The organism is bacterium, from assembly GCA_035308905.1.
GTDB lineage: Bacteria > Sysuimicrobiota > Sysuimicrobiia > Sysuimicrobiales > Segetimicrobiaceae > DASSJF01.
Genome location: DATGFS010000007.1, coordinates 1 through 43053, shown reverse-complemented (window position 1 = coordinate 43053; position 43053 = coordinate 1). Strand labels below are relative to the sequence as shown.

The window sequence follows — 43053 nt, the reverse complement described above, 5'->3', positions numbered from 1 at the left end:
ACGCGGATCCGTCGGGTGCCGCGCACCAGGCTCTGGTGAATCTGCATGGGGCCAGTATAGCCATGGCCCAGCGGTTGATAGCGCCGAGTCCGTCGCGACACCCTTCAACGAGGGTCTTTCGGATCTATCTGAACCTGTACAAGGCGGCGGACCGGCGCGGTTCCCTACGCGGCGCGCTCCGCCGCGGCCCGCACGATCGCGGCGAACGCGCCGGCGTCGAGGCTCGCCCCGCCGACCAGCGCCCCGTCGATCTCCGGTTGGCCGAAAAACTCGCGGACATTGTCCGGCTTGACGCTGCCGCCGTACAGGATCCTCACCGCGTCGCCGGCGGCGGCCCCGCACCTCGACGCGACGACCCACCGGATCAGCGACGCGACGCGATTGGCCTCCTCGCCGGTGGCGGTGTGCCCCGTTCCGATCGCCCAGACCGGCTCATACGCCACCACCAGGGGCACGTCGGACTGTTCTCCCGCGCCGCCGACGGCGGCCTCCACCTGCTCGGTCACAATCGCGTCGGTCTGGCCGGCCTCGCGCTCCACCAATCGCTCGCCGACGCAGATAATCGGCATGAGATGATGGGAGATTGCCGAGCGCACTTTTCGGGCGAGCGCCTCGTCGGTCTCCCCGTACCACTGCCTCCGCTCCGAATGCCCCAGAATGACGCACCGGCAGCCGAGATCGAGCAACATCGTGGGGCTGATCTCGCCGGTGAACGCCCCGTGCGTCCCCTCATGCATCGTCTGGGCGCCGAGCAGCAGGGGCGAGCCTTTGAGTGCGCGGCCGACCACATCGAGCGCGGTCGCCGGCGGACAGATCGCCACCTCGACTCCACGCACCTCGGCCAGCGCGCGGACGATATCGCGGGCCAGGCGCTCCGCCGGCTCGCGGGTCAGGTGCATCTTCCAGTTGCCGACGGCGAGCGGCACGCGGTTGGAACGGGGCCCGGCGGCACCCGGCGGCGGCGTCATGATGGCGCGTCCTGCAGCGCCGCGACGCCCGGCAGGGTCTTGCCCTCCATGAACTCCAAGGACGCGCCTCCGCCCGTGCTGACGTGGGTGATCTTGTCCGCGAAGCCGAACTGCTCGACCGCCGCGGCGGTATCGCCGCCGCCGACGATCGACTCGCCGCGCGATTCGGCGACGGCCTTCGCGATCGCGCGCGTGCCCCCGGCGAACTCCGGGATCTCGAAGACCCCCATCGGTCCATTCCACAGAATCGTGGCGGCGCCGGCGATGGGAGCGCTCATCGCCGCCACCGTGCGCGGTCCGATATCCACGCCGATCCAGCCGTCCGGAATCGCCCGCGCGTCCACGACGCGGGTCGGCGCCCCGGCCTCCACCTTCTGGGCCGCGACGACGTCGACCGGGAGCACCATCGCGACCCCGCGCCGCTCGGCCTCCCGCAGCAGGTCGCCCGCGAGATCGAGCTTCTCGGCCTCCAGCAGCGACGCGCCGATCGCGGCGCCCTGCGCCTTGAGGAACGTGTAGCACATGCCGCCGCCGATCAGCATCGTCGTCGCCAGGCGCAGCAGATTACGGATCACGCCGATCTTGTCTTCGACCTTCTTGCCGCCGAGGATCACGACGAGCGGCTTCGCCGGGTGCTCGAGCACCTTGCCGAGGTACGTCAGCTCGCGCTCCATCAGCAGGCCCGCGACCGACGGCAGATACTGGGTGATCCCCACCGTGCTCGCGTGCGCGCGGTGCGCGGTGCCGAACGCATCGTTCACGTAGACGTCGGCGAGGCGCGCGAGCGCGTGGGCGAACACCGGCTCGTTCGCCTCTTCGTCACGATGAAATCGCAGGTTCTCGAGCACGACCACGTCGCCGGGGTGCATCGAGAAGATCTGGTCCTCGACAACCGGCCCAACGCAGTCGTCGAGCTTCTTGACCGGACGCTGCAGCAGTTCGCCGAGGCGCTCCGCGACCGGATCCATGCGCAGAGAGTCGTCGGGGCCTTTCGGGCGCCCCAGGTGCGACGCCAGAATCACCATCGCGCCGTGGTCCAGCAGATACCGGATTGTCGGCAGCGCCGCCTTGATCCGCTGGTCGTCCGTGATGCGGCCGTGGTCGAGCGGCACGTTGAAATCCACGCGGACGAAGACGCGCTTGCCGCGGACGTCGATATCCCGGACGGTCTTCTTCTTGGTACTCACACGCCCCGCGTAACCATGAACGCCACGAGATCCGCCACCCGGCACGAGTAGCCCCACTCGTTGTCGTACCAGGAGAGGATCTTGACGAGGCTGCCCACGGCCATGGTCGACAGCCCGTCGATGATCCCGCTGCGCGGATCGCCCTTGTAATCGGTCGAGACCAGCGGCTCGTCGCTGTAGCCGAGAAAGCCGTTGAGCTCCTCCGCGGCCGCCCGCTTGTACGCGCCGTTGATCTGCTCGACGGTCGCCGGCTTCTCCAGCGACACGGTCAGATCGACGACGGAGACCGTGGGCGTCGGGACCCGCAGCGCCAGGCCGTTGAGCTTGCCCTTGAGTTCGGGCAGCACGAGGTTGATCGCCTTGGCCGCGCCGGTGGTCGTGGGGATGATATTGAGCCCGGCGGCCCGCGCGCGCCGCAGGTCCTTATGCACGGTGTCGAGGATCACCTGATCGTTGGTGTAGGAATGGATCGTGTTCATGAACCCGCCGGCGATCCCGAAGGTTTGGCTCAGCACCTTGGCGGTCACAGACAGGCAGTTGGTGGTGCAGGATCCGTTGCTGATGATCTTGTGTTTGGACAGATCATAGGCCGTGTGGTTCACGCCCATGTTGACCGTTAGGTCCTCGCCGGTCGCGGGGGCGCTGATGACCACGCGCTTGGCGCCGCCCTGCAGGTGCCCCGCGGCCTTCTCCGCGGCGGTGAAGCGGCCGGTGGACTCGATGACGATGTCGACGCCGTGCTGCTTCCACGGCAGCTTCGCCGGGTCGCGCTCCGCGACGACGGCGATGGACCGCCCGTCGACCACGAGAGTCCCGTTCCGGCCCTCGACGGTCCCGCGGTAGGGGCCGTAGGTGCTGTCGTACTTGAAGAGATGCACGTTCGTCTTTACGTCGGTCAGATCGTTGACCGCCGTGACCTCGAGATCCGGATGGTGCTCCAGAATCGCCCGCAGCACCTGCCGCCCGATCCGGCCGAACCCGTTGATCCCAACGCGCGCCATCGATTCGCCTCCCCGTCGTTCTGAATCTCTAACCTGGCTCTTCCGCTTCCGGCGGCCGGTCCCGCCACACCAGGCCCAGCAGATCGCGCCGGATGAAGCCGATGTTATTGAAAATACGGATGCTGAACGCGATCACGGCGCCGAGGTAGATGTCCAGCCCCAGCAGGTCGCCGAGCGCGGTCAGGGCCGCCGCGAACACCGTGTTGACCACGAAGCCCGAGAGAAAGACCCACAGGTCGAACCGCCGCTCGCACTGCGCGCGGACACCCCCCAGGATCGTGTCCACGGACGCGAGGATCGCGATCGCGCTGTACTTCACGTAGCTGAGCGGGACCTGGACGCTGACCAGCAGGCCGAGCGCGAGGCCGGCCAGCAGACCCAGAATCGGCAGCCACACCGCGCCTACCCCCCCGTCCCGGCCGGCTTCGCATAACGGTACACGAATCCGCCGCCGTAGGCCGGCACCGGCAGGTCCGTGCCGGTCGTGACCGTGACCGGAAATTCGAACGCGCGCAACTGGTCGAGAATCCCGCCGCGCGCCTGCGCGGCCGCCATCATCGTGTCCTGATTGCCGATGGCGACGATCCGATAGGGCGGCGCCATGCGCCGCGTATTGCAGAGGATCGTCGTGCCGACGCACGAGAGCCCGGTCGTGGCGATGATGCGCTCGTCGTTGACGGCGACGGCCTCCGCCCCGGCCGCCCACAGCATGTTGACCACGGCGCGGACGTCGGAGTAGTGGATCAGCACGAGGTTGGGATCTTCGCCGGGCCGCAACGCCCGCCGGCTGTCGGTGATCGTCACCGCGAGCCCGGGACCCCGCAGCGCGGTGAGCCCGGCCGCGGCCCGCAGCATGCCGAGCTCCGTGGCCAGCGACGCGGTGACGCGCTGATCCGCCGCCGCGCGCTGTTCGTCGTCGGCGATCTCCCGCCGGAGGTCCGCGATCTCGGCACGCATCGCCGTCTGCCGCTCATCCTCCGCGCGGTACCGGTAGGCGACCTCGCCGAGGCGGCCGGAGCTGACCTGAAGCCCGGTCTCGATCGACTGTTCCGTCCGCGACTGCACCGTGAAGACGAACCCGACCACGAGGGCGACCGCGGTGAGCGCGACCTGCCAGCGCCGTACTCCTGTCGCGGCCGCGCCGCGGAAGAACTTCACGCGGACGCCCCTCGGACGTCCGAGAGCCGGCCGGCCTCGCGCCCCGCGGGTGTTACGCGAAGGACGCCCCACTGCACGAACCGCACCGCGCGCGGCGGTACGGGAGGCGCCACAACGGCGATCCGGCGCTGCGCGGGGTCCACGTCGGCGACAGTACCCATCGCCATGATGGTACCACGGCGGTCGGCCAAACCGACGAGCAGATACCGGAGGGCGTCCGGCGGCACCTCGGCGAGGACGCGGGACGGCGGGATCCATCTTCCCCGATAGATCGTGTCCCGCTGCAGGGCGATGTCGTCGGCGTCCAGGGCGAACAGGGCCGATCCGTCAAAGTATCGGCCAAACTTCGCTTCGCGAAGCGCGCGGCGCTCCTCCGCGGAGCGCCGCCGGACCGCCGGCGCGGGCCGCAGCCGATGCACCACCGTGTCGCGCGGCACGTGCGCGAGGATCGGTTCCACCTCGCGATCCCGCTGAATGGCGACGAGATGACGGGGCGCGAGCCGGCGGATCTTGCGGAGTTTGGCGGCGGCGCCCGCGCCTTCGATCCAGCCGGTCGTGTCGACGATCACGATCTGCGCCCCCTGGCGCCGGGCGCACGCGGTCAGCGCGAGCGCGCCTTCCACGAGATGGCGATAGACCCGCTGTGGCGACGTATCGCCGACAAACCACAGGCCGGCGAGCGGTATCCCGGCCATCCGCCGCACCGCGCCGTGAACCGGCCCCCACCCGACCGCGGCGGGAGGGCCGAGATCCGATTGACCGGTATCCCCATCCACGACCGCCGCCGGCACCCCGGCCCGGACGGCCGCCCCCGCCAGGCGTGTGGCGGTGGTCGTCTTGCCCACGTCTGTGGCGCCGAGCATCATCACGATCCCGGGCGAGCCCACGATGGCCCCGGCCACCGCGGGCCACGTGTCGTCCCGCTCACGCGGGACTGGCCGCCGGGAGGCGACGGCCTGGCCCGGGTCGCTCAGTTCTTCGCGCTTTCGAGCTTCTGCTTGATCCGCTTCAGGCGAAAGACGTCCTCCCGGGCACGCTGCTCGAGCACGTCCCGAATGTACCGGATCTCGCCGCGGACGCGCGGGATGACCACCTGCTCGAGCGCGTTCACCCGGCGGGTGGTCTTCTTGATCTCTTCGCCGATCTTCCGCAAAGTTATCTCGGTCCCCGCCACCTCGAGCAGCGCGGCGACGACGTCCTCGAACCGGTCGGCGCTCTCGATCGTGCGCGCCGAGACCGCGGCCGGATCGGCGTTGCGGGCCAGCGGCGACCGCTTGACGTCGTTTGTCGCGATGCTGGGGATGCGTGTGCCCCAGACGTTTTTGGTCTCGATGCCGACTTCGAGCCGGCGCGGATCCGCGAGCGCGACGGCCTCGAGCGTCTCGCGGCCCTCGACGGCCTTCGTCAGACCGAGCAGCGTGTACGACTGCTCGGCGGATTTCGTCAGTTTCTCGCGCGCGGCCAGCGCCCGGCGGACGATGTTGAAAAAGTCCGCCACGAGCGCGTCCCGCTTTTTTTTCAGAAGATCGACGCCCTGCTGCGCCAGCTTGACCTGGTTCTGGCGCTGCAGCAGGTTCATTCTGGTAGGACTGATTGTTTCCGCCATTGCGCTCTCTCCCGAGAAGTACTTCTGCTAAAGCGGAGCGGCGTAGCCTGAGCCGAGCGATTTGGCGATCATCTCACGCCATCTGAGCGAGGCGAGGGCTGCGGCGCTCAGCGTACCTCGCCCGGCCGAAACATCCTGTCCGCTTCCGCGCCGTAGTAGTACTTGTCCACGTGGTCCCGGCTGATCCGGGTCAACGCCGTCTTCGGGAACACCGAGAGGAGCTTCCAGCCGAGGGTCAGCGAGTCCTGAATCGACCGGTCGCTGTTGCCCTGATTGATGAACTCCTTCTCGAACGCGTCGGCGAACTTGAGATACAGCCGGTCGTTCTCCGTGAGCGCCTCCTCGCCGATGATGGCGACGAGGCGGCGGAGGTCGAGGCCCTGCGCGTAGGCCGAGTACAGCTGGTCGGCCACCTGCCGGTGGTCCTCGCGCGTGCGGCCCTTGCCGATGCCGTTGTTCATGAGGCGCGAGAGGCTCGGCAGCGGGTTGATCGGCGGGTAGATGCCCTGCCGGTGCAGCGGCCGCGCGAGCACGAGCTGCCCCTCGGTGATGTAGCCGGTGAGGTCGGCGATCGGGTGCGTGATGTCGTCGTCCGGCATCGTGAGGATCGGGAACTGTGTGATCGTCCCCTTCTTGCCCTTGATCCGGCCCGCGCGCTCGTAGATGCTCGCGAGGTCGGTGTACATGTAGCCCGGGTAGCCGCGGCGTCCCGGGATCTCCTCGCGCGCCGCGCCGATTTCGCGCAGCGCTTCGCAGTAATTTGTCATATCGGTCAGAATGACGAGCACCTGCATGTCCAGCTCGTAGGCGAGGTATTCCGCCACGGTGAGCGCCGTCCGCGGCGTCATCAGGCGCTCGATCGTCGGGTCGTCGGCGAGGTTCATGAACACGACGCTGCGCGCGAGCGCGCCGGTCGATTCGAACTCGTGGATGAAGAACGCCGCCTCGCGCTGCGTGATCCCCATGGCGCCGAACACGACCGAGAACTGCTCAGCCTCGCCGAGCACCTTGGACTGGCGGGCGATCTGCGCGGCGATATCGTTCGCCGGCAGGCCCGCCCCGGAGAAGATCGGCAGCTTCTGGCCGCGGACGAGCGTGTTCATGACGTCGATCGTCGAGATGCCGGTCTGGATGAACTCGGCCGGCTTCTCCCGCGCCACCGGGTTGATCGGCGCGCCGAGGATCGGCAGGCGCTTCTCGGGGATGATCGGCGGCAGGCCGTCGATCGGATCGCCGAGGCCGTTGAACCGCCGGCCGATCATCTCCCGGCTGACGCCGATGCGCGCGACGTCCTCGCGCAGGCTGATCGACGTCTTGGCGAGATCCATCCCGCGGGTCTCTTCGAAGACCTGGATGACCGCGTTGCGCTCGGAGACTTCGATGACCTGACCGCCGCGCACGCTGCCGTCCTGGACGTGGATCTCGACGATCGCGCCGTAGGCGAGGTCGCGCGCACCCTCAACGAAGACCAGCGGCCCCGAGATGTAGCTGATGCTGGTGTAGCGCTTGGTGGCGAGATCCATCTCAGCTCCTCCGCCCGTCGCCGGCCGCCGCCGGCGTCTGCCTGCCCTCGACAGGGGGCTCGCCGGCCTTCGCGAACGTCTGCTTCAACCCGTCCATAAACTCCTTGAGCGCGTTCGGGAACTTGTCGTTCGGCACTTCCTTGAAGCGCGCGATCTGTTCGTTCTGAGGCAGGTTGAGGACCTCGTCGATCGTCATCCCGCGCTGGAGGCCTTCCAGTGACGCCTCGTAGAACGCGCGGATGCCCCGGAGCATGCCGTAGGCCTTCTCCAGCGAGCAGGACGCGTCCACGTCGCTGAACGCGCTCTGCTGCAGGTAGAACTCGCGGATCATCCGGCCCGCCTCGATCACCATGCGCTCGGCGTCCTGCAGGGCGTCGGGCCCGACCAGCTGCACGACTTCCTGCAGCCCGGCCTCGCGGGCCAGAATCGCGCTCAGCCAGGTGCGCTGGTCGGCGAAGTCCTCCGCGACGTTCTTCGCGTACCACGGCGCGAGCAGCCCCTCGTACAGGCTGTACGAACGGTTCCAGTTGATCGCGGGGAAGTGCCGGCGGTAGGCGAGCTGCGCGTCGAGCGACCAGAAGGTGCCGACGATGCGCAGCGTGCTCTGCGTCACCGGCTCGGAGAGGTCGCCGCCGGGGGGCGAGACCGCGCCGACGACGGTGACGGCGCCCACGCGCTCGTCTTTGCCGAGCACGACGGCGCGGCCGGCCCGCTCGTAGAACGCGGACAGACGGCTCGCCAGGTACGGCGGGTAGCCTTCCTCGGCCGGCATCTCCTCGAGGCGCGACGAGATCTCGCGCAGGGCCTCGGCCCAGCGGCTCGTGCTGTCCGCCATGAGCGCCACGCGGTAGCCCATGTCGCGGAAGTACTCGGCCATGGTGACGCCTGTGTAGATGCTGGCCTCGCGCGCGGCGACCGGCATGTTGGAGGTGTTGGCCACGAGGATCGTCCGCTCCATCAGCGGCCGGCCGTTGCGCGGGTCCTCGAGCTCCGGGAACTCCGTCAGCACGTCCGTCATCTCGTTGCCGCGCTCGCCGCAGCCCACGTAGACGATGATGTCCGCGTTCGACCACTTGGAGAGCGTCTGCTGCACGACCGTCTTGCCGCTGCCGAACGGGCCCGGAACCGCCGCCGTGCCGCCCATCGCCACGGGGAACAGCACGTCGAGGATGCGCTGGCCGGTGATGAACAGCTCCGTCGGGTCCAGCTTGCGCGCGGCGGGCCGCGGCACGCGCACCGGCCACGTCTGCATCATCCGCAGCTCCGTGCCGTTGGAGAGCCGCGCGACGACGTCGGTGACCGTGAACTCGCCGCTCTTGATGTCGGCGATCTCACCGGCCGGCGCGTCGGGCGGTACCATGATGCGGTGGGCGTAGGAATACTCCTGAACCTCGCCGATGATGTCGCCCGGCCCCACCCGCTCACCGGCCTTGACGCTCGGCTTGAACGCCCACTTTTTGGCGCGGTCGAGGGAGTCGACGACGACGCCGCGCGAGATGAAGTCGCCCTGGGCTTCCCGGATCTTGTCGAGCGGGCGCTGGATGCCGTCGTAGATGCTGCTCAGCATCCCCGGCCCCAGCTCGAGCGCGAGCGGCGCCTCGGTCGATTCGATCGGCTCGCCGAGGTAGAGGCCCGACGTGTCCTCGTAGACCTGGACGAACGCCGTGACGCCGTCCAGCCGAATGATCTCGCCGATCAGTTTTTCTTTGCCGACGCGGACGATATCGTACATCCGCGCGCCGGCGAGGCCCTCCGCGATGACCGCGGGTCCCGAAATGCGCGTGATCTTGCCGGTTGGTGCCGCCATGCGTTCTCCTCCGTTCGCGTGCCGAACTCGTTAGATCCCGTTTGCGCCGGCCGGCCGCCGCTTACCGCAGCTTGACCGCGAATCCGATGTGCTCCTTCACCAGTCGCGAAATGTAGGCCTCTCCCGACTCGAGGTTCGCGCGCGCCGGCGGGAGCGGCACGACGAGCGGCAGGTCGCGGCCCCGCAGGAGGCGGTTGCGCGCGTCCTCGGTGCCCTGGAGCAGGTCCTCGTTCACCGCGAGCAGCCCGTAGCCGGCCGCGGTGTACTCGCGGATCAACTCGAGCGCCGCATCGGGCGTGCCGGCCTCGCGCACCTCCACGCCGGCCAGCCGGAACCCCGTCGCCGTCTCCGGATCTGTGATTACCGCCACCTTATACATTCACGATCTCCTGGCGCGCGACGTCGTTCGCGAGCCCCAGCTGGCGGGCGTGCGCGATCACCCGGATGTTGGCGACCTCGGCGGCCTTGCGCGTCAGGTACCCGATGACGACGTCGATCCCGAGCGGATCGCCGAGCAGCATTTGCGCGGCCATCCGCTGAAACGCGCGATCGATCAGGCGCTCCATCTCGAGCAGGTCTTCGGTCCCCGACAGGTCGACGCCGAGCACCCGCGTGCCGGCCACCTCGGCGATGCCGGTCTGCGGATCGGCCAGCGCGAGAAACCGCTCCCGCGAGATCGCGCCGCCGAGCACGAAGAACCGGTCCCGCTCCTCGCGCGACAGCTCGCGGATGCGCCGGAGGCGCAGGGCGGTCTTGAGGTTCGCCACCGTGACCTCGGCGCTGAGGAAGCGCCGAAAGCTCGTCTCGCCGTCGCCTTCGCCGTCGGCGACGCGGTAGCCGTACTGCGCGTACGCGCGGTCCAGCGCGAGCTCGACGTCGAGCAGGCTGCCGCTCCGCTGCGTGGCGTCTGCGCCTTCGCGCAGCGCCCGCCCCAGCGGATGCATCCAGGTCTGCAGCGTGTCGGCGATCGCGCGAAGGTCAGGCTGCTCGAGCAGCTCGCGCAGCCGCACCTCGCTGAGCGAGCCGCCCGGATAGAGGGTGCTGAGGATCTCGTCGTCCGACTTGCCGGTGTGCCGGCCGCGCACGATCGCCCGGATGTTCTGCAGGTCGTAGCGCAGCAGCACGACCTCGATCTGGCGGCGCTCCGACCCGTCGGCGAAGCTCAGGATGCGCCGGCTGGCGTGGTAGAAGTTCTGCGACAGCGCCTCATCGATCGCCCGTACCCCGCTGAACCGGGTCAGGGCCTCCTGCAGCTCGGGGTTGTACGGCGTGTCGACAAGCGCCTGAATGATCGCGGGAACGTCCGGCGCGGCAAACAGCTCCTCCAGACGCGACGGCGGGAGGAGCTGCGACTTCATCACTTTGACGCGCGCGTTGATGTACGAAAAGTCGCCCATGGAGGTTGGCTCAGCGCCGCCCCCGGCTTACCGGCCCCACAGCGTCTCCGCCACCCTCGACACCATCTCCCGCCGGGCGCGGGCGAGCCGGCTTCCCAGCGTGTTCTCGACGACGACCCGCCCGTCCGCCGCGGCGACGCGGACCCCGTCCGCGACATCCGCGGCCTCCCGCACCTCGGCGTCCAATCCGAGCTCACGGGCCGCGTCCCGCACGGCCTGGACGTCGCCGCGAGACGTCTCGACCGTGACGCGGCCGCCGGTCGACAGATCCCTCGCGGCCTCGCGCAGCAGCGATTTCAAGACCGCAACGCGGCGCTGCGGGTTCGCCGCGGCCGCGCGGAGATCGGCCTCCGCCTGCTCGAATCCTTTGCGGATCGCTTCGTCCTTCGCCGCGAGCACCAGCGCGGCCGCGCGCAGGCTCGCGGTGCTGGTCGCCCGCGCCCGCGCCTGGACTTGTTCCGCCTCGACGCGCTGCCGGGCCGCGGCCTCGAGCTCGTCGGCCTCGCGCGCCGCGGCCGCGAGGATCTCCTCGGCCTTGACCTGCGCCTCCTGCAGCGCCTGGTCCTTCTCGGCCCGGGCTTCCTGCTCGAGCAGCTGGATCAGTTGCGTCCCCACGCGACCGCTCCGCGGTCCCTAGATCTTGCCGTACAGGAAGAACGCGATGACGAATCCGAAAATGACGAGCGTTTCCGGAATCACGAGCAGGATCAGCATCGTGCCGAACATCTCCGGCCGCTCCGCGATGACGCCTGCCGCGGCGCCGCCGATGCGGGACTGCGCGAGGCCGGTGCCGACCGCGCCGAGCCCGATCGCCAATCCGGCGCCGACGCCCAAGAGGCCCGCGCCGGTGCCGGCGCCAACCGCCTGGGCGGCCTGCTGGGCGCCCGCGCCCATCGCAAAGAGCATCAACCCGGCGGCCGTCAGGCCCACCACTTTCCACATCTTTCGAGACTTCACGCTCCACCCCCGCTGCGTTGAAATGGCCGGTATCGACGACCGGTATCCTGGTAGTACTTGAACTTGGAGAAGAACTCGACCCAGTTGAGTCGGGCTGGCTGCAGGATGTGGCCGATGATCGTCAGCCCGAAGAACATGATGTGGGCGACCGCGCCGACGAAGATCCCGAGGATCAGCACCGGCACGCGGCCGCCGATCGTGTTCGCGACGATCGCGAGCGCGAGCGACGCCACGCCGACCGCGAAGATTCGGGCGTACGAGATGATCGCGCCGAACGTCGAGATCGATTCCATGATCCACATCGCGCTGCCGAGGCTCGCCGAGAGCAGCAGCGACAGCAGGAACAGCACCGCGCACCCCAGCATGACGGGGCTGAAGAACGACGGCGGCAGCACATGCACCTGCGTTGCCAGCCACAGAAATACCGTCGTCCCGCCGAAGAGCAGCGCCGCCGCTTCGAGAAACTCGGTCCGCTCGTGGTGCCGGACGGCCTTCACCATCTCCATGAAGAGGCCGAGGTACACTTGCGCGAGGCCGAAGCCGACGGACAGATAGAGGTAGGTGTTGATGCCCTCCAGCCGGTCGAATATCGGGTGGAACCCCGGGAACAGCCGCTGCGGCAGATCGCCGAAGAACTCCCCGAACACGATCCCGAATAGAAACGTGAACGAGGTCATCCACGTGAGCAGCGCGACGACGCGCCGCATCACGACCGGCGTCAGCGTGAACCCGAAGTCCAGCCCGGCCAGGACCACCCGCCACGGCTTCCCCGTCCGCGCCTTGCCGGCGAGCCACAGCGTGATCGCGAGCAGGAACAGGCCGTAGCCTACGTCGCCGATGATGAGGCCCACCCACAGCGGCATCGAAATCGCGAAGAAGATCGTGGGGTCGAGCGTGCCGTACTTCGGCGGATCGAAGATCGCCAGGAACATCTCGAACGGCTTCAGCCACCCCGGGTTGTCGAGCAGCACCGGCACCCGCTCGGCGTGGTGCACCGGCGCCGGCTCGTCGAACACCATGACGTTGTCACCGAACCGCTTCTTGAGCCCCTCGCGCACGACCCCGACGCGGGCGGTCGGCACCCAGCCGTACAGCACGAACGCATACCGCGACTGCGGCGTCTGCGCCATCAGCTCGTAGCGGTGGACCGTGTCGCGGGCCACGACGGCGATCGCCGTCACCTCCGGCCGGTGCCGGCGGCTCAGCTCCATCAGCTCGCCCCGCAGCCCTTCGATCTCGCCCGGCAGCACGCGGGTCCGCTCTTGGAGATGCGTGACGGCCTGCGGCAGCGGCATGTCGCGCACGCTGGCCGGCAGGCGAAGCTCGGTGGCGCCGGCACGGGTCAGAACGGGCCGGACCGCCTCGGCGGCGCGGCGCGCGTAGGCCACGACCACGGCGACGCGGTGCGCGTCGAGCGGACGGCTCGTCACCTCCACCCGGCCCTGGGTCGCGGCCGCAAGATCGGACCGCAGCGCCTCGACCGCGCCCGGCTTCCCCTCGAGCAGGAAGCCGGTCGACTCGAGCAGCCGGCTGTTCTGCAGCGGCGTGAGCAGCGGCGCCAGGATCTCGATGGCGCGGCCGTAGGCCTGGACGATCTCCTGCTCTTCCTCGGCCTCGAGCAGGCGCCGCGTCAGCTCCTTGGCCTGCGCGTCCACCGCGTCGAGGCGGGCCCGCAGCGCCTCCGGTGACTGCCCCGCGTACGGCTCGGTGGCGACGGGGGGGATCTCGATCGCGGGAAGGAGCGACAGAATCGCCTCCGCCCGGGTGCGCACCGCGTCGATCGCCTCGCGCGCCGCCTGGTCGCGGTCGTTGAGCGGGCGCGGCGCGATGCTCTCCTCGGCCGGCCGGACGTGATCGATGTGCAGGCTGCCGAGGCCCTGAATCGCGTCGGCCACGTCCGCCTGCAGCCGCCGGGGCCCGAGCACGGTCACCCGGCTCATCGTCACGATCATGCCTGCCCTCCGAGAACCTCGCGCACGACCAGCTCGACGGCCTTCGCGCGGCGCTCCTCGGCCTGCTTGCGGATCGCCGCGGCCTCGGCCTCGGCGCGGGCCACGATCTCCTTGGCGATGCGCTCCGCCTCGCGCGACGCCTCCGCGGCGGCGCCGGCGGAGATGTCGCGGGCGCGGTCGCGGGCCCGCCGGCGCGTCTCCTCGGCCTGCCGCTGCGCCTGTTCGATGCGGCGTGCGGCCTCGGCGCGGGCGTCCGCTATCTGCTGCTGCAGTTCCTGCTCCCGCTGCGCGATCTCGCGGAGCAGGGCTTCACCGGAATGACGGTCGGGGGTGTCGTGTGCGGTCATCTCACGTGCTCCTGCGTGGAACAAAAAAATATCGTCCGTAGACCGAGGATGAGCCGCGCGCCGGCCCGCGGACGTTCCTGCCCCACTGCGGCCAACATCGTAACAACCCCCCAAAATAGTGTCAAGTTTGACCGGCCCGGCTCCAATTTCACGGCGGCCGGCCGGTGGCCGGCCGGCATCGGCTACAGCTTCAGCAGCAGCGAAGCCGCCTGGGCCAGACGGATCAGCACGTCGGGGAAGAAGCCCGGGAGCAAGGCGCCGGCGGTCGTCACGGCGAGCACGCCCCGCAGCAGCGGCGTCTCGATCGGCGCGGCGACCGGCTCTCCGGCCGGCCGCCCGGCTGCACCGGGCTCCGCGGACGGCTCGCCGGCCGGCGGCATTTGCCACATGGCGCGGATGACGCCCACGTAGTAGTACAGCGACACGACGCTGTTCAGGATGCCGACGACGGCGAGCCAGAGGAACCCGTTCTGGATCGCGGCGCCGAACAGAAACACCTTGCCCCAGAACAACGCCGTCGGCGGGATGCCGGTGAGCGCCAGCATGAACGCGCCCATCGCGGTCGCGGCGAACGGCGAGCGCTGGCTCAGCCCGGCGTACCCGGCGATCGCGTCGGAGCCGCTCGCCCGCGACACGGCGATCGCCACGGTAAAGGCCCCGATGTTCGTAAAGACATAGCCCGACAGGTAGAAGAGCAGCGCCGACTGTCCCGACGCGAGCACGCCCGGCGAGGCCGACACCGCCACGACGCCGATCAGCATGTAGCCGGCGTGGGCGATCGCACTGTACGCCAGCATGCGCTTGATGTTTGTCTGCGAGAGCGCGAGCAGATTGCCGAGCGTCATCGACAGCACCGCCAGCGCCGCGACGATCGCGACCCAGGCGCCGGGCGGCAGCGCGACGTACAGCATCCGCACGAGCGCCGCGAAGCCCGCGGCCTTGCTGGCCACCGACAGGAACGCGACGATCGGCGTCGGCGCGCCCTCGTAGACGTCCGGCGTCCACTGGTGAAACGGCACGGCCGAGATCTTGAACCCGAAGCCGGCGAGGATGAGCACGACGGCGACGATCAGGAACCCGGGCTGCGCGGTCCCGAGGCGCGCGCCGAGCTCGTAGATGTTCGTCGTCCCGGCCGCGCCGTACAGGTACGTGAAGCCGTACAGCATGACCGCGGAGGCCGCCGCGCCGTAGAAGAAATACTTCACGCCGGCCTCGCTGCTTTTCCGGTCGGCCTTGAGCGAGCCCGCGAGCACATACGAGATGAGCGACACCCACTCGATCGCGAGGAACAGCACGATCAGGTCGGCCGCCGCGGCCATCGCGGCGAGCCCGAGGACCATGAACACGATCAGGACGTAGATATCGCCTTCGTGGACGGTCGGGTGGTCGCGGAAGAATTCCATCGCCGCGGCGATGACCAGGATCGCGCTCACGATCGCCACGACTTTGAAGAAGCCGGCGAACGGATCCACGGCGTAGGTGTTGAAGACCGCGAGAGACCGCGACCCGCCGATCAGCACGGCGGACGGGACAAGCGCGATGATGAGCCCGGCGATCGCGGTCCAGCCGATGAGCCGCCGGTCCTCCGGCGCGACCACGAGGTCGAGCACGAGCAGGCCGAGGGCGAGCAGCCCGATCACCATTTCCGGCAGCAGCGGCCGCAGGTCCACGCCCGTCATCGGCGGCGCCTCATCGGACCAGGTTGAGAATCCCGAGCATCGCCGCGTTGATCGCGTTCATGACCGGCGCTGGGTAGACGCCGACCGCGATCATGAGCGCGGCGAGCGGCGCGAGCGTCCAGGCCTCGCGGCCGTCGAGATCGGGCAGGCCGGCCCAGCGGCTGTTGAGCGGGCCCCAGAAGATCCGGTAGATCGTCCAGAGGAAGAACGCCACCGTGATCACGACGCCGGTCAGCGCGACGACCGTCAGCGCCGGATAGATCTGGTAGGCGCCGAGAAAGATCGGAAACTCCGCCACGAACCCGATCAGGCCGGGCAGGCCGAGCGACGCCAGCATCGCCAGCATCGTCAGGCCCGTGTAGACCGGCAGCCGCGCCCACAGGCCGCCGAAGTCGTTCACGCCGCGGGTGTGCGCCCGGTAATCGTAGATCACGCCGACGAGGAAGAAGAGCGCGCCCGTGACCACGCCGTGGGCCAGCATCTGCATCGTCGCGCCGTTCAGGGCGATGGCCGCGGCGTTTCGCAGGGCCGGCTGCCCCTCCGCCGCCGCCGCGGCGGCGACGCCGAGCATCACGTAGCCCATGTGGTTCACGCTCGAGTATGCGACGAGCTTCTTGAGGTCCGTCTGCGCCATCGCGACGAGCGCGCCGTACACCGCCGCGATCACCGCGAGCACGGCGACCAGGCCGGCCAGCGCGTGGAACGCGGCGGGCAGCAGCGGCAGCACGATGCGGACGAACCCGTAGGTCCCGAGCTTCAGGAGAATCGCGGCCAGGAGGACGCTGCCGGCTGTCGGCGCCTCGACGTGCGCGTCCGGGAGCCAGGTGTGGAAGGGGAACATCGGCACCTTGATCGCGAAGCCGAGGAAGAAGCCCCAGAACGCCAGGGTCGCCAGGTGCAGGTCCCCGGCCAGCGGCTTTTGCTGGAACAGCGCCACCATGTCGAACGTGCGCGGCGAGGAGTGGAAGTACACGATCAGGATTCCCAGCAGCATCGCGAGCGAGCCGACCAGCGTGTACAGGAAGAACTTGATCGCCGCGTAGGCCCGCCGGGGTCCGCCCCAGATGCCGATGATGAAGTACATCGGAATGAGGCTGACCTCCCAGAACACGTAGAACAGGAAGAAATCGAGCGCCAGGAAGACGCCGAGCATGCCGGTCTCGAGCAGCAGGAACAGAATCATGTACTCTTTCGGCCGGAGGTCTACGCGCCACGAGTAGATCACGCAGAGCACCGTGAGCAGCGTCGTCAGCACGACGAGCGGAAGGCTCAGGCCGTCGACCGCGAGATGGTAGGTCGCGCCCAGCGACGGGATCCAGCCGACCTGCTCCGTGAGCTGCAGCGTGCCCGCGTGAGGCCAGTCGAAGGCGCCGGCCGCCCACACGGACGCGAGAAAATCGGCGACCGTCGTGACGAGCGCCACGACCCGGATCGTGCGGACCTGCCCGCGGGGCAGCGCCAGCAGCACGGCCGCCCCCGCCAGCGGGATCCAGAGGACGAGGCTCAGCAGACCGCTCACCAGACCAGCCTCACGACGACGATGACGACGACGCCGAGGAACACGAGCAGCAGGTACGTCTCCTCACGGCCGGTCTGGATGTACCGCAGGCCGAGCCCGACATGGCGCGCCAGCCAGCCGGTCAGGTTGACGAGCCCGTCGATGACGTACCGGTCGAACAGTCCGGCGAGCCGCATCACGAAGCCGCCCAGCCCGAGGAACACCCAGGCGTAGATGTCGTCGACGAAGTAGCGTCGCACGAGGAGGGTGTACGCCCAGGGCATCGCCTGCCGCAGCGACTCCGACGGCACGATCCGCCAGACGTAGATGACGGCCGCGGCGGCCCAGCCGGCGACGGCGATCGCGATCGAGAGGAGAAGCAGGCCGAAGCTCGGCGGGACCGGCTCCACGCCCGGGAAGTGGATGAACCTCTCGAACGGGTTGCCGAGCGACTCCGCGCCCACCCAGCCGAGAAACACCGTGAAGATCGCGAGGATCACGAGCGGCACCACCATCACCGCGGGGCTCTCGTGCGGCCCGCCGTGCCCGGCCGAGCCGTGGGCCGGCGCCTGCGGATCGCCGCCGCGGTACGTCCCAGCGAACGTGTACCAGATGAGCCGCCCCATGTAGAGGGACGTGAGGAACGCGCCGGCGGCGCCGAGCGCCCACAGGGCGCGGTCGTGCGCGAACGCCGCGGCAAGCACCTGGTCCTTGCTGAAGAACCCCGCGAACGGCGGGATCCCGGTGAGGGCGAGCGTCGCCGCGATGAAGGTCCAGGCCGTCCACGGCATCGCTTGGGCCAGCCCGCCCATCTGCTTGATGTTGTTGGTCGCGACGCCGTGGATCACGCTGCCGGCGCCGAGGAACAGGAGCGCCTTGAAGAACGCGTGCGTGATCAGGTGGAACATCCCCGCGGTGTAGCCGAGGACGCCGAGGCCGAGCATCATGTAGCCCAGCTGGCTGATCGTCGAGTACGCCAGCACCCGCTTGATGTCGTCCTCCACCACCCCCATCGTCGCGGCGATGAGCGCGGTGATGCCGCCGATGTAGGCGACGACCGTGAGCGCGGCGTGGTTCGGCGACAGGAGGAAGAGCGGGTACGTGCGGGCCACGAGGTACACGCCGGCGGCGACCATCGTCGCGGCGTGGATCAGCGCGCTGACCGGCGTGGGGCCCTCCATCGCGTCGGGCAGCCAGACGTGCAGCGGCACCTGCGCCGACTTGCCGACCGCCCCGCCGAAGACGAGCACCGCGGCGGCGGTCAGGAGCGGCCCGGCGAGCGCACCCCCCTGGATGCTCCGGAAGGCCTCGTCGAACCGCAGCGAGCCCGTGTACAGGAAGATGATCAGGATGCCGATCATCATCGAAAAGTCGCCGACGCGCGTCGTAATGAACGCCTTGAGCGCGGCGCGCGCCGCGGCCGGCCGCTCGAACCAGAAGCCGATCAGCAGGTACGAGCAGAGACCGACGAGCTCCCACCCCGCGTAGATGAACAGGAAGTTGTCGGCGAGGACCAGGAACAGCATCGAGAACTGGAACAGCGACAGGTAGGCGAAGAACCGCGGGTAGCGCGGGTCGCCGGCCATGTAGCCGACGGAGTAGATCGTGATCAGGGAGGCGACGACGCCGACCATCGCGAGCATGATCGCGCTCAGCGGATCGACGACGAACCCGACGGTGATCGGTTTGGTCCCGAGCACCGCCCAGGTGTAGGTGACGTCGGCGCGGGCGCCGCCGATCACCTCGCCCAGCACGACGAGACCGCCCAGCCCGGCGAGCACGATGCCGGCGATCGACACGTAGGCGCCGCGGCCCGGCAGGCGCGGGCCCGCCGCCGTGATGAGCGCGAACGCCGCCAGCGGCAGCAGCGGGATGATCCACGCGATCTGCGTCACCGCGCGCTCACCACTTCATCACATTGATCTCGTCGAGGTACACCGTCTCGAGGGTCCGGTAGGCGGCCAGCACGAGCGCGAGCCCCACCGCGGCCTCGCACGCGGCGAGGGTGATCACGATGAGCGCGAAGATCTGTCCCTGCATCGCGCCCGGCGCGACGTACTTGTTGAACGCGACCAGGTTGATGTTGGCGGCGTTGAGCATCAACTCGACGCCCATCAGGATGGCGACGGCGTTCCGGCGCGTCACGACCGCGAAGATCCCCAGCGCGAACAGGAGCGCGCTCACCACGAGGTAATGGGTCAGACCCGGCATCGTCAGTCTTCCCGCCGCGCGATCAGGATCGCGCCCATGAGGGAGATCAGCAGCACGACCGAGGTGCCTTCGAACACCAGGATGTTCTGACGAAGGAAGCTCTGGCCGATCGCCCCCGGCGTGTACGGCGGCAGCGTGCCGCTGCCCGCGGTCCACCCGGTGCGGGTGGCGACGACGATGAGCAGCGCGGCCATGGCCGCCGCGACCGCCGTGCCCACGACCGCCTGCTCGTTGCGCTGGCGGCTGCCGAGGCCGGTGCCGCCTTCGGTCAGCATGATCGCGAACAGAATCAGCACGGTGATGGCGCCGGCGTAGATCAGCACCTGGATGCCGGCCACGAACTCCGCGTTCAATAGAATGTACAGGCCCGTGGCGCCGAGGAACGCCGGCACGAGCGCCGCCGCGCTGTGGACCATGTTCTTGCTCGTGACGACGACCAGGCCTGAACCGAGCGTGACGGCCGCGAGCACGTAGAAGGCGATCGCCTCGCCGCTCACCGGTGGACTACCACCGCGAAGAACGCCGTCACGACGAGGTTCAGGACGGACACCGGGATCAGGATCTTCCACGAGAAGTTGAGCATCTGATCGATCCGGAAGCGCGGGTACGTCCACCGCACCCACATGAAGACGAAGATCAGCGCGTACAGCTTGATCACGAACCACAGCACCGGCGGCAGCACCGGCCCGCGCCAGCCGCCGAGGAACAGCGTCACGGCCATCGCCGCCATCGCAAACATCTCGCCGTATTCCCCCAGCTGGAAGAGCGCGAAGCGCATGCCGCTGTATTCGGAGAAGTAGCCGGCGACCAGTTCGCTCTCCGCCTCGACCAGGTCGAACGGCACCCGGTTGACCTCGGCCGTCGCCGCGACGAGGAAGATCAGAAACGCCACCGGCTGCGTCACGATGTACCACAGCCGCGCCTGCCCGTTGACGATCGTCACGGTGGACAGCGACCCCGCCATCAGCGCAACCGTGACGAGCGCCAGCCCGATCGGGATCTCGTATGTGACCATCTGCGCCGCGGAACGCATCCCCCCGAGCAGCGCGTATTTGTTGTTGGATCCCCACCCCGCCATGAGGATGCCGACCACGACGAGGGACGAAGTGGCCGCGAAGTACAGCACGCCGATGTTGAGGTCGCGGAAGATCAGCGGGCCGGAGCGCGTCGTGCCGAACGGGATGACCACGTAGTCCAGGAGTGCCGCGAGCGGCACGACGATGACGGCGCTGGCGAAGATCAGCCGGTCGGCGCGGCTCGGGACGATGTTCTCCTTCTGGAGGAGTTTGATCGTGTCGGCCACCGTCTGGAGCAGGCCCTGCGGGCCGACGTGTTTGGGCCCGAGGCGGCTCTGCATCCACGCGCTGATCTTGCGCTCGAGCAGCACGCCGAACATCACCGCGATGAACGCGACCGCGGAGAAGATGATGATCGTGCCGACGATTGCGCGGAGGACGTCCCAGATCCAGCCCATCGGCCCGGCGGCTCCTACGTCCACTCCAGGGCGCCGCGGCGCCACGCGTAGGCGAGCCCGAGCACCAGGATCACGAGGAACACCAGCATCTCCCAAAACGCGGCGGCGCCGAGGCTGCGCGCCACGACGGCCCACGGATACAGGTAGATGATCTCGACGTCGAAGACGACGAAGACGAGCGAGAACAGGTAGTACCGCACGTGAAACTGCGACCAGGCCTGCCCGATCGTCGGCACGCCGGACTCATAGGTCTCGAACTTCTGCGGATAGTCGCTGCGCGGTGAGATCAGCCAGATGATCAGGAGAGGGAGCGAGACCATCCCCGCACCGACCAGCGCGAAGATGGCGACGTAGCCCCAGTCGAGCAGCATCGTCGTCCCCCCTTAGAGCCCCAGTGCGGCAGTGGACGCGTGGCGCGGCCGTCAGAATGGTGCACACCGTGCGGCACGTGGCTGATGGTAGTATCCGGCGTGGAAGCGTGTCAACCCTGCAATGCCGTCTCCGGAATTTACAGCGACGCGACCGTGCGGCGCAGCTCGGGCGACACGGTGGACAACAGGCGCAGCAGCACCGCGGTGACCTTGCGCGCGTCGTGCCGGACCAGCCCGTCCTCGGCCAGCAGGTCTTCCGCCACGCAGCGGCAGCCGAGCGCTTCGACCGCCGCGGCGTCGGCCTCCACCGGCTCGGCCTGTTCCTGCGCGTACCGCGCGAGCAGCTCGGGACTGCGCGGCCGCCGCGTGTTGACGACGACGTGGTCGAAGAGGCCCCGGCCTCCCTCGTCCAGCAGCACGCGGACGTGCTCGGAGGCTTTGAAGCCGCGGGTCTCTCCATGCTGCGTCATCACGTTGCAGACGTACACCTTGAGCGCCGGCGAGCGCCGGATCGCCTGGACCACGCCTTCCACGAGGAGGTTGGGCAGCAGGCTCGTGTAGAGGCTGCCGGGCCCGATCACGATCATGTCGGCGTCGGCGATCGCCTCGAGCACATCCGCGAGCGGCGGCACCGACGCCGGCTTGAGGTAGACCCGGCGGACCGTCCGCCCGGCCTTCGTGATCGCCGACTCCCCTTCGACGATGCTCCCGTCTTCGAACTCGGCGCAGAGCGTGACGTCGTGAAGCGTCGTCGGCAGCACCCGCCCGCGGATGGCCAGCACCTTGCCGCTCTCTTTGACCGCGGTCTCGAGGTCGCCGGCCACCTGCGACATGCTGGCGATGAACAGGTTGCCGAAGCTGTGGCCGTCGAGATCGCCGCCCTTGAAGCGGTACTCGAAGAGCTGCGTCATCAGCGGCTCCGCCTCGGCCAGGGCCACGAGGCAGTTCCGGATGTCGCCGGGCGGCAGGATGCCCTGCTCGCGGCGCAGCCGGCCGGAGGAGCCGCCGTCGTCGAAGACGGTCACCACCGCCGTGATGTTCGTCGAGACTCTTTTGAGACCGCGCAGCAGCGTGCCGAGACCGGTCCCGCCGCCGAGCGCCACGATCTTGGGCCCCCGCTGCAGCGCGCGCTGTTGGACGAGCAGCTCGACGAGGCGCGGATCTCCCCGCGGCAGGAAGACATCCACGATCGAGCGGATCGTGGCCTGCAGCCCGTACGCGATCATGGCCAGGCCGGCCAGGAGCAGCGCGAAACCCCCCATCACCGGCGACAGCACGTGTCCGGTCACGGCGTACGCGACGTCGACCGCGCGGATGATGGCCAGCTCCAGGACGCCGAGCAGCTTGACGTCGACGATCAGCGCCACGCCGGTGCTGACCAGCAGCACGCCGACGGCGATCAAGAGAATCCAGCGCTTGACGCCGAGGCCGGGCTCGAGCCAGCGGATCCAGTGGCGGACCGCGCTGCGCACGCGCGCGGCCGCCTCGCTTCCCGCCTGCGAGGGACGGCCCCGCGGGAGGCGCTCCGCCGGGGTTCCCTCCCCGTTGAGGCCGGGCCGCCCCGCGGAGTCGGGGCCGGGCCGCCCCGCGGAGTCGGGGCCGGGCCGTCCCGCGGAGTCGGGACTCATTCTTTCCGCACGTCGCGGTGCTTCAGGCGCACCGTGTAGCCGAGCGTGCGGATGAACCGCGCCAGGTCCTCGCTGATGACGACCGACCGATGTTTTCCGCCCGTGCACCCGATCGCGATCGTCAGGTGCGACTTGCCCTCGGCCGTGTACCGCGGCAGGAGGTAGCCGAGCATGTCGTGGAGGCGCCGCTGGAACTCGCGCGTGTCGTCGGAGCGCAGCACGTACTCCCGCACCTCAGGGCTGCTGCCGGGCAGCGCGCGCAGCGTCTCGACGTAGTGCGGGTTCGGCAGGAAGCGCACGTCGAAGACCAGATCGGCGTCGATCGGGATGCCGTACTTGTACCCGAACGACGTGACGCCGACGGTCAGGGTCCGCTGGGCGTTGGTCCGCACGAACGCTTCCGCCAGTTCCTCGCGCAGCTCGCGCGCCGTGAGCGCACTCGTATCGATCACCTTGTGCGCTCGTTCCTTCAGCGGCTGCAGGCGGCGCCGCTCGCTGCGGATCCCGTCGAGGACGCTGCCGCCGAGCGGATGCTTGCGCCGCGTCTCCTCGAACCGCCGCACCAGCACCTCGTCGGAGGCGTCGAGGAACAGGATCTGCGCCCGGATGCCCATGCCGGCGAGCGCCTGGAGCGCCGCGTCGAGCGAGTTGAAGAACTCGCCGCCCCGGACGTCCATCACGAGCGCGACCCGCCGGATGCGCCCCTGCGACTCGCGGACGATTTCCGCGAATTTCGTCACGAGCGCCGGGGGCAGGTTGTCGACGCAGAAAAAGCCGAGGTCCTCGAGCGCGTGCGTGGCCTGGGACTTGCCGGCGCCGCTCAGACCGGTGACGATCAGGAACTCGATGTCGTCCGTCGCCGGCGGCCTGGGACCGGGCGCGGCCTGCAGCGACTTCACGCGTCCGCCACCAGGTGGGACAGGACGAAGCTGATGACGCTCAGGACGATGGCGCCGACAAACGCCGCGAGCGCGCTCTGCAGCACGAGCTGGTGGGTCGCGACCGCGACGAGGTAGAGCATGAAGGCGTTGACGACGAACGTGAACAGGCCGAGCGTCAGGATGTTGAGCGGCAGGGTCAACAGCAGGATCACCGGCCGCAGCACCGCGTTGACGACGCCGAGCACCAGCGCCGCCAGCACGGCCCCGCCGAAGCTGGTGACCCGGACGCCGGGCACGACCAGCGTCGTCAGATACAGCGCCACGGCGTTGATCAGCCAGCGGATTAGAAATGCCATCTACCCTCTATTATACCAGGACCGGCGCCCGCGGCCCCGCGGGGCGGGCTAGAGCCGGGTGCGCACCAGCGCGGGAACCTGGCTCACGAGCGGCGCCACGGCGACACCCGCGGCTTCGAGCGCCGCGACCTTGTGCTCCGCGGTCCCCTCCGTGCCGGAGATCACGGCGCCCGCGTGTCCCATGCGTTTCCCGGGCGGGGCGGTGCGGCCGGCGATGTACGAGACCACCGGCTTCTTGAGCGACCGCGCGATGTAGCGCGCCGCGTCCTCCTCGGCGCTGCCGCCGATCTCTCCGATCAGGACGACGGCCTTGGTGTCGGGGTCGGCGCCGAACCACTCCAGCGCCTCGACGAACGACGTGCCCACGACCGGATCGCCGCCGAGCCCGACGGCCGTGGACTGTCCGAGCCCGGCGCGGGTCAGCCCGGCCACGACCTCGTAGGTCAACGTGCCGCTGCGCGAAACGACGCCGACCGGTCCCGGCGTAAACAGATGCCACGGCATGATGCCGACGCGGCACTGGCCGGCGGTCGTGACGCCGGGCCCGTTGGGCCCGAGCAGGCGCACGCCCTGCCGGCGGGCGTAGGCGACGGCTTCGATGGCATCGTGCACCGGCATGCCTTCTGTGATCATGACGACCGGGTCGAGATGCGCCGCGATTGCCTCCAGGGCCGCCTCGCGCGCGAACCGCGCAGGCACGAAGATCACGCAGGCGTTGGCGCCGGTCTCGCGCGCCGCCTCTTCCACCGTATCGAACACCGGAACGTCGTGGACCCGCGTCCCGCCCTTGCCGGGCGTGACGCCGGCGACGACGGCCGTGCCGGCGTCGAGGCTCTGCTTGGCGTGGAACGCCCCCTGGTAGCCGGTGATCCCCTGGACGAGCAGCCGGGTCTGCCGGCCGACGAGGACCGCCATCAGCGCGGCCCTCCCTTGGCGGCCGAGCCGGACGCACCGCCGGCGCCTTTCGCGAGCGCCACCGCGGCGCGGGCGCCCTCCTCCGGGTCGATGCCGGCCGTGATGCCGGCCGTTTTCAGAATCTCGCGCGCCTCCACCTCGTTCGTCCCGGTCAGCCGGATGCTCGCCGGCACGCGCGGCGGGCGCTTCACGATGCCGCGCGCGATGTCGTCGCAGCGGGTGATCCCGCCGAAGATGTTGATGAACAGCGCGCGCACGCCGGGCTTGCGCTGGACGAGCTCGATCGCCGTCTGCATGCCCTCTTCGCTCGCGCCGCCGCCGACGTCGAGAAAGTTGGCCGCCCGGCCGCCGAAGTGCGCGAGGAGGTCGAGCGTGCTCATGACGAGCCCCGCGCCGTTGCCGATCACCGCGATGTCGCCCTCGAGCTCGACGTAGGCCAGGCCGTGCTCGCGCGCCTCGCGCTCGAGGGGCGTCATCTCCTCGGACGGCGGAAGATCGCGGTGCCGGTAGGCCGCGTTGTCGTCGAGCACGAGCTTAGCGTCCACGCAGAGGAGGTGGCCGCCGACGCGGGCGAGCGGATTGATCTCCGCGAGGTCGGCGTCCTCGTCCCAGTACAGCCGGTAGAGAATCGCGGCGATGCGGGTGAACTCCTCGAGCAGCGTCCCGCTGAAGCCCAGGCGCCGGCCGAGGCCGCGCGCGACGAAGGACGGCACGCCGAGACACGGATCGACGTCGAGCCGCGCGATCTTCTCCGGCGATTCCCGGGCGACGGTCTCGATCTCGACGCCGCCGGCCGCCGATGCGATGCCGGCGACCCGGCGGGCCGCGCGGTCAGTGACGAACGCGAGATAGTACTCCGCCTCGATATCCGCGGCGGGGACGACGAGGACGCGCCCGACGCGCTCGCCCTTGATGTCCATCCCGAGGATGGCCCGCGCGTGCGCCTCCGCCTCGGCCGGGGTCTTGGCCAGCTTGACGCCGCCCGCTTTGCCGCGGCCGCCGACCAGCACCTGCGCCTTCACGACCACGGGATATTGGATCGACAGACCGCGCACGGCGTCGGGGCGGTCGATCACGGTGCCGGTCTGAACGGGCAGGCCGTAGCGGGCGAAGACCTCTTTGGCCTGGTACTCGTGCAGTTTCATGCCGGAGGCCGCCGACTGCGCGCTACAGCTTGAGCAGCGCGACGTTTTCGCGGATGCTCGCCACCGCGGCGTCGAAGGCCGTGCGCTCGTCGCCCGACAGCGGCGCTTCGAGGATACGCTCGATGCCCGCGGCCCCGAGCACGACCGGCGTGCCGACGTAGAGGTCGCGCACGCCGTACTGCCCCGTGAGATACGCGGAGACCGGCAGCACGCGCTTGCGGTCGAGCAGGATCGCCTCGATCATCTGCGTGATCGCCGCGCCGGGCGCGAAAAATGCGCTGCCGGTCTTCAACAAATTGACGATCTCGGCGCCGCCCTTGCGCGTACGCTCCACGAGCGCCGCGATCCGGTCGGCCGGCAGCCATTTGGCGAGCGGCAGCCCGCCGATCGTGGCCTGGCTCGCCAGCGGGACCATGTGCGTATCGCTGTGGGCCCCGACGACCATCGCCGAGACGTCCAGCACGGAAACGCCGGCGGCCTCGGCGATGAACGTCCGGAACCGAGTGCCGTCGAGCGCGCCGCTCTGCCCCATCACGCGCTCCGGGGCAAACCCGCTGACCTTGTAGGCGAGATAGACCATCGCGTCCAGCGGGTTCGTCACGACGATGAGGCAGGCGCCCGGCGACCGCTTCGTGACTTCCTGGGTCACGTTGCGGACGATCCCGGCGTTCACGTTGAGAAGATCTTCGCGGCTCATGCCGGGCTTCCGCGCCACGCCGGCGACGATGACCACGACGTCGGAGCCCTCGGTCTCGTCGTACCGGTTGGTCCCGATGACGCGCAGGTCGAAGCCCTCGATCGGACCGGCCTCGTTGAGATCGAGGGCCTTGCCCTGGGGCATGCCCTCGATCACGTCGACGAGCACCACGTCGGCCAGCCGCCGGGAGACGATCCACTGGGCGGCGGAATGTCCGACGTTGCCGGCGCCGACGATGGAGACTTTCGCGCGGGTGCGTGCCACCTGAGACTCCCCTTTCACGGCGCGGCGGGAGCCGCGCCCTGCGCGCTACGTGCCGCGCGGTTCCTTCCGGCCGCCGAAGCGGCGGAGCAGCGCGCGCCACGGATCGAAGTGATCGTCCGCGACGCGCTCCTTCAGCGGGATGATCGCGTTGTCCGTGATGTGGATGCCTTCCGGACAGACGTCCTCGCAGCATTTCGTGATGTTGCAGTAGCCGATGCCGCCCTTGCCCTTGAGGAGGTCGGCGCGGCTCAGGGTGTCCTTCGGGTGCATCTCCATCGCCGCGATGCGGACCATGAACCGCGGCCCGTAGTAGCGGTCGGTCCCGTTGTGCTCGCGCAGCACGTGGCAGACGTCCTGGCAGAGGAAGCACTCGATGCACTTCCGGAACTCGAAGAGCCGCTCCACGTCCACCGGCGCCATCCGCCACGGCGGGGCGCCCGGAGCTTCCGGCGCCGGCGTGAAGGGCGGGATCTCCTTGTTCACACGGTAGTTCCAGGAGACGTTTGTGACGAGATCCTTCAAGAGCGGAAACACCTTGATCGGCCGGACCGTGATCGACGCGCCGTGGAACTCGTCGACGCGGGTCTTGCACATGAGGCGCGGCTTGCCGTTGATCTCGGCGCTGCACGAGCCACACTTGGCCGCCTTGCAGTTCCACCGGCACGCCAGCGTCCCGTCGTGATGCGCCTGGATGTAGTGGATCGCGTCGAGGACGACCATGCCCTCCATCGGCGGCACGGCGTACTCCTTGAGGTCGCCGCCGTTCGCGTCGCCCCGGAACACGTGGAAGATCTGATCGGCCATCTCGCCCCCGCTCCTACCGCCGGCCGACTTCGCGGCCCGGCACCCATGTAATTAACGCACCGTCTTGACGACCGTCTGGCCCTGCACGAGCCGCGCCAGTTCGGACGGCATCTGCGGCACCGGCCGCGTGCGAACGGCCATGCGGCCGTTCTCCTGCGCGATGATGATGTTCTTGCGGCCCCACTCCGGGTTCTGATCGGGGAAATCGAGCCGCCAGTGGGAGCCACGGCTCTCCGCGCGCTCGATCGCGGCTCGGAAGATCGCCTCGGCGAGCGTGAGCATGAACAGCACGTCGCGGCACTCGTGCCAGCCCGGGTTGAAGAGCATCGATCCCGTGGCATGCATGCGCTTCGCCCGTTCCTGGAGCGCAAGCAGCTTCTCGAGGCCCTGACGCAGGCCGTCGCCGGTGCGCGCGATGCCCGCGTGTTCCGCCATGATCGCCTGCAGGCTCTCGTGAATCCCGTACGGGTTCTCCGTCCCGTCGCTCTCGAACGGACGCCGGAGCAGGCGCCGCTCCTCATCCGCCTGCGCGTCGTCGATGCGCGGCGTACCCGTGACCCCCTTGACGTACTGCGCGGCGTGCTCGCCGGCGCGCTTGCCGAACACGATGAGGTCGCTCAGCGAGTTGCCGCCGAGCCGGTTCGCGCCGTGGAGTCCCGCCTCCACCTCGCCGGCGGCAAAGAGTCCCGGCACGGTCGTCACGCCGGTTCCGGGCTCGACCCGCACGCCGCCCATGACGTAGTGGATCGTCGGGGCGACCTCCATCGGCGCCTTGGTGATGTCGATGTCGGCGAGTTTGTGGAACTGATCGTACATGCTCGGGAGCTTCTTCTTGATGTTCTCGGCGCCGAGATGCGTGATGTCGAGCCAGGCGCCGCCGTGCGGCGTGCCGCGGCCGGCCTGGACCTCCTTGTAAATCGACCGCGCCACCACGTCGCGGCTGCTGAGGTCCTTCTTCACGGGGTCGTAGCGCTCCATGAAGCGCTCGCCCTCGGAGTTGCGGAGGATCCCGCCCTCGCCCCGGACGGCCTCGGTGACGAGAATGCCGCGGACGCCGGGCGGCCAGACCATGCCGGTCGGATGGAACTGGACCATCTCCATGTCCATGAGCTCCGCGCCGGCCTCGTACGCCATCGCGCAGCCGTCGCCCGTGGACTCCCACGAGTTGCTGGTCACCTTGTACAGCTTGCCCCAGCCGCCGGTGGCGAGCACGACCGCCTTGGCACGAAAGACGACGAACCGGCCGGTCTCGCGCACGTACCCAAACGCGCCCGCGATCCGGTCCCCGTCTTTCAGCAGGCGGGTGAGCGTCACTTCCATGTGCACGTCGATGCCGCAGTGGATCGCCTTTTCCTGAAGCGTGCGGATCATCTCGAGGCCGGTGCGGTCGCCGACGTGGCACAGCCGCCGGTAGGTATGCGCGCCGAACGGCCGTTGCAGAATACGGCCGTCCGGCGTCCGGTCGAACAGGCCGCCCCAGTGCTCCAACTCGTAGACCCGGTCGGGCGCCTCGCGGGCGAAGATCTCCACCATGCGGTAGTCGTTGATCATCTGGCCGCCGCGCATGGTGTCGGCGAAGTGCACTTCCCAGTTGTCCGCGGGGTCCAGGTTGCCGAGCGCCGCGGCGATGCCGCCCTCGGCCATCACGGTGTGCGCCTTGCCGAGCAGGGACTTGCAGACGAGCCCGACGGAGGCCCCGCCCTCGGCCGCGGCGATCGCCGCGCGCAGTCCGGCGCCGCCCGCGCCGACGATCACGACGTCGTATTCGTGCGAGTCGTACCAGTCAGCCACGAGACCGTCTCCCTCTCACCGTTCCCGCCCGTGCGCCGATCAAAAGAGCCGCGGGTCGGTGATCACCCCGGCGCCCAGCAGTCTGACGAACACGTCGGCGAGGCCGACCGAGAACAGACTCATCCACGCCCACGCGGCGTGATAGGCCGTCAGCCGGCTCACGCCCGACCGCAGGCGCGCGCGCAGCAGTCCGCCCCGCGCGCACGAGAAGCAGTCGAGATTGCCGCCGACGAGATGGCGGAACGCGTGGCAGCCGAAGGTATAGCCGGACAATAGAATCACGTTCGCGAGGAACAGCAGCGAGCCGAAATGAACCGCGAAGCCGCCGTTCGGAAAGAACGTGTCGATCGCGTCCTTCCAGAGGAAGATCAGCACGATGATCGCCACGTACAGGAAGTACCGGTGGAAGTTGCTGAGGATGAACGGGAACCGCGTCTCGCCGGTGTAGCCGCCGCGGCGCTCCGGGACCATGCACGACACCGGATCGAGGAAGTACGAGCGGTAGTAGGCTTTGCGGTAGTAATAGCACGTGGCGCGAAAGCCGAGCGGCGCCCACAGCACCCAGAACGCCGGCGAGATCGGAATGCCGCTGATCTTGACCGGCGGGGAATAGAATGGCGACAGGTAGGGCGCCACGTAGCCGTGGCCCTGCAGCGCCACCCAGATCGAGTAGATGCCGAACGCCGTCAGCACCGCGACCGTGGCGGCGGGCTGCAGCCACCAGGGGATCACAGGAGCAGACGAACCGTGCACCGCCTGATCGCTCATGGGAACCTTCCGGGTTGGTCGACTGGGCGATCCAAGTACGCTGTCTTCGGATTTCGGGTCATACGAAGGGGTTTCCTTCCCCGCGGCATAGTATACGCGCGGGCGCTGCTCGGCGCGTCGCGACGTCCCCGCGGAGGCCGGCGTTGAACGTCAGCAACATCCTCTGGATTTTCGTTCTCATCTCGTTCATTCAGCCGATCCTGCTGCGCCAGTGGCAGCAGATGGCGCGCCTGCGCGCGCTGCAGGCGCTCGAGCGCGCGCGCGGCACCCGCGCGATCGCGCTGATCCACCGCCAGGAGACGATCAGCCTGCTCGGCATCCCGCTCGCGCGCTACATCGACATCCAGGACTCCGAGGACCTGCTGCGCGCGATCCGCCTCACGCCGCCCGATCTGCCGATCGACATGATCCTCCACACCCCGGGCGGCCTCGTGCTCGCGGCCGAGCAGATCGCCCGGGCGCTGAAGAGCCACGGCGGCCGCGTCACCGTGTTCGTACCGCACTACGCGATGTCCGGCGGCACGCTGATCGCGCTCGCGGCCGACGAGATCGTCATGGACGCGCACGCCGTGCTGGGCCCCGTCGACCCGCAGTTGGGCCAGTACCCCGCCGCTTCCATCGTCGACGTCGTGGCGCGCAAGCCGATCGAGCGGGTGGACGACGACACGCTGATTCTCGCCGACGTCGCGAAGAAAGCGCTGCGCCAGGTCCACGCCGCGGTCGTCGAGCTCGCGGGCCGCCGCATCCCGGCCGAGCAGGCCAACGCGCTGGCGGACCAGCTCGCCACCGGGCAGTGGACGCACGACTACCCGATCACGGTCGACGAAGCGAGAACGCTCGGCTTCACCGTCTCCACCGAGATGCCGCGCGCCGTCTATGACCTGATGGAACTGTATCCGCAGGCCGGGAACCGGCGGCCGTCCGTACAGTACGTGCCGCTGCCGTACCGCGGGCCGGCCGCACCGGCGGCGCCGCTGCCGCGCGGCGGCGAACGAAGGTAGACGGCGCCCGGCGCGTCGCGGCAGGCCGAAAGGAGCCCGGATGGCGAAAATCAAGGTGAAGCGACCCATCGTCGAGATGGACGGCGACGAGATGACGCGGATCATATGGCACTGGATCCGCGAGCGGCTCATCCTGCCGTACCTCGACGTCGACCTCAAGTACTACGACCTCTCGATCCAGCGGCGCGACGAGACCGACGACCGGATCACGGTCGAGGCCGCGCACGCCGTCCGCGAGCACGGCGTCGGCGTGAAGTGCGCCACGATCACGCCGGACGAGGCGCGCGTCAAGGAGTTTTCCCTGAAGCAGATGTGGCGCAGCCCGAACGGCACGATCCGCAACATCCTCGACGGCACGATCTTCCGCGAGCCGATCATCTGCCGCAACGTGCCGCGCATCGTCCCGCACTGGGACAAACCGGTCGTGGTCGCCCGCCACGGATTCGGCGACCAGTACCGGGCGCAGGACTTCCGGTTTCCCGGGCCCGGCACGCTGACCGTCAGCTACACGCCGTCGGACGGCGGGACGCCGATCTCGCGGGAGATCATCACGGCCGACGGCCCGGGCGTTGTCCTCGGCATGTTCAACCTCGACAGCTCGATCCGGGGGTTCGCCCGCGCCTGCTTCAACTACGGCCTCGGCCGCAAATACCCGGTGTACCTCTCCACCAAGAACACGATCCTCAAGGCGTACGACGGACGCTTCAAGGATCTCTTCCAGGAGATCTACGACGCCGAGTTCCGCGCGAAGTTCGACGCCGCGGGACTCACATACGAGCATCGCCTGATCGACGACATGGTGGCCGCCAGCCTCAAGTGGACCGGCGGGTACCTCTGGGCGTGCAAGAATTACGACGGCGACGTGCAGTCCGACACGGTGGCGCAGGGCTACGGGTCGCTCGGCCTCATGACGTCGGTGCTGGCCTCGCCGGACGGCAAGGCGGTCGAGTCGGAGGCCGCGCACGGCACCGTCACGCGCCACTACCGCCTGCACCAGCAGGGCAAACCGACGTCGACGAATCCGATCGCGTCGATCTACGCCTGGACCCGCGGGCTGCAGTACCGCGGCAAGATGGACGAGACGCCCGCGGTGGTGGATTTCGCGCTCGCGCTCGAGCGCGTGTGCGTCGAGACGGTCGAGAGCGGGAAGATGACGAAAGACCTCGCGGTGCTCATCGGGCCGAAGGAGCCGTTTCTGACCACCGAGGCCTTCATGGACGAGGTCGACCGCGCGCTCACGCGCCGCCTGGGAGCCGGAGCGGGCTGACGCCGCGCGGAGGGACGCCGCGCCGCCCGAATCAGCGCGTCTGCCGCCACTCCACGTCCGGACGTCCGGCGGCGTGGTTCGCCGCCCGCGCCAGGACAAACAGCAGGTCCGACAACCGGTTCATAAACTTGAGCAGCTCCGGGTTCACCGGCTCGCGCGCGGCGAGCGCCACGATCTCACGCTCGGCGCGGCGGGCGACGGTGCGGGCGAGGTGCAATGCCGCGGCGGCGGGGGTGCCGCCCGGAAGAATGAACGCGCGCAGCGGCGGGAGCGTGTCCTCGCGGCGGTCGATCTCACGCTCGAGCGCGTCCACCCAGGCGGCGGTCACGTGGCTGGCGTGCGCGCTCGTCCCGGCCGCGGCGGCGGGAGGCGTCGCCAGCTCCGAGCCGAGGTCAAAGAGATAGTGCTGAAGTTGTTCGACGACCGGCGCGATCGAGTCCGGCGGCCCCGCCGCCCGCGCGAGGCCGAGCACGGCGTTCAACTCGTCGACCGACCCGTAGGCGCAGACCCGCGGATCGTTCTTCGGGACACGCCGGCCCCCAAACAGGGCGGTATCGCCCGCGTCTCCCGTCTTCGTGTAGATGCGCGTCACGTGTCGGCGGCCGCGCCCGCGCGCCGCGCGCCGGCCGGGAGCGCCGGCGTCTCGCCTCCCGGCGGCGCGAGGTAGCGCCGGAACCACGCCACGATGTGGCGGAGCCGTTCCAATCGGTGACGCGGCTGGCCGTTGCGCGAGAGGTCGTGGCTCTCGTTGGGGAACCGCACGAAGAGCGTCGGCACGCCCTGCTTCTTGAGGGCGATAAACAACTGCTCGCCCTGCTCGATCGGGCACCGGTGGTCCTGCTCGCTGTGGAGGATGAGCAGCGGCGTCCGCATCTGGCGAACGTACGTGATCGGCGACCGCTCAAGGTAGAACTGCGGGGCTTCCCACGGATCGCCCGGATATTCCCACATCCCCTTCATGTACGCGAGGTCGGACGTGCCCCACTGGCTGTAGGCGTTGCTGATGCTGCGCATCGTGACGCCGGCCCGGAACCGCCTGGTGTGGCCGACGATCCAGTTGGTCATGAAGCCGCCGTAGCTGCCGCCAGCGACGCCGAGCCGCTCGGGATCGATCCAGGAATGCGCGGCCAGCACGTGGTCGAGCCCGCGCATCAGGTCCTCGTAATCCTTGCCTCCCCAATCGTGCCGCGTCGCCGCGGTAAAGCGCTGTCCGTACCCCTGACTGCCGCGGGGATTGAGGTAGACGACGCCGTACCCTTCGGCGGCCAGCACCTGGAATTCATGGAAGAACGCGTTGCCGTAGGCGGCATGCGGCCCCCCGTGGATCTCCAGCACGCAGGGCGCCTTCGGACCGTGGACCGGATTGGTGGGGCGCATCACCCACCCTTCCACCGTCCAGCCGTCCACGCTCTCGAATTGGAACCGCTCGGGCCGCGCGAGCGCGAGCGGCCGCAGCGCGGGTCCGGTGAGGTCGGTCAGGCGGCGCATCTCGCCGCCGAGGTCGAAGACCGCGACCTCGCCCGGCGTCGCCGGATCGCTCTCGACGCAGGCGACCCGCTTCGTGGCGCCGTCGAGCGAGCAGCCGATCAGCTCGTGGTTCCCGCGCGTCTCGAGGCGGATCGCACGATCGGCTGCCGGCGCCGCGGCGATCGACGCGATCTGCGTGCTGCCGCCGTCGGCCACCATGAACACAAGACGGCCGCCGTCGCGGCTCCACGTCAGCCCGCCGGAGGCCGGGTGGACCCGCGAATCGGTCGTAATGTGGTGCCCCACGCTGCGGTCCTCCTGCGCGGTCAGGCAGACCGGCTCCCCCCCGGCGGCGGGCACCGTCCACACGCCCCAGTTCGTCGCGCCCCAACACGCGTCGTCGTGACCGACATAGGCGATCGTGCGGCCGTCGGGGGACCAGGCCGGGGCCGAGGCGGGGCCGGCGCTCTTGGTGAGCGGGCGCGGCGACCCGCCGTCGATGGGGACGACCCAGATATCGCTCGTGTTGCTGAGATCGGCGTCGGGCGAGGCGTTGCCGGCGTAGGCCAGCAGCGCGCCGTCGGGCGACCACGCGGGGGTGAGGTGATCGTACTCCCCGCCGGTGACCTGCCGGGCGGGCCCGCCGTCGGCGGAGACGACGAAGATCTGTTTCCAGCGGCCGTCCCAGAAGCCCTCGCCGTCCTGCTTGTAGCGAAGCCGCGCGATGACCTTGACATCGGAGTCGCCGGGCTCGGAGGCGCCACCTCGCGGGCGGGCCGGCTCCGGCTTCCCGACGAAGGCGATCCACCGCCCGTCGGGCGACCAGACCGGGTCGGCCGGCGACAGCTTGCCCGCGGTGAGGGCGCGCGCCTCGCCGCCGCCGACCGGAATGACCCACACCTGCTTGTCGCCGCCGCGATCGGACAGGAACACCAGGCGCGTCCCGTCCGGCGACCAGCGCGGCGCGGTGTCCTTGGCCGGCGCTGTGGTCAGCTGGCGCGGCGCGCCGCCCGCGGCCGGGACGAGCCATACGCTGATCCGGTAGGTGTTCGCGTCGCGGTCCGCGCGCATCACCGTGAACGCCACCTGCGCGCCGTCCGGCGACAGCCGCGGATCGTCGAGCACCGGAATAGCCGTCAGGTCGTCGATCGTCATGCGCCGTGCCGGCTGGCTCACACGTATCCCTCCGCTCGGGAATCCGCCCCGCGTTCCGCTTCGGCGGTCCGGAAAGTGCTCCCTCCGCTGTCTACGTCCCCGCGGCGAGGCGGCGCGACAGCAGCGGCGGCAATCCGCGCGCGGTCATCTTGGCCTGCGTCGCCGCGATCGGATAGTCGACGCGATGCAGCGTGACACCCGGGACCCCGTCGTCGAAGATGAGATAGGCTGCGCGGGGGTCGCCGTCGCGCGGCTGTCCGACGCTGCCGCCGTTAATGATGTAGCGGGAGGTACCGGATAGCCGCACCACATCGTCCGCCCGGAGATCCTGCGCCCTGATGTGGCCGTCTTTGCCGCGCACGAACACAACCGGAAGGTGCGTATGCCCGACCAGGCACACGCGGAAGTCGGTCTCGGCGAACACCGCAAGCGCGGTCGGCAGATCGAGAATGTACTCCTCCACGGGCTCGCGGGGGCTGCCGTGCACGGCGACAAACGCCGGTGTCTCGAATCGATCGGGCAGCGCGGCGAGGAACGCGCGGTTCTCCTCGGTCAGCTCACGCGCGGTCCATTCGATGGCCGCGCGCGCGAGCGGTGAGAACGCGGCGGGGTCGAGGCCGCCGACCGCGCCGCGGTCGTGGTTGCCGGCAATGGCGGCCGCCCCGAGGCGGCGAACCCGGTCGACGCAGGCGTTGGGATCGGGGCCGTAGCCGACCACGTCGCCGAGACAAAGATAGGCGTCCGGCGAGCGGCGGGCCGCGTCCGCGAGCACCGCCTCCAGCGCCTCGATGTTGGCATGGACATCGGAGAAGACCGCGTAGCGCACCCGCGCTCCGTTTCTCAGCGCCTCCGCCGGGCCAGTTCCGCGAAGACTTCCGATGGACTGATGCCCTGGTACACGAGCAGAGCGAGCGAGTGGAACCAGAGATCGGCGGCTTCTTCCACGAGCCGGCCGGGGGTCTCCTTGCGGGCGGCCCGCGTCACCTCGGCGGCCTCTTCCATGACTTTCTCATTCAGGCGCGCCAGGCCTTCCGCGAACAGCCCGGCTGTGTAGGACCCGGCCGCGGGCGCCCGGCGGCGCTCGGCGAGGACGGCGGCGAGTTCCGTCAGAATCTCCGGGCCGGCCGGCCGCGCGGCCTGGGCCTGCGCGCCGCCCTCCTCCACGAGCCGCCCGTCCGGCGCCACGTTTCTATAGAAACACGACCGATGGCCGGTGTGGCAGGCCGCGCCGGTTTGCTCAACCTTCAATAGAATAGCGTCTCCGTCGCAGTCCCCTCGTACTTCCAGGACGCGCTGCGTGTGGCCCGAGGTCTCGCCCTTCCGCCACAACTGCCGGCGGCTGCGGCTCCAATACCAGGCCTGGCCGGTGGCGAGCGTGCGCTCGAGCGCTTCGCGCGTCATGTGCGCCACCATCAGCACCTCGCCGGTGCCGGCGTCCTGCGCCACCACCGTCACCAGCCCGGCGGCGTCGTACCTGATCGTATCGGCATCGCTCATCCGCTGGACTCCCCGCCCGCCGGCCGATCCGCGTCCGGCCGCCCTGAAGTTGACGCCGGCCGGACGGGAATGCCCGCGGCCGCCATGGCGGCCTTCACCGCCGTGATGCTGTAGGTGCGATAGTGAAACACCGACGCGGCCAGGACCGCGTCCGCGTCGGCGACCGCAACCGCTTCGACGAAGTGGCGGGGCACGCCGGCGCCGCCGGAGGCGATCACCGGAATCCGGACGGCGCGCGTCACCGCCCGGACCAGTTCGAGGTCGAAGCCGTCCTCGCGGCCGTCCTGGTCCATGCTCGTCAACAAAATCTCACCGGCGCCGAGCCGGGCGGCGCGCTGCGCCCATTCCACCGCGTCCACGCCCGCCGGCCGACGGCCGCCGTGCGTGAAGACCTCCCACCTGACGGCGCCCGCCGGTCCGGCCGCCGTGCGCTTCGCGTCGATCGCGACCACGATGCACTGGCTGCCGAACTGTTCGGCGCCTTCGCGGATCAGATCGGGACGCCGCACCGCGGCGGTGTTCACCCCGACCTTGTCCGCGCCGGCGCGCAGCATGCGGCGGAGATCGTCCGCCGTGGAGAGCCCGCCCCCGACGGTGAACGGAATCGTCAACACCTCCGCGGTCCGCCGGACGACGTCTTCCATGATGCCGCGGCCCTCGTGGCTCGCCGTGATGTCGAGGAAGACGACCTCGTCGGCACCTTCGCGGTCGTAGACGGCGGCCAGCTCGACGGGGTCGCCGGCGTCGCGCAGGTTGACGAAGCGCGTGCCCTTCACCACGCGGCCGTCCTTCACGTCGAGGCAGGCGACGACGCGCCGGGCCAGCATCAGGTGCCCTCCGGACCGACGGCCGCCGCCGCAAGCAGGTCCTCCAGCCGCACGCCGCCTTCGTAGAGGGCGCGGCCGACGATCGCCCCTTCGAGTCCCGCCGGCTCGAGCCGCCGGAGACGCCGCACGTCGTCGGCCGACGACACCCCACCGGCCACGATCACGGGGACGCCCGCCGCGGCGAGCAAGTCCCCGAGCGGCGCGAGATCCGGCCCCCCGAGCATGCCGTCGCGGCGCGTGTCGGTGTAGACGATCCTCCGCACGCCCGCCTCGACCACCCGGACGGCCGCCTCGAGCGCGGTCAGCGCGGTCTCCGCCGTCCATCCCTCCGTGACCACGCGGCCGTCGCGGGCGTCGACGGCCGCGGCGATGCGCTCTCCGAACCGCGCGCACGCGGCGCGCAGCAGATCCGGCGCGCTCACCGCGGCGGTGCCGAGAATCACGCGGGCCGCGCCGGCGTCGAGCAGGCGCTCGATCGTCTCGAGATCGCGCACGCCGCCGCCCACCTGCACCGGCACGCCGGCGGCCGCGAGGATCCGGCCGACCGCGTCCGAGTTGCCGGGCCGGCCGCCGAAGGCGCCGTCGAGATCCACGACGTGCAGCCACGTCGCGCCCGCCGCCGTCCAGCGCCGCGCCGCCGCCACCGGATCGTCGTCGTACACGCGCTCGCGGTGCCGCTCGCCCTGGATCAGACGCACGGCGCGCCCGCCGCGGATGTCAACCGCCGGCAGCACCAACACCGGCGGCCCACCGCGCGAAGTTGTTGAGGATCCGTTCGCCGATCTCCCCGGATTTCTCGGGGTGAAACTGCGTCGCCCAGACATTGCCGCGGCCCGCGACGGCCGCGATGTCGGCGCCGTAGGACGCCGTCGCCGCGACGAGCGCGGGATCCGACGGCGCGCAGTAATAGGAGTGCACGAAGTACACGTAGGCGCCGGACGGCACGCCCTCGAGCAGCGGCGAGGGCCGGTCGATCCGCAGCTGGTTCCAGCCCATGTGGGGGATCTTCACGGTCTCCGGCAGGCGCACGACACGGCCCGGCAGCACGCCGAGGCCGCGGTTCGATCCGCCTTCCACGCTCTCGTCGAACAGCAGCTGCATCCCGAGGCAGACGCCGAGAAACGGCCGGCCGGACCGCACGTAGGCGATGATCCGCTCGGCGAATCCCGACTCCCGCAGGCGCGCCATCGCCGGTCCGAACGCACCGTCGCCGGGAACGACCAGGGCCGCTGCCGTGTCCAGCACGCGCGGGTCGTCGGTCACCCGCACGTCGAGCCCCCGCCGGCGCAGGCCCATGCCGATGCTGTGCAGGTTGCCGGCGCCGTAGTCCGCGACCGCGATCACTCGAGGATGCCCTTCGTCGACGGCACGCCCTCGACGCGAGGATCGTGCTGCGTCGCGCGGTCGAGCGCGAGCGCCAGCGCCTTGAAGGCGGCCTCGATGATGTGATGGCCGTTCCGGCCGTGCAGCAGGATCACGTGCAGGGTGATCCCGGCGTTCATCGCGAACGCGCGGAAGAATTCCTCGGTGAGGTCCGTGTCGTAGGCGCCGAGGCGCTGGCGTGTCACGGGCACCGCGTAATGCAGGTACGGCCGGCCGCTGACGTCGACCACGGCGAGCACGAGCGCCTCGTCGAGCGGCGCGTGCGCGGAGGCGTACCGGAAGATCCCGGCGCCGGCCCCGACCGCGTCCTTGAACGCCCGGCCGAGCGCGATGCCCACGTCCTCGACGGTGTGATGCGCGTCGATCTCGAGGTCCCCCGACGCCGCGAGCGACAGGTCAAACCGGCCGTGCCGCGCGATCTGCTCGAGCATGTGGTCGAGGAACGGCACGCCGGTCGCGATCTCCGCGCGGCCGGTCCCGTCGAGGTCCAGGCGGACCTCGAGCTTCGTCTCCCCCGTCGCGCGCGACGCGCGGCCCACGCGGGTCACGCGTCGACCCCCCGCGCTGTGACGGCCAGGACGTGCGCGGGGAAGTCTTCGTACCGGCCGAGGCGCTCGACGACCGGCCGCACCGCGGCCAGCCCGCGCTCGTCGAGCCCGGCCACGGACGTCGCCTTGAGGTAACTCATCACCGTCACTCCCGAGGCGACCCGGGCAAATCCCGACGTCGGCAGCGCGGCGGGCACGCCGATCGCGTAGTTGCCGGCTGAGAACGGCGTGTCCTGACCGAGCAGCACCTCGCCGGCATGCCGGACCCGGCCGAGCGTCCCGAGCGGATCGCGGGTCGCGATCTGCAGGTGTTCGGGCGCGTAGAGGTTGACGAACGCGAGGGCCTCCTCCATCGACCGGGCGAGGATCGCACCGCCGTAATCGCGCGTCGCCGCCTCCGCGAATCCGCGGCGGCGCTCCGGCAGCTGCGCGAGGTACCGGGGCAGGCGCTCCTGCACGTCGTCGATCACCGCCGCCGACGGGGTGACGAGCAGCGCCGCGGAGTCCGTCCCGTGCTCCGCCTCGTTGAGGAGGTCGAGCGCCAGGCGGTCCGTATCCGCGCTCTCGTCGGCGAGGATCATCGACTCGGTCGGCCCGAGCACCGACAGGAGACGCACGCCCCGAGACTGGACGGCGATCTGCGCCGCGGTCACGTAGGGGTTGCCGGGGCCGCCGAGCAGCCGCACGCGCGGCAGCGTCGCGGTGCCGAACGCAAGCCCCGCGATCCCGGCGACGCCGTTGCAGCGGAAGACCTGCGGCACACCCAACAGATCCGCGGCGACGAGGATCGCCGGATCGACGGTCCCGTCCGCGCGGGGCGGAACGACGACCGCGATCTCCTCGACGCCGGCGACGACCGCCGGGGTCACGAGCGTCACAAGCGTCGATGGAAACGTTCCCTTCCCGCTCGGGACGTAGACGCCGGCGCCGTCGACCGCCGACCACTTCACGCCGGTGGTGATCCCCGGCTCGAGCTCATCGAGCGTGAGCCCCGGCGGCCGCAGGCGCTCGTTGTAGCGCCGCGTACGCTCGATCGACGCGCTGAGCGCGCTGCGCAGCCCGTCGTCGATCGCCTCGTGCGCCCGGCGCACCTCGTCGCGGGCCACCATCAGGCGCTCCGGCGCGAGCGTCACGCCATCGTACTGCGCGGTGTAGTCGACGATCGCGGCGTCGCCGCGCCGCTCGACATCGTCGATGATCGCGCCGACGTGCGCGACGCGCGCGGGGTCGAAAATCTCCGCGCTCGAGCGGCGCAGAATCCGCTGCAGACGCTCGGGGGATGCCTCGGCCAGCCGGACGACGTCCACGATTCTCCCTCCGTTCAGGCGGGCGGCGTGACGCCCCCGGCGGATGCCGGGGGCGCGACCGCGGCGCGCACGCGATCGATCACCGCGGCAACCGCGTCGGCGCGGCTGCGCAGGCTGATCCGGTTCACCACGAGGCGCGCCGTAGACTGGAACAATTCCGCGACCTCCACGAGTCCGTTCTCACGCAGCGTGCGCCCGCTCATCACGAGATCCATGATCCCGTCGGCCAGACCGACGAGCGGCGCCAGTTCGACGGTGCCGTTCATCGGGATGATCTCAACCGGCCGGCCCTGTCCCCAAAAGTGCCGCTCCGTGACGTGCGGATACTTGGTCGCGATGCGCAGCGGCGTGAGGCGCTCCCACGTCGCCGCGAGCCGTCCCGGGAAGGCGAGCACGCCGCGGCACGCCCCGAAGCCGAGGTCGACCAGTTCGTAGACGTCGCGGCCCTGCTCGAGCAGCACATCCTTCCCGGCGATCCCGAGATCGGCGGCGCCGTGCTCGACATAGGTCAGCAGATCGACCGGCTTGGCGATCAGGCACCGCATCCCGGGCTCGGCGCCCTCTACGATCAACCGGCGGCTCTCGCGCCACGCGTCGCCGTCGAGGTAGCCGGCCGCGTCGAGGATCCGCATCGCGCCGTCCAGCAGACGGCCGGACGGCACCGCGACGGTCACGAGCGCTTTTCGTTCAGGCCGAGGCGTCACGATGCGCCGCCGCGTGCGGCCGCGCCGCGGCCGCCCATCACGTCGGCGACCGGCACCGTCCGCTCGGGCGCGGCGCCCTCCCGGACCCGGGCCGTTCCCCGGCCGACGAGGATCGCACGCGCGACCCCCCGCTGCGCGGCGTCGGCCGCGACCTGCTCCCACGGCCGGCCGAGCACTTCCAGCGCGACCGCGAGTCCGCCGGCCCGCAGCGCCCGGGCGCACGCCGCAGCCTCGGCGCCGCAGCCCGCGTCCGCCGCCACCACCGCGTCCGGCACCCATGCCTGCGCCGCGCCGTCCGGCGCGCCGGCGATCTCCGCGGCCAGCACGCGCTCGATGCGGATCGCGAATCCCGTCGCCGGCAGCGGCATGCCGAAGCGTTCGAGCAGGCGATCGTACCTGCCGCCGCCCAGCAGCGGGGCGCCCAGGGTCGCGGTGTGCCCTTCGAAGACGATGCCGGTATAGTAGTCGAAATCACGAATGATGCTCAGGTCGATGGTCACCGCGTCGTCGACCCCGTGCGCCTCGAGCGCCTCCCCGAGGCGCTCGAGGTCGCGGACGACCTCCCGGCCTTCCCGCGTGTGCACGAGCCGCCGCGCCTCTTCGAGCGCGCCCGCGCCGCGGAGGGCCGGCAGCGCCATGAGCGCGTCGAGACGATCCGCCGGGGCGCGGTGGCGCTCGAGCAGATCCCGCAGGCCGACGAAGTCCTTTTGGTAGAGGAGCGCGCGCACGCCGACAGCGTCCTCCTCGGAAAGGTCGAGGCCCGCGAGGACGCCCTGCAGGAACCCGACATGCCCGAGGCTCACCGAGAAGCCCGGCGCCCCCGCGGCGCGCAGGGCGCCTACGGCGAGGGCCACGATCTCCGCGTCGGCGTCCACGTTCTGCGCCCCGATCAACTCGCATCCGGCCTGCGGAAACTCCCTGAGGCGCGCCGAGCCGGCCTCGCGTCCGCGGAAGACCCATCCGGCGTAGGCCACGCGCAGCGGCACCGGCTCTTCCCGCAGGCGGGTCGCGACGAGCCGCGCCACCGGCGTCGTCATCTCCGGCCGCAGCGCGAGCAGCTCGCCGCCCCGGTCCACGAGTTTGAACAGCCGGTCCGCGGCGTCGGCGCCCTCGCCGCGCACCAGCACGTCGAGGTACTCGATCGTCGGCGTGACGACCTCGCGGTAGCCCCAGCGCGCCGCCTCCGCGAGCACGCCGGCGGTCGCCGCCCTAAGGCGCGCCGCCTGCTGCGGCAGCCAGTCGCGGGTGCCGGACGGAATCAGTTGCCAGCGTTCGCGCGGGTCGCGCGGCATGCGTACTTTACCTCGATAAAGCGCTAGAGTGATGAAGCACCCGGCTATCCTAGCATGGGACGGCCGGCCCGTCAACCGGTTGTACTGGTCCAGTAGATCCGACTACACCAGCCTCCAAATTCATCGCTGAGCCGCCTGCCATTGAGCGAGGTACTCGTTCGGAGTGAGGTAACCGAGCGCCTGGTGCGGCCGGACGTTGTTGTAGGTCTCCTCCCAGCGC

44 protein-coding genes are annotated in these 43053 nt (G+C 70.1%); 2 read left to right on the top strand and 42 right to left on the bottom strand.

What is annotated here, in order from left to right:
* Positions 1–164: 164 nt before the first annotated feature.
* The 31 genes from tpiA to VKT83_02140 form a co-directional block, all read right to left on the bottom strand.
* A complete protein-coding gene (tpiA, locus tag VKT83_02290; protein ID HLY21273.1) occupies positions 165–968 on the bottom strand; it encodes a triose-phosphate isomerase in 804 nt (267 codons plus the stop codon).
* Positions 965–2155 carry a phosphoglycerate kinase gene (locus tag VKT83_02285; GenBank protein HLY21272.1) on the bottom strand — a complete coding sequence of 397 codons (1191 nt, stop codon included), beginning with the start codon at positions 2153–2155 and terminating at the stop codon, positions 965–967. Before VKT83_02285 ends, tpiA begins: the two co-directional genes overlap by 4 nt.
* Positions 2152–3156 (bottom strand): type I glyceraldehyde-3-phosphate dehydrogenase, encoded by a 1005-nt coding sequence (gene gap, locus VKT83_02280; protein HLY21271.1) that lies wholly within the window; start codon positions 3154–3156, stop codon positions 2152–2154. The genes VKT83_02285 and gap overlap by 4 nt, the downstream gene beginning before the upstream one ends.
* 28 nt (positions 3157–3184) lie before the next feature.
* The gene (locus VKT83_02275) at positions 3185–3553 is read right to left on the bottom strand and encodes a small basic family protein (protein ID HLY21270.1); all 369 of its coding nucleotides are present in this window, start codon (positions 3551–3553) and stop codon (positions 3185–3187) included.
* Between the two features lie 5 nt (positions 3554–3558).
* Entirely contained in the window at positions 3559–4314 is a 756-nt protein-coding gene (locus tag VKT83_02270; GenBank protein ID HLY21269.1) for a DUF881 domain-containing protein, read from the bottom strand.
* The gene (locus VKT83_02265; GenBank protein HLY21268.1) at positions 4311–5216 is read right to left on the bottom strand and encodes a polynucleotide 5'-hydroxyl-kinase; all 906 of its coding nucleotides are present in this window, start codon (positions 5214–5216) and stop codon (positions 4311–4313) included. Before VKT83_02265 ends, VKT83_02270 begins: the two co-directional genes overlap by 4 nt.
* 68 nt (positions 5217–5284) lie before the next feature.
* A complete protein-coding gene (locus tag VKT83_02260; GenBank protein ID HLY21267.1) occupies positions 5285–5920 on the bottom strand; it encodes a V-type ATP synthase subunit D in 636 nt (211 codons plus the stop codon).
* 107 nt (positions 5921–6027) lie between these two features.
* The gene (locus tag VKT83_02255) at positions 6028–7443 is read right to left on the bottom strand and encodes a V-type ATP synthase subunit B (protein HLY21266.1); all 1416 of its coding nucleotides are present in this window, start codon (positions 7441–7443) and stop codon (positions 6028–6030) included.
* A gap of 1 nt (position 7444) precedes the next feature.
* Positions 7445–9250 (bottom strand): V-type ATP synthase subunit A, encoded by a 1806-nt coding sequence (locus VKT83_02250; protein ID HLY21265.1) that lies wholly within the window; start codon positions 9248–9250, stop codon positions 7445–7447.
* Positions 9251–9311: 61 nt separating this feature from the next.
* Entirely contained in the window at positions 9312–9629 is a 318-nt protein-coding gene (locus VKT83_02245) for a V-type ATP synthase subunit F (protein ID HLY21264.1), read from the bottom strand.
* A complete protein-coding gene (locus VKT83_02240; protein HLY21263.1) occupies positions 9622–10647 on the bottom strand; it encodes a V-type ATPase subunit in 1026 nt (341 codons plus the stop codon). Before VKT83_02240 ends, VKT83_02245 begins: the two co-directional genes overlap by 8 nt.
* Positions 10648–10674: 27 nt before the next feature.
* Positions 10675–11262, bottom strand: a complete 588-nt coding sequence (locus VKT83_02235; protein HLY21262.1) for a V-type ATP synthase subunit E — start codon at positions 11260–11262, stop codon at positions 10675–10677.
* 18 nt (positions 11263–11280) lie between these two features.
* Positions 11281–11541 (bottom strand): V-type ATP synthase subunit K, encoded by a 261-nt coding sequence (locus VKT83_02230; GenBank protein ID HLY21261.1) that lies wholly within the window; start codon positions 11539–11541, stop codon positions 11281–11283.
* Positions 11542–11600: 59 nt separating this feature from the next.
* The gene (locus VKT83_02225; protein ID HLY21260.1) at positions 11601–13556 is read right to left on the bottom strand and encodes a hypothetical protein; all 1956 of its coding nucleotides are present in this window, start codon (positions 13554–13556) and stop codon (positions 11601–11603) included.
* A complete protein-coding gene (locus VKT83_02220) occupies positions 13553–13903 on the bottom strand; it encodes a V-type ATPase subunit subunit G family protein (protein HLY21259.1) in 351 nt (116 codons plus the stop codon). The genes VKT83_02225 and VKT83_02220 overlap by 4 nt, the downstream gene beginning before the upstream one ends.
* A gap of 182 nt (positions 13904–14085) precedes the next feature.
* On the bottom strand, positions 14086–15582 hold the full coding sequence (locus tag VKT83_02215; protein ID HLY21258.1) for an NADH-quinone oxidoreductase subunit N: 1497 nt from the start codon (positions 15580–15582) through the stop codon (positions 14086–14088).
* Positions 15583–15592: 10 nt separating this feature from the next.
* Positions 15593–17101, bottom strand: a complete 1509-nt coding sequence (locus VKT83_02210) for an NADH-quinone oxidoreductase subunit M (GenBank protein ID HLY21257.1) — start codon at positions 17099–17101, stop codon at positions 15593–15595.
* On the bottom strand, positions 17098–18975 hold the full coding sequence (gene nuoL, locus VKT83_02205; protein ID HLY21256.1) for an NADH-quinone oxidoreductase subunit L: 1878 nt from the start codon (positions 18973–18975) through the stop codon (positions 17098–17100). Before nuoL ends, VKT83_02210 begins: the two co-directional genes overlap by 4 nt.
* A gap of 7 nt (positions 18976–18982) precedes the next feature.
* The gene (nuoK, locus tag VKT83_02200) at positions 18983–19291 is read right to left on the bottom strand and encodes an NADH-quinone oxidoreductase subunit NuoK (GenBank protein ID HLY21255.1); all 309 of its coding nucleotides are present in this window, start codon (positions 19289–19291) and stop codon (positions 18983–18985) included.
* Positions 19292–19293: 2 nt separating this feature from the next.
* A complete protein-coding gene (locus VKT83_02195) occupies positions 19294–19788 on the bottom strand; it encodes an NADH-quinone oxidoreductase subunit J (GenBank protein ID HLY21254.1) in 495 nt (164 codons plus the stop codon).
* Positions 19785–20765: an NADH-quinone oxidoreductase subunit NuoH gene (gene nuoH, locus VKT83_02190; GenBank protein ID HLY21253.1), complete on the bottom strand. Its 981-nt coding sequence runs from the start codon at positions 20763–20765 to the stop codon at positions 19785–19787. Before nuoH ends, VKT83_02195 begins: the two co-directional genes overlap by 4 nt.
* A 14-nt stretch (positions 20766–20779) precedes the next feature.
* Positions 20780–21085: an NADH-quinone oxidoreductase subunit A gene (locus VKT83_02185; protein HLY21252.1), complete on the bottom strand. Its 306-nt coding sequence runs from the start codon at positions 21083–21085 to the stop codon at positions 20780–20782.
* 188 nt (positions 21086–21273) lie between these two features.
* Positions 21274–22764 (bottom strand): gluconeogenesis factor YvcK family protein, encoded by a 1491-nt coding sequence (locus VKT83_02180; protein ID HLY21251.1) that lies wholly within the window; start codon positions 22762–22764, stop codon positions 21274–21276.
* A complete protein-coding gene (gene rapZ / locus VKT83_02175) occupies positions 22761–23663 on the bottom strand; it encodes an RNase adapter RapZ (GenBank protein HLY21250.1) in 903 nt (300 codons plus the stop codon). The genes VKT83_02180 and rapZ overlap by 4 nt, the downstream gene beginning before the upstream one ends.
* A complete protein-coding gene (locus VKT83_02170; protein ID HLY21249.1) occupies positions 23660–24001 on the bottom strand; it encodes a phage holin family protein in 342 nt (113 codons plus the stop codon). Before VKT83_02170 ends, rapZ begins: the two co-directional genes overlap by 4 nt.
* 48 nt (positions 24002–24049) lie before the next feature.
* Positions 24050–24916, bottom strand: coding sequence for a succinate--CoA ligase subunit alpha (gene sucD, locus VKT83_02165; protein HLY21248.1), 867 nt, complete (start codon positions 24914–24916; stop codon positions 24050–24052).
* Complete coding sequence (gene sucC, locus VKT83_02160) at positions 24916–26061, bottom strand: ADP-forming succinate--CoA ligase subunit beta (GenBank protein HLY21247.1); 1146 nt, start codon at positions 26059–26061, stop codon at positions 24916–24918. Before sucC ends, sucD begins: the two co-directional genes overlap by 1 nt.
* Positions 26062–26083: 22 nt before the next feature.
* Positions 26084–27022 (bottom strand): malate dehydrogenase, encoded by a 939-nt coding sequence (gene mdh / locus VKT83_02155; protein HLY21246.1) that lies wholly within the window; start codon positions 27020–27022, stop codon positions 26084–26086.
* A 45-nt stretch (positions 27023–27067) separates the two neighbouring features.
* Positions 27068–27826 (bottom strand): succinate dehydrogenase/fumarate reductase iron-sulfur subunit, encoded by a 759-nt coding sequence (locus tag VKT83_02150; GenBank protein ID HLY21245.1) that lies wholly within the window; start codon positions 27824–27826, stop codon positions 27068–27070.
* A 51-nt stretch (positions 27827–27877) separates the two neighbouring features.
* The gene (locus VKT83_02145; protein ID HLY21244.1) at positions 27878–29617 is read right to left on the bottom strand and encodes an FAD-binding protein; all 1740 of its coding nucleotides are present in this window, start codon (positions 29615–29617) and stop codon (positions 27878–27880) included.
* Between the two features lie 39 nt (positions 29618–29656).
* Entirely contained in the window at positions 29657–30385 is a 729-nt protein-coding gene (locus VKT83_02140) for a succinate dehydrogenase (GenBank protein HLY21243.1), read from the bottom strand.
* A 143-nt stretch (positions 30386–30528) separates the two neighbouring features.
* On the opposite strand from VKT83_02140, the gene VKT83_02135 reads away from it, so the two are divergent.
* Positions 30529–31386, top strand: coding sequence for a hypothetical protein (locus VKT83_02135; GenBank protein HLY21242.1), 858 nt, complete (start codon positions 30529–30531; stop codon positions 31384–31386).
* A 40-nt stretch (positions 31387–31426) separates the two neighbouring features.
* The gene (locus tag VKT83_02130) at positions 31427–32653 is read left to right on the top strand and encodes an NADP-dependent isocitrate dehydrogenase (protein ID HLY21241.1); all 1227 of its coding nucleotides are present in this window, start codon (positions 31427–31429) and stop codon (positions 32651–32653) included.
* 31 nt (positions 32654–32684) lie between these two features.
* Here VKT83_02130 and VKT83_02125 read toward each other — a convergent pair whose 3' ends face one another.
* The 11 genes from VKT83_02125 to hisZ all read right to left on the bottom strand — a co-directional run bounded on the left by VKT83_02125 (position 32685) and on the right by hisZ (position 42833).
* Positions 32685–33245 (bottom strand): cob(I)yrinic acid a,c-diamide adenosyltransferase, encoded by a 561-nt coding sequence (locus VKT83_02125; GenBank protein HLY21240.1) that lies wholly within the window; start codon positions 33243–33245, stop codon positions 32685–32687.
* Positions 33242–35296: a S9 family peptidase gene (locus tag VKT83_02120; protein HLY21239.1), complete on the bottom strand. Its 2055-nt coding sequence runs from the start codon at positions 35294–35296 to the stop codon at positions 33242–33244. The genes VKT83_02125 and VKT83_02120 overlap by 4 nt, the downstream gene beginning before the upstream one ends.
* 70 nt (positions 35297–35366) lie before the next feature.
* Positions 35367–36101: a metallophosphoesterase family protein gene (locus VKT83_02115; protein ID HLY21238.1), complete on the bottom strand. Its 735-nt coding sequence runs from the start codon at positions 36099–36101 to the stop codon at positions 35367–35369.
* Positions 36102–36115: 14 nt separating this feature from the next.
* Positions 36116–36772, bottom strand: coding sequence for a bifunctional phosphoribosyl-AMP cyclohydrolase/phosphoribosyl-ATP diphosphatase HisIE (gene hisIE / locus VKT83_02110; protein HLY21237.1), 657 nt, complete (start codon positions 36770–36772; stop codon positions 36116–36118).
* Positions 36769–37602, bottom strand: coding sequence for an imidazole glycerol phosphate synthase subunit HisF (gene hisF / locus VKT83_02105; GenBank protein ID HLY21236.1), 834 nt, complete (start codon positions 37600–37602; stop codon positions 36769–36771). The genes hisIE and hisF overlap by 4 nt, the downstream gene beginning before the upstream one ends.
* Positions 37599–38339: a 1-(5-phosphoribosyl)-5-[(5-phosphoribosylamino)methylideneamino]imidazole-4-carboxamide isomerase gene (gene hisA / locus VKT83_02100; protein HLY21235.1), complete on the bottom strand. Its 741-nt coding sequence runs from the start codon at positions 38337–38339 to the stop codon at positions 37599–37601. Before hisA ends, hisF begins: the two co-directional genes overlap by 4 nt.
* Positions 38317–38943, bottom strand: a complete 627-nt coding sequence (gene hisH / locus VKT83_02095) for an imidazole glycerol phosphate synthase subunit HisH (protein HLY21234.1) — start codon at positions 38941–38943, stop codon at positions 38317–38319. Before hisH ends, hisA begins: the two co-directional genes overlap by 23 nt.
* Positions 38940–39530 (bottom strand): imidazoleglycerol-phosphate dehydratase HisB, encoded by a 591-nt coding sequence (gene hisB / locus VKT83_02090; GenBank protein HLY21233.1) that lies wholly within the window; start codon positions 39528–39530, stop codon positions 38940–38942. Before hisB ends, hisH begins: the two co-directional genes overlap by 4 nt.
* Positions 39527–40837, bottom strand: a complete 1311-nt coding sequence (gene hisD / locus VKT83_02085) for a histidinol dehydrogenase (protein HLY21232.1) — start codon at positions 40835–40837, stop codon at positions 39527–39529. The genes hisB and hisD overlap by 4 nt, the downstream gene beginning before the upstream one ends.
* Before the next feature lie 14 nt (positions 40838–40851).
* Positions 40852–41541 (bottom strand): ATP phosphoribosyltransferase, encoded by a 690-nt coding sequence (gene hisG, locus VKT83_02080; GenBank protein ID HLY21231.1) that lies wholly within the window; start codon positions 41539–41541, stop codon positions 40852–40854.
* Positions 41538–42833 (bottom strand): ATP phosphoribosyltransferase regulatory subunit, encoded by a 1296-nt coding sequence (hisZ, locus tag VKT83_02075; protein HLY21230.1) that lies wholly within the window; start codon positions 42831–42833, stop codon positions 41538–41540. Before hisZ ends, hisG begins: the two co-directional genes overlap by 4 nt.
* Positions 42834–43053 lie beyond the last annotated feature (220 nt).

Coding starts and splice junctions, on each gene's coding strand:
- VKT83_02260 (HLY21267.1), bottom strand. CDS start 5,920: ATGGCGGAAACAATCAGTCCTACCAGAATGAACCTGCTGCAGCGCCAG.
- hisZ (HLY21230.1), bottom strand. CDS start 42,833: ATGCCGCGCGACCCGCGCGAACGCTGGCAACTGATTCCGTCCGGCACC.
- sucD (HLY21248.1), bottom strand. CDS start 24,916: ATGGCGGTCCTCGTCGGCCGGCAGACCCGGCTGCTCGTCCAGGGGATC.
- sucC (HLY21247.1), bottom strand. CDS start 26,061: ATGAAACTGCACGAGTACCAGGCCAAAGAGGTCTTCGCCCGCTACGGC.
- VKT83_02185 (HLY21252.1), bottom strand. CDS start 21,085: ATGGTCTCGCTCCCTCTCCTGATCATCTGGCTGATCTCACCGCGCAGC.
- gap (HLY21271.1), bottom strand. CDS start 3,156: ATGGCGCGCGTTGGGATCAACGGGTTCGGCCGGATCGGGCGGCAGGTG.
- VKT83_02180 (HLY21251.1), bottom strand. CDS start 22,764: ATGAGTCCCGACTCCGCGGGACGGCCCGGCCCCGACTCCGCGGGGCGG.
- VKT83_02150 (HLY21245.1), bottom strand. CDS start 27,826: ATGGCCGATCAGATCTTCCACGTGTTCCGGGGCGACGCGAACGGCGGC.
- VKT83_02240 (HLY21263.1), bottom strand. CDS start 10,647: ATGGGCGACTTTTCGTACATCAACGCGCGCGTCAAAGTGATGAAGTCG.
- VKT83_02245 (HLY21264.1), bottom strand. CDS start 9,629: ATGTATAAGGTGGCGGTAATCACAGATCCGGAGACGGCGACGGGGTTC.
- VKT83_02230 (HLY21261.1), bottom strand. CDS start 11,541: ATGGGCGCGGGCGCCCAGCAGGCCGCCCAGGCGGTTGGCGCCGGCACC.
- VKT83_02220 (HLY21259.1), bottom strand. CDS start 13,903: ATGACCGCACACGACACCCCCGACCGTCATTCCGGTGAAGCCCTGCTC.
- nuoK (HLY21255.1), bottom strand. CDS start 19,291: ATGCCGGGTCTGACCCATTACCTCGTGGTGAGCGCGCTCCTGTTCGCG.
- VKT83_02215 (HLY21258.1), bottom strand. CDS start 15,582: ATGACGGGCGTGGACCTGCGGCCGCTGCTGCCGGAAATGGTGATCGGG.
- nuoH (HLY21253.1), bottom strand. CDS start 20,765: ATGGGCTGGATCTGGGACGTCCTCCGCGCAATCGTCGGCACGATCATC.
- hisIE (HLY21237.1), bottom strand. CDS start 36,772: ATGAGCGATGCCGATACGATCAGGTACGACGCCGCCGGGCTGGTGACG.
- VKT83_02250 (HLY21265.1), bottom strand. CDS start 9,250: ATGGCGGCACCAACCGGCAAGATCACGCGCATTTCGGGACCCGCGGTC.
- VKT83_02140 (HLY21243.1), bottom strand. CDS start 30,385: ATGAGCGATCAGGCGGTGCACGGTTCGTCTGCTCCTGTGATCCCCTGG.
- VKT83_02130 (HLY21241.1), top strand. CDS start 31,427: ATGGCGAAAATCAAGGTGAAGCGACCCATCGTCGAGATGGACGGCGAC.
- VKT83_02255 (HLY21266.1), bottom strand. CDS start 7,443: ATGGATCTCGCCACCAAGCGCTACACCAGCATCAGCTACATCTCGGGG.
- tpiA (HLY21273.1), bottom strand. CDS start 968: ATGACGCCGCCGCCGGGTGCCGCCGGGCCCCGTTCCAACCGCGTGCCG.
- VKT83_02170 (HLY21249.1), bottom strand. CDS start 24,001: ATGGCATTTCTAATCCGCTGGCTGATCAACGCCGTGGCGCTGTATCTG.
- VKT83_02225 (HLY21260.1), bottom strand. CDS start 13,556: ATGATCGTGACGATGAGCCGGGTGACCGTGCTCGGGCCCCGGCGGCTG.